Origin of the sequence: Veillonella montpellierensis DSM 17217 (assembly GCF_000426745.1) — a bacterium.
GTDB lineage: Bacteria > Bacillota > Negativicutes > Veillonellales > Veillonellaceae > Veillonella > Veillonella montpellierensis.
The window spans coordinates 1-57671 of the sequence record NZ_AUFY01000011.1 but is presented as its reverse complement, the minus strand read 5'-3'; the positions used below and the strand labels follow the sequence as shown (position 1 = coordinate 57671).

General features: G+C 38.4%; 44 protein-coding genes and 1 tRNA gene (1 of these 45 running past the window's edge). 4 read left to right on the top strand and 41 right to left on the bottom strand.

The window, feature by feature from the left end; translation table 11 throughout:
* The 12 genes from glmM to K357_RS0104380 all read right to left on the bottom strand — a co-directional run.
* Window positions 1-610: the 5' end (the start) of a phosphoglucosamine mutase gene (gene glmM, locus K357_RS0104435; RefSeq protein ID WP_028257634.1), read on the bottom strand. It extends 749 nt beyond the left edge of the window; 610 of the gene's 1359 nt are visible here — the first part of the coding sequence; its start codon is at window positions 608-610; its stop codon lies beyond the left edge, outside the window.
* A gap of 180 nt (window positions 611-790) precedes the next feature.
* Window positions 791-2395: an NAD(P)/FAD-dependent oxidoreductase gene (locus K357_RS0104430; RefSeq protein WP_028257633.1), complete on the bottom strand. Its 1605-nt coding sequence runs from the start codon at window positions 2393-2395 to the stop codon at window positions 791-793.
* Between the two features lie 118 nt (window positions 2396-2513).
* A complete protein-coding gene (locus tag K357_RS0104425; RefSeq protein WP_342341415.1) occupies window positions 2514-3461 on the bottom strand; it encodes a CdaR family protein in 948 nt (315 codons plus the stop codon).
* Window positions 3458-4276 carry a diadenylate cyclase CdaA gene (gene cdaA / locus K357_RS0104420; RefSeq protein ID WP_038113585.1) on the bottom strand — a complete coding sequence of 273 codons (819 nt, stop codon included), beginning with the start codon at window positions 4274-4276 and terminating at the stop codon, window positions 3458-3460. The genes K357_RS0104425 and cdaA overlap by 4 nt, the downstream gene beginning before the upstream one ends.
* A gap of 95 nt (window positions 4277-4371) precedes the next feature.
* Entirely contained in the window at window positions 4372-4686 is a 315-nt protein-coding gene (locus K357_RS0104415; RefSeq protein ID WP_028257630.1) for an XdhC family protein, read from the bottom strand.
* A 30-nt stretch (window positions 4687-4716) separates the two neighbouring features.
* Window positions 4717-5433 carry an XdhC family protein gene (locus K357_RS0104410; protein WP_028257629.1) on the bottom strand — a complete coding sequence of 239 codons (717 nt, stop codon included), beginning with the start codon at window positions 5431-5433 and terminating at the stop codon, window positions 4717-4719.
* On the bottom strand, window positions 5430-6233 hold the full coding sequence (gene yqeB, locus K357_RS08830) for a selenium-dependent molybdenum cofactor biosynthesis protein YqeB (RefSeq protein WP_038113582.1): 804 nt from the start codon (window positions 6231-6233) through the stop codon (window positions 5430-5432). Before yqeB ends, K357_RS0104410 begins: the two co-directional genes overlap by 4 nt.
* Before the next feature lie 146 nt (window positions 6234-6379).
* Window positions 6380-7018 (bottom strand): nucleotidyltransferase family protein, encoded by a 639-nt coding sequence (locus tag K357_RS08825; protein WP_051212104.1) that lies wholly within the window; start codon window positions 7016-7018, stop codon window positions 6380-6382.
* Window positions 7009-7764 carry a selenium cofactor biosynthesis protein YqeC gene (yqeC, locus tag K357_RS0104395; protein ID WP_028257628.1) on the bottom strand — a complete coding sequence of 252 codons (756 nt, stop codon included), beginning with the start codon at window positions 7762-7764 and terminating at the stop codon, window positions 7009-7011. Before yqeC ends, K357_RS08825 begins: the two co-directional genes overlap by 10 nt.
* Window positions 7765-7791: 27 nt before the next feature.
* Window positions 7792-10086, bottom strand: a complete 2295-nt coding sequence (locus K357_RS0104390; protein ID WP_028257627.1) for a xanthine dehydrogenase family protein molybdopterin-binding subunit — start codon at window positions 10084-10086, stop codon at window positions 7792-7794.
* Window positions 10083-10538, bottom strand: coding sequence for a (2Fe-2S)-binding protein (locus K357_RS0104385; RefSeq protein WP_028257626.1), 456 nt, complete (start codon window positions 10536-10538; stop codon window positions 10083-10085). The genes K357_RS0104390 and K357_RS0104385 overlap by 4 nt, the downstream gene beginning before the upstream one ends.
* The gene (locus K357_RS0104380) at window positions 10523-11323 is read right to left on the bottom strand and encodes an FAD binding domain-containing protein (protein WP_028257625.1); all 801 of its coding nucleotides are present in this window, start codon (window positions 11321-11323) and stop codon (window positions 10523-10525) included. Before K357_RS0104380 ends, K357_RS0104385 begins: the two co-directional genes overlap by 16 nt.
* Window positions 11324-11356: 33 nt before the next feature.
* Between K357_RS0104380 and K357_RS0104375 the strand changes: the two genes are divergently transcribed.
* Window positions 11357-12250 carry an epoxyqueuosine reductase gene (locus tag K357_RS0104375; RefSeq protein ID WP_028257624.1) on the top strand — a complete coding sequence of 298 codons (894 nt, stop codon included), beginning with the start codon at window positions 11357-11359 and terminating at the stop codon, window positions 12248-12250.
* An 8-nt stretch (window positions 12251-12258) separates the two neighbouring features.
* Here the strand turns inward: K357_RS0104375 and yfbR are convergent, their stop codons facing one another.
* Window positions 12259-12879, bottom strand: coding sequence for a 5'-deoxynucleotidase (yfbR, locus tag K357_RS0104370; protein ID WP_028257623.1), 621 nt, complete (start codon window positions 12877-12879; stop codon window positions 12259-12261).
* 255 nt (window positions 12880-13134) lie between these two features.
* A complete protein-coding gene (locus tag K357_RS0104365; RefSeq protein WP_028257622.1) occupies window positions 13135-14052 on the bottom strand; it encodes a mechanosensitive ion channel family protein in 918 nt (305 codons plus the stop codon).
* Window positions 14053-14394: 342 nt separating this feature from the next.
* On the opposite strand from K357_RS0104365, the gene K357_RS0104360 reads away from it, so the two are divergent.
* Window positions 14395-15120, top strand: a complete 726-nt coding sequence (locus K357_RS0104360; RefSeq protein WP_028257621.1) for an adenosylcobinamide amidohydrolase — start codon at window positions 14395-14397, stop codon at window positions 15118-15120.
* Window positions 15121-15155: 35 nt separating this feature from the next.
* On the opposite strand, the gene K357_RS0104355 is transcribed toward K357_RS0104360, so the two are convergent.
* Window positions 15156-16136 (bottom strand): asparaginase, encoded by a 981-nt coding sequence (locus K357_RS0104355; protein ID WP_028257620.1) that lies wholly within the window; start codon window positions 16134-16136, stop codon window positions 15156-15158.
* A gap of 301 nt (window positions 16137-16437) precedes the next feature.
* Between K357_RS0104355 and K357_RS0104350 the strand changes: the two genes are divergently transcribed.
* Window positions 16438-17883: an aminoacyl-histidine dipeptidase gene (locus tag K357_RS0104350; RefSeq protein WP_028257619.1), complete on the top strand. Its 1446-nt coding sequence runs from the start codon at window positions 16438-16440 to the stop codon at window positions 17881-17883.
* 71 nt (window positions 17884-17954) lie between these two features.
* Here K357_RS0104350 and K357_RS0104345 read toward each other — a convergent pair whose 3' ends face one another.
* The 3 genes from K357_RS0104345 to K357_RS0104335 all read right to left on the bottom strand — a co-directional run bounded on the left by K357_RS0104345 (window position 17955) and on the right by K357_RS0104335 (window position 21668).
* Window positions 17955-18908 carry a 2-hydroxyacid dehydrogenase gene (locus K357_RS0104345; protein ID WP_028257618.1) on the bottom strand — a complete coding sequence of 318 codons (954 nt, stop codon included), beginning with the start codon at window positions 18906-18908 and terminating at the stop codon, window positions 17955-17957.
* Between the two features lie 281 nt (window positions 18909-19189).
* Window positions 19190-20464 carry an O-acetylhomoserine aminocarboxypropyltransferase/cysteine synthase family protein gene (locus tag K357_RS0104340; RefSeq protein ID WP_028257617.1) on the bottom strand — a complete coding sequence of 425 codons (1275 nt, stop codon included), beginning with the start codon at window positions 20462-20464 and terminating at the stop codon, window positions 19190-19192.
* A 259-nt stretch (window positions 20465-20723) separates the two neighbouring features.
* Window positions 20724-21668 carry a homoserine O-succinyltransferase gene (locus K357_RS0104335; protein ID WP_028257616.1) on the bottom strand — a complete coding sequence of 315 codons (945 nt, stop codon included), beginning with the start codon at window positions 21666-21668 and terminating at the stop codon, window positions 20724-20726.
* Window positions 21669-21902: 234 nt separating this feature from the next.
* Here K357_RS0104335 and K357_RS0104330 point away from each other — a divergent pair.
* Window positions 21903-21976: transfer RNA gene (locus tag K357_RS0104330), tRNA-Gly, on the top strand.
* 715 nt (window positions 21977-22691) lie between these two features.
* Here K357_RS0104330 and K357_RS0104320 read toward each other — a convergent pair.
* The 23 genes from K357_RS0104320 to K357_RS08820 all read right to left on the bottom strand — a co-directional run.
* On the bottom strand, window positions 22692-24527 hold the full coding sequence (locus K357_RS0104320; RefSeq protein WP_051212102.1) for an acyltransferase family protein: 1836 nt from the start codon (window positions 24525-24527) through the stop codon (window positions 22692-22694).
* A 213-nt stretch (window positions 24528-24740) separates the two neighbouring features.
* Window positions 24741-25985 (bottom strand): peptidase T, encoded by a 1245-nt coding sequence (pepT, locus tag K357_RS0104315; protein ID WP_028257614.1) that lies wholly within the window; start codon window positions 25983-25985, stop codon window positions 24741-24743.
* A 261-nt stretch (window positions 25986-26246) separates the two neighbouring features.
* The gene (locus K357_RS0104310) at window positions 26247-27794 is read right to left on the bottom strand and encodes an AbgT family transporter (protein ID WP_051212100.1); all 1548 of its coding nucleotides are present in this window, start codon (window positions 27792-27794) and stop codon (window positions 26247-26249) included.
* A 448-nt stretch (window positions 27795-28242) separates the two neighbouring features.
* The gene (gene rsmA, locus K357_RS0104305) at window positions 28243-29100 is read right to left on the bottom strand and encodes a 16S rRNA (adenine(1518)-N(6)/adenine(1519)-N(6))-dimethyltransferase RsmA (protein ID WP_028257612.1); all 858 of its coding nucleotides are present in this window, start codon (window positions 29098-29100) and stop codon (window positions 28243-28245) included.
* 61 nt (window positions 29101-29161) lie between these two features.
* Window positions 29162-29695, bottom strand: coding sequence for a ribonuclease M5 (gene rnmV / locus K357_RS0104300; RefSeq protein WP_028257611.1), 534 nt, complete (start codon window positions 29693-29695; stop codon window positions 29162-29164).
* Between the two features lie 273 nt (window positions 29696-29968).
* Complete coding sequence (gene ppk1 / locus K357_RS0104295; protein WP_028257610.1) at window positions 29969-32077, bottom strand: polyphosphate kinase 1; 2109 nt, start codon at window positions 32075-32077, stop codon at window positions 29969-29971.
* The gene (locus tag K357_RS0104290; protein WP_028257609.1) at window positions 32077-33630 is read right to left on the bottom strand and encodes a Ppx/GppA phosphatase family protein; all 1554 of its coding nucleotides are present in this window, start codon (window positions 33628-33630) and stop codon (window positions 32077-32079) included. Before K357_RS0104290 ends, ppk1 begins: the two co-directional genes overlap by 1 nt.
* 26 nt (window positions 33631-33656) lie before the next feature.
* Window positions 33657-35195 carry a Ppx/GppA phosphatase family protein gene (locus K357_RS0104285; protein WP_028257608.1) on the bottom strand — a complete coding sequence of 513 codons (1539 nt, stop codon included), beginning with the start codon at window positions 35193-35195 and terminating at the stop codon, window positions 33657-33659.
* Between the two features lie 107 nt (window positions 35196-35302).
* Window positions 35303-36073 carry a TatD family hydrolase gene (locus tag K357_RS0104280; protein ID WP_028257607.1) on the bottom strand — a complete coding sequence of 257 codons (771 nt, stop codon included), beginning with the start codon at window positions 36071-36073 and terminating at the stop codon, window positions 35303-35305.
* Window positions 36073-38070 carry a methionine--tRNA ligase gene (gene metG / locus K357_RS0104275; RefSeq protein ID WP_028257606.1) on the bottom strand — a complete coding sequence of 666 codons (1998 nt, stop codon included), beginning with the start codon at window positions 38068-38070 and terminating at the stop codon, window positions 36073-36075. The genes K357_RS0104280 and metG overlap by 1 nt, the downstream gene beginning before the upstream one ends.
* Window positions 38071-38072: 2 nt before the next feature.
* On the bottom strand, window positions 38073-38987 hold the full coding sequence (rsmI, locus tag K357_RS0104270; RefSeq protein WP_051212109.1) for a 16S rRNA (cytidine(1402)-2'-O)-methyltransferase: 915 nt from the start codon (window positions 38985-38987) through the stop codon (window positions 38073-38075).
* A gap of 49 nt (window positions 38988-39036) precedes the next feature.
* Entirely contained in the window at window positions 39037-40044 is a 1008-nt protein-coding gene (locus tag K357_RS0104265) for a tRNA1(Val) (adenine(37)-N6)-methyltransferase (RefSeq protein ID WP_051212098.1), read from the bottom strand.
* The gene (locus K357_RS0104260) at window positions 40037-40879 is read right to left on the bottom strand and encodes a PSP1 domain-containing protein (RefSeq protein ID WP_028257603.1); all 843 of its coding nucleotides are present in this window, start codon (window positions 40877-40879) and stop codon (window positions 40037-40039) included. Before K357_RS0104260 ends, K357_RS0104265 begins: the two co-directional genes overlap by 8 nt.
* Window positions 40876-41922, bottom strand: a complete 1047-nt coding sequence (locus tag K357_RS0104255; protein WP_028257602.1) for a DNA polymerase III subunit gamma/tau — start codon at window positions 41920-41922, stop codon at window positions 40876-40878. Before K357_RS0104255 ends, K357_RS0104260 begins: the two co-directional genes overlap by 4 nt.
* Window positions 41923-42069: 147 nt before the next feature.
* On the bottom strand, window positions 42070-42753 hold the full coding sequence (locus tag K357_RS0104250) for a dTMP kinase (RefSeq protein WP_028257601.1): 684 nt from the start codon (window positions 42751-42753) through the stop codon (window positions 42070-42072).
* Between the two features lie 85 nt (window positions 42754-42838).
* Complete coding sequence (locus K357_RS0104245) at window positions 42839-44317, bottom strand: aminotransferase class I/II-fold pyridoxal phosphate-dependent enzyme (RefSeq protein WP_028257600.1); 1479 nt, start codon at window positions 44315-44317, stop codon at window positions 42839-42841.
* A 486-nt stretch (window positions 44318-44803) separates the two neighbouring features.
* Window positions 44804-45385, bottom strand: coding sequence for an aminoacyl-tRNA hydrolase (gene pth, locus K357_RS0104240; protein WP_028257599.1), 582 nt, complete (start codon window positions 45383-45385; stop codon window positions 44804-44806).
* 11 nt (window positions 45386-45396) lie between these two features.
* On the bottom strand, window positions 45397-46353 hold the full coding sequence (locus K357_RS0104235; protein WP_028257598.1) for a ribose-phosphate diphosphokinase: 957 nt from the start codon (window positions 46351-46353) through the stop codon (window positions 45397-45399).
* Window positions 46354-46475: 122 nt separating this feature from the next.
* Window positions 46476-47858, bottom strand: a complete 1383-nt coding sequence (gene glmU, locus K357_RS0104230) for a bifunctional UDP-N-acetylglucosamine diphosphorylase/glucosamine-1-phosphate N-acetyltransferase GlmU (RefSeq protein ID WP_028257597.1) — start codon at window positions 47856-47858, stop codon at window positions 46476-46478.
* A 62-nt stretch (window positions 47859-47920) separates the two neighbouring features.
* On the bottom strand, window positions 47921-48748 hold the full coding sequence (purR, locus tag K357_RS0104225; RefSeq protein ID WP_028257596.1) for a pur operon repressor: 828 nt from the start codon (window positions 48746-48748) through the stop codon (window positions 47921-47923).
* A 658-nt stretch (window positions 48749-49406) separates the two neighbouring features.
* Entirely contained in the window at window positions 49407-50405 is a 999-nt protein-coding gene (locus K357_RS0104215) for a YadA C-terminal domain-containing protein (RefSeq protein WP_028257595.1), read from the bottom strand.
* Window positions 50406-50863: 458 nt separating this feature from the next.
* Entirely contained in the window at window positions 50864-55867 is a 5004-nt protein-coding gene (locus tag K357_RS0104210; protein ID WP_028257594.1) for a YadA-like family protein, read from the bottom strand.
* Between the two features lie 381 nt (window positions 55868-56248).
* On the bottom strand, window positions 56249-57671 hold a 1423-nt coding region (locus K357_RS08820), incomplete at its 5' end, for a YadA-like family protein (RefSeq protein WP_038113579.1).

The following is a 57671-nucleotide window of genomic DNA, read 5'->3' as shown; positions in this document are numbered from 1 at the left end:
TAGGAATGACCGTAGCCCCTAATCGTTTTAATACTTCTGGTCCGACTACAGAAGCTGCACCATTCGCACCATCATAGACAATTGTCATCCCCTCTAAGGACATAGTTACTGTGGATACGATGAAATCCGCATACTCATGAGCTAGTTCCATATGATATTCAATACGCCCTATCTCTGCCCCTGTAGGCCGCGCTAATTCATTGCTACCACTTTGACGACAGTATTCTTCAATTTCATCTTCTACCGCATCAGGTAATTTAAACCCTTCATGGTTAAAAAATTTAATCCCATTATCTTGAAATGGATTATGAGAGGCAGAAATAACAACGCCTGCATCCCACTCATGATAGCGAACAAGATATGCTACACCTGGTGTAGGAATAACACCAGCTATCACCACATTGCCTCCCATCGAAGTAATTCCTGCTGCTAAGGCACATTCTAACATCCCCCCGGAAATACGGGTATCACGACCAATTAAAAAGGTAGGATGTGCCTTTTTTTTACTAAAATACATTGCCGCCGCACGGCCTAAATGGTAAGCCAATTCCGGTGTCAACATTTCATTAACAACTCCACGAACTCCATCTGTCCCAAATAATCTAGCCATATATACCTCCGTATTATTCATTCACTCATCATGATTCTATTGTATTAGGGCGTTACACGGGTATGTATCGATTCAACTATACAGGTACATACCGATTTTATATAGTTACATCAGTCATTTACAGACTATAATTCATTCTAGTATATCATCATACTAGTACATATCATAGAAACTACCTTATCATATCTCTTTCGGTTTAGCAAATTCTGCCATAACCATAATTGCTGTTTCAGCACCATCTAAAGCGGCACTCATAATACCTCCTGCATAACCAGCGCCTTCTCCCATCGGATACAATCCATGTACATTAGAGGAAACTCGTTGTTCATTACGCTGAATCCTTAGCGGTGCAGATGTTCTAGTTTCTACACCAGTCATGCATATATTTTCATCATCAAAGCCTTGTATGCGTTGTCCAAAATACGGCAACGCGCGCTCCATTACTTCCGTTACATATGGTGGTAAGCAGTCATGGAGATTGCTTGCCACGACTCCTGGCTTATATGAGTAGAGTGCAGATGGTTCTATGTCTTCTATGGTATTTCTTAAAAAGGCGCCAATCGTTTGTATGGGCGCTTGATATGTACCACCGCCCAATTCATAGGCCTTGTGTTCCCATTTTCGTTGAAACTCTACACCTGCTAATGGATGTGTGCCAAAGTCATCTGGTCCCACGGTAACCACTAACGCACTATTTGCAATTCCCGTATTTCTAGCATATAAGCTCATGCCATTCGTAACTACGTGTTTTTCTTCCGAAGCACTCGCTACCACGTGTCCACCAGGGCACATACAGAAACTGTAACAGGTTCGTTTTGTTTGACTATCATGATACACCAGAGAATACTCTGCCGCACCAAGTCCTAGATCCGTAGGATCCATGCCATATTGAGAGCGGTCAATCATATCTTGCGGATGTTCAATACGAACACCTATGGCAAAGGCTTTCCCCACCATATCGACACCTTTATGGTACATCATTTCATACGTATCTCGAGCACTATGACCGATGCCGAGTAGTACAATGGATGTGGAAATTTTTTCTTTGTCATTGACAACCACTGCTGCAATGCTCCCATTTTCAATGACAAGGTCCGTCACTTTAGCGCCGAAACGCACTTCGCCACCCCAATCGATAATCTGTTGGCGCATGGCTTTCACCATACCCCGTAATATATCGGTTCCCACATGTGGCTTATGCTTATATAAAATTTCTTCTGGGGCGCCAAAATTTACGAAATATTGAGCGATTTCATGCAAACGAGGATGAGTAATTCTCGTTGTCAATTTGCCATCTGAAAATGTGCCAGCACCGCCTTCACCAAATTGTACATTCGATTCTTTTTTAAACGTACCATGTTTCCAAAAATTCTCCACATCTGCCGTACGTGTATCTACATCTTGCCCTCGTTCTAATACGATAGGTCTATATCCTTCACGTGCTAAATAAAAGGCTGCCAGCATGCCTGCTGGGCCAAATCCAATCACGATTGGTCGATGCTGTAACGTTTGTACGCCATGGGAAATAGGTTTTGGCTTTTCGGGGTTCATTTTACTAATATTTTTATCGTTTCTTAGTTGGTGAAGCACCCTTTCCTCATGATCTACTTCTAAAAACAATGTGTACACAAAATAAATATGTGGTTTCTTGCGTGCATCTACGGCACGACGAACTACATGAATTTGTGTAATGGATCCACGTAAGGGCACATATTTCTTTTCTAATAACTGAATTAATTTTGTTTGTACCGTAACAGGTACACGAAAATTAATAAGTCTAATCATATACTTCTCCTATATTGTATCTGCCATACGTGAGGTATTACTATAACAGATGTGATCAGCTAAACAATACTATATCTTATGAGCGTTCTAAGCCCATAAGATATAGTATCCTATACCACTATAACGAATAGGAATTCGCCATGGCATCTTTTATAATTTCAATTTTCACTTTTACCGTTGTTATAGCACTCGTTAAACCAGATGGTAAAAGTAGATTATAGGTTCCTTCTACTGTCGATTCAACACCAGATATGTCAATGGGTTGTGTTTTTATATCGGTCATACTATTCAGTAATTCTTCTTTACCGTATATAGTAATTTGTGCTGGTGTAACGGTAGTTGCTTTTACAGTACATCCATCAGCTGGTACGCCTACTACATTCGCCGTAATAGGAAAGGCTTTTTCGGTTCGTATTTTGGTCAATTCAAATTGAGCTTGTCCCTGTGTAGGAGAAATTGTAACTGGTATCGTCTTGCTATCAATATCAACGGCCTCTAATTTTCCTGTTTGGGTAAAACTCTTCGTTTGTTCCGACATGTTTACTTTTAATATAACATGCGCTACTTTATTAACTTTTGCCTTAGGTCCACTAATAAGGACTGTCTTTGGCATAACTGTTATTTTTTGCACTGCCATGTCATCTGGCAATTTACCAATCTGAATAATTTCTACTGGTACAGTCCGTTCTGCATATTCGTCAATGGTAACGGTAACGGTTTCAGGTGACATATCAGCAACCGTTGTGCCAGATGGAGGGGTAAAAATAATCGGTATATTACTTTGTCCCGGTTTCACTTCTGCTAAATCAATATAGGCTTTCATCAATTTATCATTCATCGTTAAAATTGTATTGCGTGGCCCTTTTAGTTGTACTCGAATTTCATGAGGCAATCCATCGGCTACATAATGGGCATTCAGATTTTGCACTTGTACAGGAATCGTATAGGAAGCTTCAATGACCGGATTTTGTTCTCGCATAATAAAGAACCACATCACAATAGCCGCTAAGACCGCTAATATTTTAGCACCCCAATTATGTTTAATATGTGTCAATATCTTTATCATTTGCGTGCCCCCCATTTCCATATACCTGTCATTGTTTGACGTGGGCGTTCCATAAATGTATGAAGGGCCTCTCTAATTTGTTCTTCTGGTAAATGGCGATAAATATGTCCACCATAGGTATAAGAAATTTTACCAGTTTCTTCACTGACTACCACTACTACTGCATCCGTCTGTTCAGTTACGCCAATAGCGGCTCGATGTCTTGTGCCTAGTTCTGTACTAAGTGATCGATCTTCTGTCAACGGTAATAGGCAACCAGCAGCCATAATGCGTCCATTTTTAATAATCACGGCCCCATCATGTAACGGTGTACTAGGAACAAATATATTTTTTAGTAGTTCTCTTGAAAGCTTGGCATCTAATGCTACGCCTGTATCAATATAATCGCCTAAGCCAACTTCTCGTTCAAATACCATCAATGCCCCTGTATGATCGCGCGACATGACGCGCGCCGCTGCCATAACTTCAGAAATAGCCGCATCCATTTCTGCTTCGCTTACATCTTGGGCTTTGGCAAAAATACGGCCACGTCCTAGCTGTTCTAACGCACGTCGCAGTTCTGGTTGAAAGACGACTGGCAAGGCAAACAAAATAACTGTCATACCTTGTTGTAAGAGCCAACTCACCACATATAGATCGAGCATATGGGCAAGAACGTTAGCAACGCCAAGTATAAATAAGCCTTTCACCAAGGATACGGCCCGTGTATCTTTTAATAATTTATATAAAAAATAAAGGAACATCGCCACCACTAGAATGTCAACGACATCCATGAGGCGAAATGTTTCTAACAATGTTTGAAAGTGAATTCCCATAAATGTACTCCTTATCATATTGAATCAAGGAATATACATACTATATTACCATGTACTGTTTCATTTTACCTTATTTTACTAGGCCTGTAAAATCTCTACTCATATTGTGCTGAAATCCATACATCCATTGTACCGCCACACACCATGCCTTCTTTAACCGCTTCATCGTCATCTAAGGACACCCGAATTCGTCTACATGTTTCTCGGTGTTGCAACACATCTAACGCAGTAGCACGAATTTCATATTCTGCACGACCACCACCGATAGTGCCAAAGGTAGTACCATTAGGATGCACTACCATGCTAACACCAGCTTTTCGTGGTGTTGATCCTTGGGTCCATACAATAGTTGCTACCGCTAGTGTATCATGTGGTCGCTCCCCCAAATATTCAATCATCTCTCGTATCATATTCTGTTACGCCTCCTATTAACCATTTAGTTATACTGCGGGGCTACGTAACGTACCTCCTCGTTTATTGCGTGTAACCGCTAAATATTCACTGACAATTGACAGAGCAATTTCTTCTGGTGTTTGTGCCCCAATATCAAGCCCAATCGGTGCATATATCTGTGCTAACTCTTCTTCGGTCCATCCTTCATGTCTCAATTGTTCAAAGGCATAATGAATCCGTTTTCGACTACCCATAACGCCCATATATGTAGGCAATTGCGTCCGCAACTGATTAAGACAAATCGTATCATATTCATGTGCCCGCGTAACAATGATAAATCCGGTATACTTAGATAACACTAAGGATTCTTCTAAGCATGTCATATCACAATGGACACGATGCACAGCAGCATCGAAAAATTCTGGTCGCAAGTAATCAAGTCTATCATCTACAACAGTTACTGCACAACCGACAAATAACAATATATCAGAAATAGCGCGACTCACATGTCCTGCTCCCATCACAAGCACCTCTGGATCACGCTCGATAGCTTGCACAAAATATTCAACGTGATCAGCTACTATCAACTCATTCACCTTAGCATCGCCTAATGAGAATCCTACGAAAGGTTCTCCATAAATAGTAACACCCGATTTTTCATAAATAACACGATCCCCTTTGCGTGTGCCTGTCAAGGCCGTCACGAGGAACGTATCTTCTCGAGATTGTAATTGTCTTTTCATTGCATCATAAATTGTTTTCATAGGTTTCTTCCTTTTGTGCAATACCATGATTCCACAGCTTCTACAACACCACCACCAACAGCTAACGCTTTATCTGAAATTGTATAACAATGAAACTCTTCACAACGAGGATCGATATCGGCCAACTTACAATGTTTTGTAACCATCAATCCACTCGTTAAAATACCTCTTAGTATACCTGTAATTTTGGCTGTAATAGGTGTATCGTCTACATAGCCAAGCGTATCACCTTTTTTTACAGTTTCCCCAATATGTCGTTTGGCCGTAAATAGACCTACACATGGTGAATGCATAACCCGTTCATGTGTATATCCCCCTATATTACCAGGTACTCCCGTATTAAGAATGGCACTGCCTTCGTAAATACAACGCCCCAATGTATGTCCTCGCATAGTTTCTACAACTACATCAACACTTTCACCCGCTATAAATCCAGGGCCTACACCGACTACTAAGGATGCATCATCTGCACGGGTCCCTAAATTTTTTTTTGCCATAATAGCATCAACCACAATTCGTGGCTCTAATATATCTAATAGATCCCTATACGGCTCGATGACTACTGGAATATGTCCACGTAATAAAATTTCTTGTACCCTTGTCAAGGGTACACATTCTGCGGTAAGTCGTTCCAACGTGACTACGCCTTTATGCACCGCCGTACCATAACAAACTTCTCGTCGAATCATTGTAGGTATGGCAATTTCATTCACCACTACTCGATACCCTGAACGCACTAATCGATAAATGATCCCCGATGCAATATCTCCACCGCCACGAACTAATACTAATGATTTCATTGTTGCCTCTCTTTATACAATCCTATCTAGTACTATACTAACATATATTGTATCTAACTATCATGTTAGATGATTCATAGCTATACGTATCTATACTATGTGTCATATAGGAATACAATTATTACTCATGTCTCTTTCGTTGACTCTTATCTATGGTATGTATCATATAGTAATTGGTATTCTTCCATCGTATCTACATCTATGCCTTCATCACGATGAATGGGCACATATACGCACGATGTTTTCCCTTCACCATAGATAATTGAACGGCCCCCTACATCACCTGATAGCTGACGTAATCGTGAAAACCAATAAGGGCTAAATACAACGGGATTCGCTGCGGCAAAAACATTTCTATATTGAGGAATAACAATAGCCCTAGGATTTTTGCTACGTACATCATAAAAAGTTTCTATTATGCTTTCTACTACCATAGTCGACAACAGGGGCTGATCACAGACGGAGAATAAAACGCCATCTATACGCTTATTTTCTTGTGCTTCTATTTCATCTACTGCTCGCATGGCTAATTGAATTGAATAGCCTTGTCCCCATTCTGGTTGATCATTTATGACAGTAGAAAACCCATACTCTTCTACAATGGATGTCAATTTTTTCTCTCTTCCATTAACAACTGCTAAGCGAACTACGTCGTAATCACCATCACCTGATAAGGCAACACATATATGGTCAAGTATCGTCTTAGATTTCCAAGGTAACAAGGCTTTGCAAGTCCCCATTCGTTTCGAATCACCAGCAGCCAATATAATAATTCCTAATGCCATTGTATCACCTTATCAATCTGACAATTCTCTTCATATCCCTTGGCCAACACAATCATAGTAATCGTAGTAGGTAGCAAGGCGATAAATTTTTGAATTTTCTCTTTATCAACCGTATCGGCACCCGTACAAAACAGAATATATTCACCTTTGGCATATTGAAATAATCCATGTGCATGGCCTACGAAACGTGCTAACAAATCGGGTGTCATCGCAGTGCCAACCGGTACATCTAAAAGTTGTAGCAACAGCGGTAGATTATGTATATAGAGCGGAGTAAGTGTTTGATTTAGAATTTGTAAATTCACCACCCCTATCGTTCGTCTTGTCATAGTAGGAATCATCGGTTCTGTCCTTCTGTGAGCGGTCAGCCATTTTTCTTTGGCTCCGTCTGCTTCCACCACTATGTGCCATTGAGGATGTTTCCTATGAATGCTATCAATGTATTCTCCTCTAAGACCTATTGCTTTTGTATTAGTAACAGAATGAAACCAAGCGGCATACCCTTTACGAGCCATAGCGCTAGTGCAGTATGTTTCTGCCTCTGCCAGATTGTCACCATAATAGGGATTCCATGTGGCAATTTGTGATTCATACATTTTAGTGGTACTACTTACCATTGTCTCTTTTCCTATGAGCTGGCCATAAAAAAGGAGTTTAGATAGTACTGTTGTTTTACCTCCTGCTCCTACTAAGGCGGTAATGCCTGGAATCATCAATTGTTTCCATAGTACGATGTGTCTTGTCATTATCTATCCCTCATGGCTATGATAGCATTACATTGCCTTATATTCTTCATTCATCGCCATATACACTTTTTCTGGTGTCATAGGCAATGTGGTAACATCAGCACCTACCGCATTATAAATGGCATTATGAATTGCTGGTGCCGACGTATTAATCACTACTTCCCCGATTGATTTAACCCCTACTGGCGAACTTGGTTCATAAGATTCAACAAATCCTACATGAATATCACCAATATCTTGACGCGTTGGCAATTTATAGGTCATAAATCCCGCCGTTTCCTTGCGACCATTTTTACTATAACGAACATCTTCATATAAAGCCATCCCAATGCCTTGTACAATACCACCTTCAGCTTGTACTCTAACTAAATTAGGATTAATAATCGTTCCACAATCAACGACGGCATAAAAATTAGTAAGAATAACTTTACCTGTATAGGTATCAACTTTAACTTCTGCTATACCAACCATAAACGGTGGTGGCGATATAGAACTCCCCCAGGAAGCAGTGGCCATCAATTGTTGACACTGTGTACCTACTAGCAATGTAGGGGCTAAGTCCTTTAATGATAACTCCTCTGTACCATCGCTAGTGCTAGCTTTCACACCATCAAATTCAACTTGATCTACCGAGGTATGAAAGTAGTTAGCAAAGGCTTGTATAATTTTTTCTCGCAATTCTGTAGCTGCCATATGGGCGGCCGTACCCGTTACATAGGTTGTGCTCGATGCATACGAGCCAGGATCAAAGGGAACTACATCTGTATCCGATTCAATCACATTCATATATTCTACAGGACAGCCTAACACTTCGCAGGCAATTTGGCGCAATACAGTATTGGATCCCATTCCCATATCAGAAGACCCCGTGTATAAAGTATAATAGCCATCATCACCGACGCGAATTTCCACAGAGGCTGTATCAATATTCGCCACGCCCGATCCTTGCAAAGCTAGTGCCATTCCTAGTCCACCGCGATAACGTTCATCAATTTGCCAGCTATGTGGTCGTTCATCCCACCGTGCCATGGTGCGTGCTTTTTCCAAGGCTCCCTCAAATAATCCAGATGTCATAATTTCACCAGGTTCATAGAAAATGCTGGTTTCTCCTGCATGAATTAAATTTTTCTTTCGTAAATCCGCTTCATCAACACCCATACGATGTGCTAACAAACTAACGGCGGACTCTAGGGGCCATAATGCTTCTGTCGCGCCATAGCCACGAAATGCGCCACCTGGTGTGTGATTGGTGTACACACAGTCAGACCCATAATGTCCAGCCACAACCTTATTGTACAAGGGAACCGATTTATGTTCTCCTGCAGTCGTAGTCGTATAGGCGTGCGTCGCATGAGCCCCTGCGTCGGTAATGGCATGCATATCAATGACTTTGATAATACCATCCTTTGTGGCACCCAATCGAATTGTCCAGTCCCTAGCATGACGGCTGGTAGTGCAAGTATTAGCTTCCTCACGACTGTAGATAATTACCGATGGTTTTTGTAGTTTCCACGTAACAAAGGCATTCATAATCTCTGTAGCCGCTGTCTGCTTAGACCCAAATCCGCCACCAATGCGTGGCTTAATGACTCTGATTTTCGAGGCTGGGATCCCTAGCGCTCTGGCAATGTGTCGCCGTACATGGAACACGATTTGCGTAGAACTCGTAATGCATAGTCGTCCCAAATGATCGATGGTGCAAAAACTTCGAAAGGTTTCCATCGCAGACTGTAACGTAGCTTGATTCGAATAGGTGCCTTCTACTATGTAATCACATTCTTTTAAGGTTTTCTCTATATCCCCCACCGTGTGATTATAGGAACAAGCAATATTTCTTTTCGGATTTTCTCCTACAGGAAAGTTGACAAAATAGTCATCTTCATCGTGAATGACTGTTTCATGATCAATCGCCGTATGCATATCAAGAACTGGAGGAAGAACTTGATATTTTACTTTAATAAGTGGCATTGCTTTCATAGCTGCTATTTCATCAACGGCTACAATCAAAGCCACTTCATCCCCTACATAGCGTACCGTTTGCTCTAAAATAAGAGCGTCATAAGCAGAAGGTTCTGGATAGGTTTGTCCTGCCAAGGTAAACCGATGCGATGGCACATCTTTATAGGTAAAAATCGCTTCTACACCAGGTATTTTCATGGCTAGGGTTGTATCAATATCTATAATTTTTGCCATTGCATAGGGGCTACGCAACACTTTTATGATAAGTGCATTGGGCGGAATGAAATCAGCTGTATACGCTGGCTTTCCTGATAAAATAGCATGGGCATCTACTTTATCATAGGACTTTCCAATATGTTTCATTCTAAATCCCCCTCTAAATATTTTTTTATACCTCGCAATTGTGATTCATACCCTGTACAACGGCATAAATTACCAATGAGATATTCTTTAATTTCCTCATCGGTAGGATGTTCAGCATGTGCCTTTAACATAAGTGCACTCATCATCATGCCCGTCGTACAATATCCGCATTGATCTGCTCCTTCAGAGGCTAAGCAAGCTGCCAACTTGCTGGCCTCTACTTCTAACCCTTCTAAGGTCGTAATCTCATGATTGGTGGCTCTAAAAGTAGGGTATGCACAAGATAATACGGTTTTTCCGTCTATCCAAATGGTACACAAGCCACAATTCGTAGTATCACAACCACAACGAACGCTGAAATAGCCTAATTTACGTAATGTGGTCAATAGCATTTCATCTGTTTCAATCGATATATGATGTTGTTTGCCATTTACTGTTAACACGACTTCCATTTGTCTACCTCCGATACTAATCGACGAACCATGCCTACCACCATGGCTTGCCGATACGCTGATGATGCATGAGAATTGCTCTGATATGTCAACTCGTTCGCTGCTACTTCACCTGCTTTACAGACCACCTGAGGCCCTATATTGTTTAATAGATTACTGGCTTCTACCGCCTTAACGGGTGCACCAGGTCGTGCACCAATATATAGGGCATAGCCTTCTGTATCGTAACGAATCGCCCCCGTTAAATAAGGGAAATCACCGCGAGAATTACGCAGAGTATCAATAGCTACAGCTGGAGGATCACAAAAAATACGGATTTCTACAAGAATATCTCGTTCTTTCCACGTCATATATGATTCTAAGGACATACGCCCCCCATGATATAAGACCACATCGGCCCGCAAGGCTAATAAGAGAGGAATTATATCGGAAAATCCGAATCGACTTGCTACAGACCCACCCATAGTAGCCATATTTCTAAACTGCACTCCTAAAATTTCATGTACTGCTTGGGGTAATAAACCGTGGGCTACAGACTGTAATAATGTATCCCGTTCCACGTCACCTTGTGTAGCCATGGCACCAATGCAAATTTCACGTTCTTTTTCATCGAGTCGTATATAATCAAGTCCCAATTGACTCATGTCAATCACTAGTGGCCATCGTCGTTTTCCCAATCGTAACCAACAGCCGCCTGCTAATAAAGGGGCTGTCTTATGTTTTATAAATAATTGATATGCTTCCTCTAGTGTTTTAGGTTGTAAAACTTTTACAAAAGCTAACATATATACCTCTCTCAATGTTATAATACTATTATAATGAACAAATTAAAATTGATAGACTATTGCCAACAATTACATATTCACGCTGTAGGAATCGCTCCTTGGCCACTTCCTATGGAAGAAGCACGTCGCATTCTCTTCGAACAAGATCCTTGTCCCTTTACTGCCAGTGAATTACAGGCACGCTTACAAGGAAATACCACACTTGTGAATCCTCGTTGTGCCATTGTATGCTTATTTCCTTATTATGTACCTACAAACAAGCCATCCAATATAGCGCGTTATACATGGGCCACAGATTACCATCTAGTAGTACCTCACTATCTTTCTCAAATTATATCCTATTTGCAGCAAGAGGAGCCATCTGCAGAATTTGAAATCCATTGTGATACATCCCCCTTAGCTGATCGCTACATGGCTTATTTAGCAGGTCTCGGATTTTACGGAAAAAACCACTGTTTTATTCATCCTTCATTAGGATCCTATGTGGTTATCGGAACGATCTTAACATCTATTCCCTTTGAACCGGATAGGCCATTACATGCTACTTGTTTAGGCTGTAACCGTTGTTTACAAGCTTGTCCAGGTCAAGCCCTCCAAGCCGATCATTTTCATTATCACACTTGTAAAAGCTATTTAACACAGAAAAAGGGAGATTTATCTGAAGCGGAACAACAGATTATTGGAAAAACACCGCTCCTATTCGGTTGTGATATTTGTCAAGAAGTATGTCCTCATAACGCGCATCTTCCTATCACTCCGTTTGCCGAATTTCGTCATATAGAGCCACAGGTATCAACCGAAGAACTAGCCAATATGACTAATAAACAATTCAAAGAGCGGTATGGGCATCGCGCTTTTTCATGGCGTGGGAAAAAAATTCTCCTACGCAACGAAGCGTATATTAAATCTAAAAAAGATTCTACCTAGTATAGCCACTAGGTGTCTTCTTTTGCCTTAGCACTATCTATATGATAGTAATGAAGTTTATCTAAGGAATAGCTTAATGGCTTACTATATAACTGTAAAAATAAATCTACTTCTGGCATATCTAAGGCTCGTAGTTTTGCCAAAATACTATCATGTGCTTCTTGAAATTCATCATTGCCAGCATGTACTTCGCGCACACATTTCATATAGGCTGCCAAAATATCTGCGGCTTTTACAAATCGACCAGTAGCTGATGTTGCATCTTCACAAATTAACGGTTCATAATCTGGTTGTAAGGGTTCTGGTAAGGTCTCTAATAATTTATGTTGTGCCGCTTTTTCAATATCTCCGTATAATTGTCGCAATGTAGCATTAAAATATTTAATCGGCGTAGGCATATCGCCTGTAAATACTTCACTAGCATCATGAAACATAGCCTTAACTGCTACTTCATTCGCATCAATGTGTCCGCCATAATAATGGTTGCTAATACATGCCAGATTATGTGCTATAAAAGCTACATCTAAACTATGTTCCTTTATATTTTCTATTTCCGTATTACGCATTAACCCCCATCGCTGAATATATTTCATGCGATGCAGAAAGGCAAATAAAAAACTTTCTTTCATATACACACGCTCACTTCTACTAACTACACATTCACAATTCTAACGTTCTATCTATGCGATGGTAGCCGATACATACCATCCATACATAATCTACACGATTGTAGGCTTACATCTTTCACATATATGTTTATAATTAATAGTATTTTACATATTGTACCTACCTCATTATCAACCATATCGATTTACATAGCAACGCTTTCATGCGAGTCTGTATGACTCGTTTTTTATATCCTATCTATTCATGCTACGCAAGTGCTAAGCTTGTGTATTTTTTATATCAGAAGCGGTTTCTTTCACATCACTTACAGGTTCTTGTGTGTTCTCCACAGCTTCCTTTACATATACCACACGCTGTGGGTATGGAATATCAATACCATTAGCGTCAAATTTATCTTTCACTTCTGACATAGTACGATAGTAGACGGCCCAATAATTTTCATTTTTCACCAATGGCATGGCTCTAATTTGTACCGAATTGTCGCCAAAAGCAATAATACCAATTTCCATGTGATTCGCATTTAACACTAATTTATTCGCTTTAAAAATTTCTTTTAACAACTTAATCGCCTTATGATGATCATTATCATAACTAATATCAAAGACAAACTGAATGTACCGTTTCTTCATATAGCTACTATTCGTTAATTTTTGAGAGGTCAATAAAGAATTAGGAATAAATACAGTTTTGTTTTCTCTTGTTACAATGGCTGTATTCATGAGGTGAATATTTTTAACAGTTCCCTCTGCGCCGTCAACTACGATATAGTCGCCTACTTTAAAGGTTTGAAAAAAAAGTATCATTAAGCCAGATGCAAAATTAGACATATTATTTTGCAATGCTAAGCCAATACCGATACCGATAGCACCAAAACCAGCTATAAAGGATGTCATAGGAATGCCCATTTGATCTGCTGCCATCAAGACAACAACGGCAATCATCATGTAATACACAATTTGGCTGACAAAGTTCATGACTGTCTTATCATATTTTGTGCGCGCAATAATTCGATCGATGGCCCGTCTTAACAGCCGTGCAATCGCTTGCCCTATAACAAATGTAACAATGGCTAATAATAAATCAGTTATATGTGCTATTAACCAATATTGAATGTTTTCAACAGCAAAAAAACCTTTATCAATGGATAGTTTTATAGAATCAAAAAATTCAAACATAGGGGCCTCTTTCTATTAATAATACATCCCTTATAGTATACCATATCTAGTGATACCACGTGGAAATCAATCTTTTTTGTGTCGTCTTATCTCTATACAAGTTTCTTTTCTATATAAAATTAGTCAATTATCTATGTCCATGATATACTTACTAATATGCTATAGCAATCATTTAAAGGACGTTATATCACAGTATGATTATCAATTATAATAACGGTATGATAGGTAGCTTCTTACACCCAATACGTGTCCATAGTGTCACGATTCAAATTTACTGTACTATACTCCTTCTCATCATAGATACAGTATACTATATTTTATTACCATCATTATGAGGTCATTATGCATACATCTAAGATTACACCTTTTCCAGCACCCACTCAGTTAGCTACTGGTGGTCATGTTCATTATGATACAAATTCCCTAACGATTACTTTTGATGATATACATTACTCACTAAGTACAGGTCAATTAAACGGAGGATATCATCATACCCTAGCAGTTCGCAATCAAAAATTAAATTTTTTCATTACTACAGAGCAAGACTTACCAGGTGGTTCTGTGGCTAACTATTTAGCTAGTGAATTTGAAACATTGGACTTGCCCATTCATTTTTGTACGGCTCTACTTACTTCTGCCGATATGACAAAACATGTGTATACCAAAGTCGTACAAGATGATTGCATCGTAGAAACAATAATTACTGCTGGCATTGAACAAACTGCACACACTGCTGGTGACGGTTACCATTATAAGGAAGAAAAGGGAGAATTCTGTCCACCGGGAACTATTAATATTTTAGCCTTTACGAATAAGGCGTTAACTGACGGTGCTATGGCTAAAGCCCTTATCACTATAACAGAAGCTAAATCAGCAGCGCTACAGGATACTAATATTTCTAGCCTTCAATCGACCTCTATCGCAACTGGATCCGCCACTGATGGCATTATTCTTACCATCGATACATCTGGTGACATTTTGACTGATGCTGGTACCTTCTCATTATTTGGCGATACGCTAGCCAAAGCAGTTCGCCAAGGTTTAGTTGCATCATTAACCACATTCTAACAGAAGAGAGTATTTCTGCTATATAGTATCACCAATTAATACTCCTCAAACCACGTTTCTATACGTTCTCTGTCTGTGGTTTTTGTTAAGGCTAACATCAACAAAATACGTGCTTTCATAGGATTTAGTGTGCCACTCACTAAATAATTAGCCAATTGATCAGAACCTAGAGAAGATACCATACCACCATGCGTACGTGAAGCGCGCACAACGGGAATGGAAAGTCCTTTAGTAATCTTACGAATCTGTTCAGGAATAGTCCCATGTCCTAACCCTACCAGGATCAATCCTTCTGGTCGTGTACTCAATATAGCTTGTAATAATTGAGGGTCTATACCTGCATAACAATAGGCAATCGCCACATTAGGCAAGGAGTGTAGTGACTTAGCAAAAAACTGTGATTGATACGTATGTTTTTTAGTGGAAGTGTAGTAAAAGTACGCTTTCCCATTTTGTATGATTCCCATATGACCAAATACAGAATTACCAAAGGTGTCCACATTCGTTGTATTCATTTTCGTCACATCTCTAGCACTATCTATATAACCATTAAGAGCAACAAGTACACCCTTAGCCGCGCTATCTTCTGTACGCACTAATTGTGCTGCATATAATAAGTTGAGCGGTCCATCAGCACTAATAGAGCCAGCTGGCCTCATAGCTCCTGTTATGACGATGGGTTTTCTCGTATGTACCGTAAGATGTAAAAAATAAGCTGTTTCTTCCATACTATCGGTGCCATGTGTAATAATCACACCTGCCACATCATCTTCTTCTACAACAGACTCTACTAATTGTGCCAATGATAACCAAGTATCTGGCATAATATCAGAACTTTCCATATTAGAAAACTGAATATATTCAAAGGGGCCATAGGATTTTATATCCGGTACAGATGAGATAATATCTTGCAATGATAGAACGCCAGATGTATATCCTATTAAATCAGTCGCAGAACTACCTTTTCCTGCTATTGTTCCACCAGTACCAATTAAGACGATTTTTTTACTTGTCATAACAATATACTCCTACTCTACTCTACTCGTACTAGCACTACAACAAGACTACGCTATAGTGATAACGCGCCATCACTATTAATATACGCCTTGTTGCGGTGCTTTATTGTATCTCTAGGTTACTCCATGTAGCCTTATTTATTTCTATCTTATATTAATATTGTATATCAAATATACTATTCTTTGCTAGAAAGCTTTGTCATATCTCTAGCAATATGATAATGTAATAGTGAGAATATATTCATTGATATGACTATTTTCTAACTAACTAGAATTATTCACAATAAGAGAGGTGCTATACATGAATGCAAATGTAGATTCACAAGTTGTATTAGATTTATTTACCACTATGAACAAAATTCCTCGTGGATCCGGCAATGAAAAAGCAATTAGTGATTTCCTAGTAAAATTTGCCAAGGATCGACACTTAGAAGTATCACAGGATGAACAATGGAATGTAATCATGCGCAAACCAGCTTCGCCAGGATATGAAGATAGACCTTCCATCATTTTACAAGGTCATATCGATATGGTCTGCGAAAAAAGTGCCGACGCAACGCATGATTTCACAAAAGATCCTATCACCTGTATTATAGATGGCGAATGGATGCACGCTGACAAAACAACCTTAGGAGCCGATAATTTAATGGGAGTAGCTATGGCATTAGCAGTCTTTGATTCTTCTACCATTGCCCACGGTCCACTAGAAGGTCTATTTACCACTAACGAAGAAACTGGTATGGAAGGGGCTGCAGCCATCAAAAAAGGTGCCCTTCAAGGTCAGTATTTACTCAACATCGATACAGAAGTAGAAGGAGAGTTTATCGTAAGTTGTGCTGGCGGTTGCCGTATCGATGTAGGTATTCCTTTACTTAGAGAATATCCAAGTGACATCTATGATGCTGCATTAGAAATATCGATTGATGGATTACTAGGTGGCCACTCTGGCATTGAAATCCATAAACAACGGGCTAATGCATTGCAAATACTAGCCAGAGCTCTTTATGACCTATCTCATGAATATTCCTACCAACTTGCTAACTTTCACGGCGGTTCAAAACATAATGCCATTCCTCGTAAGGCAACTTGTCTACTAACGGTAAAAAAAGAAGATGTACCGGCTATTAAAAACTGGTTTATTGCTAAAGCACTAGCATATCGTGCAGAGTTTACGCCACAAGACAAAGATTTAACGATTGTTGTTACCGATGCAACTATACCTAATACGGTCTATGCCGATGACACTACTGAAGCATTAATTACATTCTTATTCTTAGCCCCTAATGGCGTATTTTCAATGAGTCAATCCTTAGATAATTTAGTGGAAGCTAGTAATAATTTAGCCATTGTCAAAGAATCTGATCATACGATTGACATATTAATCTCCATTCGCAGTTCCAATAGAAATACATTAGCATTTATTAAAGACAAATTATTGCGCCTAGCCGATGTACTAGGCTTACAACATGAAGTAATTGGTAGTTATCCTGCTTGGGAATATGATGCGGGATCTAAATTAGAAGAACAAGCTATTAGCTTATATACAACGATGTTTGGCAAAGAGCCAAAGGTAACAGCCATCCACGCTGGCCTTGAATGTGGTTTATTAAAAGGTGCTTTACCAAATACGCAAATGATTAGTTTTGGTCCAACTATCACTGGTGCTCATACACCAGAAGAAAAAGTATATTTACCATCTGTCACACGTATATATACGTATTTAGTAGCCTTACTTAAACAACTATAATAACTGATTCTTAGAAAATCTATATACACCAAAAGCACTGATAGTACATGCTTACTATCAGTGCTTTTTAATTATCCATTAACTACGTTAATTGGTGTACCATTAAAAAATTGTTCTATATTATCAGCAATAATACTTACTAACCGTTCTCTTGTTTCTAATCCTTTCCATCCCATATGTGGCGTAATAATCACATTATCTAATGTATAAAGTGGACTATCCATAGCTGGCGGCTCTACTTCCTGTACATCAAGACCTGCTCCAGCAATGTCATGATGTACTAACGCAGCAATCAACGCTTTTTCGTCTACTAATGCACCGCGAGCAGTGTTAATTAAAAAAGCGCTGTCTTTCATACTCTTCAAAGCCTTAGCATCGATAATATGTTTCGTTTCTTCTGTTAATGGACAATGCAAAGACACATAATCAGACTGGGCCAATAGTTCAGGCAATGTAACATACGTAACACCTGGTTCATTATGACCTGGATGACGCTTATAGATTAATACGTTCATATCTAAGGCGCGAGCCACTTTCATGACCACTGTACCTATGCCGCCACAACCAATAAGACCAATTGTCTTTCCATTGACTTCTCTGTGAGGAACCATCAAATGGTCCGTAAAATTTCTATAATCCTTGGCCTGTAACATGCGAATTTGTTGTTGCATCATAGATGATAATTGTAAGACCATCATAATTGCTGTATGAGCTACACGCTCTGAACTATAGGCTGGAATATTACATACAGTAATACCTTTCTTAGTGGCCGCCTCAATATCAATATTATTATACCCCGTACCTGCCTCTACTAGTAATGTAACCGAACCAGGAAATCTATCAATCATGCTAGCTGTTACGGGCATCTCTTTGGTGACTAACACATTCGCGTCTTGAATGCGCAATAATAACTCATCTGCCGTGGTATCATCATAGGCTTCAACATGTCCCTTAATTACTGAAAAATCTAGTTTCTTATCATAATTCATTTTAAACGCATTGGCAATAACCACTTTTGGATTCATACATATACCACTCCTCTATTGTATACATAACACCACTAATACTGTCGCTTGCTCACTCTAATCCCAATCACTCACGATAACTGGATGTCTCTTATCATAAAAATACGTCTACCTCACTGTACACTAGATATCATACATGCCATAGATAGAAGGTTGTAACATTCTACATACACTTACACTACAATACTAAATGAATATCTGTCTTTATATATATTCGACAAAAAACGGGAAACTCCTACTTTGTTTCCCGTTTTCAATCATTCTATGAAATTCTACACCACTTATGCTTTTGCTAGTGCTTGTTCTAAATCTTCTAATAAATCGTCAATATTTTCAATGCCCACTGACAAACGAATCATATCTTCTGATACACCTGCAGCCCGTTGTTCTTCTTCATTTAATTGTGCATGCGTTGTACTAGCTGGATGAATTACTAATGACTTCGCATCAGCTACATTTGCCAAATTAGAAAAAATATGCAATGCATCCACAAATCGTACGCCAGCTTCTTTGCCACCTGTAATGCCAAAGGTAAAAATAGCTCCTACACCTTTCGTAAAGTACTTATCCGCTAAGTGTTTATATGGACTCGTAGGAAGTTCTGGATAATTCACCCACGCTACTTTTTCATGGTTTGATAGAAACTCAACTACCTTTCTAGTATTTTCTACATGACGTTCCACACGCAAGGACAATGTTTCAATGCCTTGAATAATCGAAAAAGCCGATAGTGGTGCCAAGGTAGCACCTGTATCACGAAGTAGTTGTGCTCGCACTTTTACAGTAAACGGTGTCGGTAAATCAGACCATTTAAGACCGTTGTAGTGTTCATCTCCTTCTGTAAAATGAGGATATTTACCGCTGGCTCTATAATCGAACTTACCACTTTCCACAATAATACCTGCAATGGTAGTGCCATGACCACCTAAATATTTAGTAGCCGAATGAACAACCACATCTGCCCCATGTTCAATTGGACGGATTAAATAGCCACCGCCACCAAATGTATTATCCACGATCAAAATAATGTTATGCTTGTGTGCAATATCAGCAACAGCTTGTATATCTACCAAATTAATATTTGGATTTCCAATGGATTCAATATAAATCGCTTTAGTGCGATCATCAATGGCCGCTTCAAATTCTTCTAACCGATCTGGATTTACAAAATTCGTATGGATGCCAACCCGTTCTAAAGTAGTACTAAATAAGCAATACGTACCACCATACAACGTAGATGCTGCAACAATATTATCACCTGCATCAGCTACATTCATAATGGCGTAGGTAATGGCAGCGGAACCTGAACCAACAGAAATGGCACCGGCGCCACCTTCTAATTGGGCCACACGACTTTCTAGCACATCATTAGTAGGGTTTCCCAATCGAGAATAAATAGCACCTGGATCTGTTAAGGCAAATCGTGCTGCCGCTTGCTCTGCATCTTTAAATACAAAACTTGTAGATTGGTAAATCGGTACTGCTCTAGCACCGGTAGGGTCAATGGTATGACCTGCATGCAATTGTAATGTTTCAAATTTATACTGTGTACTCATAATGATCTCTCCTTCTTTTTTCTACACCCATAGTAGTTTCTCACGCTACTATATTATCTCTTTCTTCTCTTAATGCATATCATTTTACTATGTTTTAACTTCTTTGTCTACACAAATACAGCATATATGCTAGATTTCATCATAGTAATTATGTATGCATAGGTATAGTCTAAAACTATAAGAAATATATATTCTATTGCTCAATAGCTTATGTCAGCTATGTTAGCTATCCCAGATAATCAATATATCCTAAAATTTTCTACCGTTGCACATAGATTCGTTTCATTTTTTCAATTTGATTCGCTATAAATGGCGTTTCTTGATACACATAATAATTAAGCCAATTCGTATATAAGATAGTAGCTGTCGATTTCCAACGCACAATAGGACGCTTAGTACTATCATCATCAGGATAATAGTTCTTAGGTAATTCTATATCGAGTCCCAGTGCTTTATCTCGTTCATATTCTAACTTTAACGTATTCCAATCATATTCTGCATGGCCGAATATAAATACATGCCGATTGTCTAAGCTTCTAACAATAGCGGCTCCTGTTTCCTTGGATCCAGCAAGCACTTGTAATTCATCATGTTCTTGAACTTCATCCATATCCACCGTAGTATGGCGTGAATGGGGCATATAAAATATTTCATTCATCCCTCGCATTAACATAGGATGATCTTCATACATTTCATTTTCAAATACGCCGAATAGTTTTGAGGTCAATAATTTTTTATGAATGCCAAAATGATAGTACATAGCGGCTTGTGCACCCCAGCATATGTACAAATTAGAGTAAACATGGCTATTGCTCCAATTCATAATATCAGATAATTCTTGCCAATAGTCTACTTCCTCAAAATCCATCAACTCCACTGGAGCGCCTGTAATAATCATGCCATCAAAATATTTCGTTTTAATCTCTTCAAACGTTCGATAAAAGCTTTCCAAATGGCTTTCTGCTACATGTTTCGCTGTCCTTGAAGCAGTGTGTAAAAACGTAACATCTAATTGTAAGGGAGTATTACTCAAGGCTCTAAGCAATTGTGTTTCTGTAATTTCCTTGGTAGGCATCAAATTCACAACTAATATATTTAAAGGGCGAATATCTTGTGACTCTGCACGTATCGTATCCATAACAAAAATATTCTCTTGTGCCAACTTTTCAATAGCTGGTAGATTTTTAACAACCGTGACTGGCATAACATGCTCCTATCTAGTATTGCTGCATGAGGTAATACATTATATTGATAATAAATCATTTTATTATACTAGCATTTATCAAGTAATGCTGATGTGTATCATCTTATCATAGAATTATTATATAAATAAATGATTATCTGTATAGCAATTCATATTCAAAACCTATATTTTGTAATAGATTATACCTATAGACAAACCACCTATGAAATATGCTATAATAGTAAAGTATTCTATGCGGCTGTAGTTCATCGGTAGAATGCGAGCTTCCCAAGCTTGAGAGGTGGGTTCGATTCCCATCAGCCGCTCCACCAAACACATAGAAAGAGCTAACAACAATGATACTATTATCTTCGTTAGCTCTTTCTTTTTTAATGTACAAGGGATGTTTTACAACAAATACTTGTAAATCATCCCTTAGTGTCATTTTTATCGATCCTTTGCTAACCAGTCTATCAGCGTATGCGTTCTCTTGCTAATCAATTTACTCCTCGTAAATAATAGTGTTTTAACACAGTCAACTGCTTATAACTTATAAGAGCTCCTAATATGGTTATATGAATCATGATGCACCTACAATCTACAAAAACTACGGTCTCGTCTTAGTATTTCATTCTGAGTATTCGTGCCAAACAACCATTTTAAAACAATTGTAATTCGACTTCATCTTTTGTAATTATATTCGTAAATGAATATCTACACTGCCTCTATATCCATTTTTAAGAACCTGCATTAGCCCTACCATGTTTTCTACAACTAAAGCCACAATTAGGGCATCTAACATTTTTCATAAAAATACTCCTTCAAAAAAAATATATTTCTATAAAGATAAAACCCTATTCAGGCCAGTAAATGCAAGGACTTTCAGTTTTTTGACAACACATTTTGTCAGTCCTTTACAGTTCACTAAAAAATAAAATGCTGATAGAACTAGATATTTTCTAGTTCTATCAGCATTTAAAACAACACGTTTTGTCCTATAACCCTGAAAGTATGACTATCCTTTTCTTACAGTCTCATATATGGTTAACTTATTTCGTCTTTATAGCGTCGTTCTATACTATCCCGAACCAACGTAGCATAGGCTTTTACGCCTTTATCATTAGGGTGTACGCCATCTTCACCTAACCATTCTGGGTGCTTTGATACGGCGCCATACCAGTCAATAATCGTTATATTATGATGTTCTTTTGCTAATTGCTCTAGATATCGGTTATTACTAGTTTGCCAATCTAGATCGGGGCAATACACATTAATCCAAAATATGTGTCGATTCGCTCCTAAATAATTAATGAGATCATTCGTTTCATGTTCGTAGTATCCCGTAATCGGTCCATTTGTGCCTAACCCCACTAAGACAACGTCTCCAAGGCGCCCTTCTTCATCCATGCGTTTAGCAATATCTAATCCTGCCCCTACATAGCGTGATACTTTTGCATCAATATACACACCTGGCAATTCATTTCGTAATGCATCAGACGATCCTAACATAACAGAATCACCGATAGCTGCCACGTTCGTTAACGCTTTCTTAACGGCTGCTTGCGATAGTTCTTGTTGATGCCGCGCTTTTTCATTTTCCTCATCCTGTTTCGCTTGAATCGCTGCTAATCGGCTCTCTAATTCATTTTGCTCCTGTACTTTTTGATCTGACGATATGGCCACACCGTATATACCTACTGCCATGGCAAGAACTATTAAAAGTGCCACTATTCTTATAAATGTATCCTTACATAATCGCCATAATCCTAACATACTTGATATGCGCTGCATACCCTTGGTCATATAATCAATAAAAGTAGCCCCTAGTAAAATGGTGATAATTATCAATAAATTACATAGGTATTCGTTAGAAATTTGTCCATTCCTATGTAGTCGGTGAAAGGCAAATAACACAGGATATTGACAAAGGAAAATGCCATAACTTTGTTGTCCTAACCATTTTAATATAGGCGTATCTAACCAATTCCCTAAAGTGGCCCTATTGCATTCTACTAATTTAACGAGCAACAAAAGGCCTACAGTAATTAGTACCATGCCCCCTTGATATACAATTGGTTCTTGGCCATTAAGGCTGACATAGGCCACTAATAATCCTGCTACTAGGAGAAAGGCTAATATGATACTAACAATTTTTTTACTTCCTACGATTATTTGCTGATTGCCATAATTAGCACGTAACAATCCTAAGATAGCTCCGAACAACAAGGCATATAATCTTGTATCCGTACCATAATACAGACGAGTCACATCTTGTCCTGGTATATACAACAAAGGCATTATACTAGCAGATACTACCCCTACTATACCAATCACCGTAATTCCATAATATATATTCTTTGTTTTCTTAGTTAACCACTGATATAGATAGTATAGAATAGGCCAAATAATAAAGTACTGCATTTCTACTGCAATAAACCACAGATGGGTAAACGGCGAAGCATTCATGAGGCGCGTAAAATAGTTCGCATTTTGACTGATCTGCCACCAGTTATTATAGCCTAGAAAGATAGACAGTACTTCCATTCGAATCGCCGAAATCGCATGGGGCAGTATAAAATAAAATATGCCTACCGTGGCCAATACGGTAATCAATAATGGTGGATAAATTCGTTGCAATCGTTTCATCACATATGTGCCAAGAGAAAATGGATGACTAGGGTTCGCACTTGTATAGGCTAATAAATAGCCTGTAATTACGAAAAATAAACATACCCCTAAATAACCACCACATACACTATCTGGGAACATATGAAATAAAGTAACACCTATAATAGCAATGGCTTTTAATCCATCTAAACCTGCAATATGCGATGATGCAATCTGACTCATATGTGTATTCTTAGAATCCAATTGTGACATAAACTATACACCCTTACTTTCCTACTTTTATTCGTTACTTAGCTTTATTAATTAAACACTGTGTATATATTCACATCATAAAGATTTTAAATTACGCCATACTTATTGACAGATAGCATAATGACAATCATTAACCTATTTTCACTATATAAACAGTACAATGTTTTATAATACTATGTTTCAACAGTACTCATTATACCATACTATGTTAACTTATGGACGACAAATCAAATCATTAATTTGTAAAATCATTTGACAAGATTTAACAAAAGAGTCTATTGGCAAAAACTCTGCATAGGAATGGAAATTATGAGCTCCTGTGAAAAAATTAGGCGTTGGAATGCCCTGCGTAGAAATAAAGGAACCATCTGTACCACCACGCATAGCAATCGTCTTAGGTGTAATGTCTAGTTCTTTCATAGCTTGATAAATATAATCGATACAATATTTATTATCCTCTGTAATAGCATCATTAATATTGCCATATATATCGGTAATAGTACATGTAATAGTAGCACGAGGGTATTTTTTTCGCATCCATTCTACCGCATCAATAATATATATTTTTTTAGCTTCATAGCGATCTTTGTGATGATCTCGAATATTTAATGTAACCGTAGCTGTACTTTGATTCGAATGAATTTCTTGTACCCAAATGTAACCATCTGTACCATCTGTATTCTCTGGTGTTTCTAATCGATTGAAACAATTAGCTATGTCAACTGCTACCAACGTAGGATTAAGCAACACACCTTTAGCCGACATAGGATGGGCACTAACACCTTCTATCTGGATAATTCCTTGCCCTGCATTAAATGTTTCATACACGACTTCGCCTAATTCACAGGAATCAAGCGTATAGGCAAAATCAACAGGGAATTTTGCCATGTCCATATGTTTCGATCCAACTAATCCAATTTCTTCATCTGGTACAAAGGCAACATAAATATCTCCATGGCGTACCTCTGGATGCGATATAAAATATTCTAAAGCAGTCATAATCGAGCTAATAGCCGCTTTATTATCCGCGCCTAGCACACTATGTCCATCGCTGACAAATATATCCTGACCTTTATACCTATCCAGTTCTGGATGTTCGCTTAATCGAATATATATATCATCTTGTGGATCCAAGCAAATATCACCACCATCATAATGAATCAATTGAGCGTTAATATGCGGATTCAAGTTAACATTCACCGTATCTAAATGAGCACAAAAGCCAACTTTCGCTACTGGTGTTGCTATATTGCTTGGCAACTTAGCAGTAACTACACAAAACTCGCTAAGTTCAATATTTACAAGTCCTAGTTTGGTTAATTCTTGCACTAACTCTTTTGCCATATTCCATTGTCCTGGTGTACTAGGTACCGTGGTAGAGGCGGCAGAGCTTTGACTTTCAATAGATGTATATCTTTTAAATCGTTCTATTAATTGAGTACGCAATGTGTCTTCCATAACTATGTACCAAGGCCTATCAAAACGCCTTGTTCTCCTTTCTACATGATAATAACTAGTTAATAACCTGTATAGGTACGATTCATTCTGTCAGCTACTCGGCGAATGAGATTGATCCTATGCATCATTCATAACTACTATCAACTACTACTCATTTATTCTTACTACATTTCTTAATCTGTCTATTTTTCTAAGCCTTAACTGGCTATCTATCCACGATTTCCTGTACTATTAAAAGATGCCTATCACTCTTACTAGTACTTATGGACGAGGATATAAATAAGACGCTTGTAAACCTAATGGAATATCAAAGAACCACATAATATATAATACAATGGTTAACACAATTAATAGGCAAATTGTATATGGTAACATCATAGAGCTCAATGTGCCTATACCACTTTCTTTTACATATTTTTGACAATAGGTAATAATCAATGGATAAAATGCAAACATAGGCGTTACCACATTAACGGCGGAATCAGAAATACGGAACGCGCCTTGTGTTAATTCTGGTGCAATGCCTACGCCCATCAACATAGGTACAAAAATAGGTGCTAAAATAGCCCATTTAGCTGATGCAGACGTAATAATAAGATTTAATAAAGCTACAAAGAAAATAATCCCGAAAATAGTAATTTGTGGTGGTAATGCCAAACTACGCAAGAATTCAGCGCCAGATATAGCCAATAATGCACCTATTTGAGACGCATTAAAAGCATATAAAAATTGTGCTGCAAAAAAGTAAAATACAATTAATTGAACTAACGTGTGTGTCATATCTTCCATAGACTTAGTAAAATCTCGTGTTGTTTTAAACTTACCAGATGCTACGCCATAAACAACACCTACACCGCCAGCAAATAAAAATATTAAGGCTACGATAGACTGCATAATCGGTGCTTTAAAACTAGCCAATGTGCCATCAGGTGCTCTGAACAAGCTATCTGCAGGTACCAAGGCCCAAATAAGAACGACTGCCATTAGTACTAAGAAACCAGTAGCTATATAGAAAGCACGACTTTCTCGTGGTGTAATTTCTGTATTAACATCATTTTCTACCACTAAACTATCTGATAAAGGATACATCTTCCACAACCATGGTTCTACAATTTTCTCGGTTGTATACCAACATGCAGGTATAACTAAAAATGTGGATATAAATGCAAAATAATAATTGGCTAATACATTAACCATGTATGAAGGATCTACAATCTGTGCGGCTGCTTGAGTAAACCCTTGTATAACAGGGTCAATAGCAGATGGTGTATAGTTCGATGCAAACGCACCTGCAATACCGGCAAAAGAAGCCGCAATGCCTGCTAGTGGATGTTTTCCCAAAGCATAAAACATATACGCCGCTATAGGAATAATAATGACATAGCCTGAATCCGGACCCAAATGACTGAGCATCCCCGCTAAAATAACTACTGGTGTAATCATACATTTAGGTGTTACTGCTAAAATTTTCTTTAACGCCATATTCAAATAGCCTGAACCATCAGCAATGGCCACACCTAATGTAGCAACAATAACCATCCCTAATGGAGGGAATCCTGAATAGTTGGTAACCATTTTACTCATCAACGTAATGAGTGATTGCGCACTTAACATATTGACAACTGTTAATGGTTTCCCTGTAGCAGGATTGACATAATCAAAGGTAATCGTAGACAACCATGCGGAAATAACAGAAACAATAATAAATGCTGCAATAAATAGAATGGTAATATCTGGAACCTTGTTCCCTATGCGTTCAATCCACGCCAAGATTCCCGTCGTACTAGCTTTTTGAGTTTTTATACTCATACTAACTCCTCCTTTTCTTACAAAACACACTTATATTCTCTATAGTATACTATAAGTTATATATATTTGTGTAAATTTCAATGGTAAAACCGGAAAATATATTGTATACATGCCGTAATCGACTACATAGTGGCCTATCATCGTATCGATTATAGTAACGATTGACTATATCAAAGATGTACTATATGGATGTTCCTATTATGGTTCGTGTTATACGTGCGATCCCATAAGCCACTATCTATCAACTCATCTAAATGTACTAGTATATGTGCTAGTATGATTATAAAATGTTTACCCTATATACATAATGCATCATCTTATAAAAATAAGAATGTGCATACAGCAGTACGAAGCAATGCTATCTATACAAAGCGTACTATATACACATTCTCATTCTTTTATTATGGTAAGCGATTCTAATGATACGATTTGTATCTATGCATAGTCTTTATTTCACCTCTAAGGTAGACCACGCATTAGCTATACGTGCGAATTCCTCTAATGTAAACGTTTCACCTCGACGATTTCCATCAATACCAGCTTTTTCTAATATAGTAGCAATCATTTCTTTGGCAAGTCCTGTGGTCTTCATCGTATTGGAAAAAGTTTTTCGTCTCTGTTCAAAGCCAGCTTTAACAACACGGAAAAATCGTTTTTCATCAATCACATCAACTGGTGGAGTAGTACGCACTGTGCAACGAACTACTGCACTATTGACAGCTGGTGCTGGCAAAAATGCTTTGGGCGGTACATCTAATACAATATCCGGTTCTGTGTAATATTGCACAGCTACCGATAAAGCACCATAGGCTTTTGTGCCAGGAGTCGCCACCATTCTCTGAGCAACTTCTTTTTGAACCATCATAACCATACATTCAATAGGCAGTTTACTTTCTAATAAATGCATAATAATAGGTGTTGTAATATAGTAGGGTAAATTAGCTACTACTTTAAATGGTTGATGATTCATAATCGATGGTATATCTAGTCTTAATGCATCACCATGGATAATCTGTACATTATCATAAGAGGCCAATGTAGTATCTAGTACTTCCAATAACCGTCGATCTAACTCAATCGCTGTTACCGTAGCACCTGTTTGTGCTAATCCTTGGGTTAATGTACCGATACCAGGTCCAATTTCAAGGACGCGATCACTTTCTGTTACATTAGCAGCATGTACAATTTCATCAACCACGGAGCGACGAATTAAAAAGTTTTGTCCTAACTTTTTACTCATATGAATGCCAAAGCGTTTACACACATAGTGTACAACTTCTGGGCTTGCAATTACTGATTCTAACATACAGACTCCTTTTCTCTATCCATTTAATCCTATTATCGCTTATACTTACCAAAAATGTATTCTATTCTATATCACGTATCGCCGTTTCAAAGTCCTGGCGACTAATGCCATAATGATTAAGGCGATATAAAAATTGTTTTCCATTACCATAACCTATGCCTAACGCAGCACCTAATTGTGTGCGTCTATGAACGCTATTATCAGCTCCTATCAACTCATGTGCTACCAAGTCAGTCATTGAGAACTCATTAGATGATGTCATGCTATGCGTATGTAATACTGATAAGGCTTTACGAATGGCTTCTGGCGATGCTTGTTCGATGCCAATATCATCATTAGCAAAGGCCTCCTCTCTCGGCACAAAAGCGTGTTGTGCCTGAGGAAATCGTTTTGCCAAAAAACGACGAATACGCTCTCCTGCATAATCAGGGTCCGTGAGAATAATAATACCTCGTTTTTCATAGGCTACGCGAATTTTATCCAATTGTCGTTTATGTAGATTAAAACCTTCCGTTATAATACAATCTGCTTCCACAGCTTGTGAAATACGTTGTACATCAGATTTTCCTTCTACTACAATGACTTCTTTCAACATATCATATCTCCTGTAATGACTCACGTAATCTCTCACTCGTGCATACTATCTACCACTCATTATCCCCATCAATATGACTTGTACAAATCAACCGTAGACTAGATTCTATGGTAGTTCTTATAAAAGTAGCATATACATAACATTTTCTAGAAATAATTGGTTATTCATTGCTTTTTAACCTATAATTCTATCGACTTCTTTCTAGTCTATAAAAATTCAATGTCTACATCTACAAAGAAATACACTAACTATAATGAAACATCATAGCGGCCATTATGACTTATAAATTGGTTGCAATCGTTCAATCACAGTCATGCGTTCTGTGTCGGCTTCTTTAGCTTCTCGCATCAATTCTTCTTGTGCTGAAATAGGATGTTCATGATTCACTGTCTTTCTATAGCTACCATCAGCACGCATTATATGTGTTTTTTGATTATCTTCTAAATACAAGCGTAGAATATCCATAATACGTGTTTTATGTCGTTTATCTTCAACGGGAATCATCAATTCCACCCGTTCATTTAAATTTCTAGGCATCCAATCAGCACTGGAAAGAAATATATTTTCATGGCCCCCATTATAAAAGTAAAATAACCGATGGTGTTCTAAAAATCTACCTACAATAGACCGTACAGATATGGTATCACTAACGCCAGTAATACCGGGACGCAATGTACAAATGCCACGTACAATTAAATCAATTTTTACTCCCGCTGAAGAAGCTTCATATAATTTTGCAATCACTTTCTTATCCAACAAAGAATTCATTTTTGCAATCATATAAGCTGGGTTGCCCGCCTTTGCCTGTTGAATTTCATTGTCAATATGTTCGATAATTTTTTCTCGCAAATTCAAAGGGGCTACAATAAATTTATTCCATAGTGGCGGATCAGAATAGCCAGAAATGACATTAAAGAAACTAGACGCATCTGCACCATACTCATCATTACACGTAAAAATACCACAATCCGTATACATACGAGCTGTTTTACCATTATAATTGCCTGTCGCCACATGCACATAGCGGCGAATGCCATCTGCTTCTCTACGAACCACCATCGTAATCTTCGAATGCGTTTTGAGTCCTTTTAATCCATAAATAACATGGCAACCTGCTTTTTCTAACCGCCGTGCCATTTGAATATTATTTTCTTCATCAAAACGGGCTTTTACTTCCATCAATACGGTCACTTGTTTGCCATTATCAGCGGCTTTCATTAAGGACTTGATAATAGGTGAATGACCGCTAACGCGGTATAAGGTCTGCTTAATCGCCAACACTCCAGGATCAATAGCTGCTTGTGCCACAAAATCTTCTACGACGGTAAACGTTTCAAAAGGGTGATGAACAAAAATATCTCGTTCACGAATAGCATCAAATAAAGATGAAGGAGCGACCCCGATTAATTCTTGTGGTTGATGTGGTTCAAACGGAGGAAAGCGCAAATGTTCATACCCAGGCATATCACAAATGGAAAAATACATACGACAATCCAAATGACCATCAATACGATAGGCTGCCGATTTTTCTAGTTGCAAACTTTGTAAAAGAAATTCTAATAATTCCATATCACCTGTGCCACTCACTTCGATACGTACCACGTCACCACGACGACGTCTACGCAATGAAGCTTCTACTTCTGTAAGTAGGTCTTTCGTATCTTCTTCATCGATGGATAAATCGCCATCTCTTGTAACACGGAATGTCATAGCACTTTCAATAGTGTACCCTAAAAAGAAATCCTTTGCAAAGTATCGAATCACATCTTCCAAATAGATAAAATGATGTTCTTTAGTCTCTTTATTAGGCACTTCAATTAATCGATTTAACACAGATGGAATTGGTAAAATCGCAATTTTTATGTCCTCTTCATCTTTTGTACCTTGTCGCTTAATTTGTACGATTGTATTAATCGTATGATTTGCTAACAGAGGAAATGGATGTCCAGAGTCAACGGCTAGAGGGGTAACAACAGGATATACCTCACGTTCAAAATAAGACTGTAACCATTCTTTTTGAGACTCTGTTAATTCATCGATTTTCTTAATACATAAACCTTCTGCTTCACATAATTCTAACACTTTATTAACATACGTATATTGCATATGCACTAGGCGACGTACAGAATCATCGATGGCTTTGAGCTGCATAGACGCATTCATATGTGCTGGATCGTAATCAATCGGATCCGTCATAGCTTTATGACGTAAACCAGCCACGCGAATCATGAAAAACTCATCTAAATTAGAACTAGTAATCGCAATAAATCGCAACCGTTCTAACAAAGGGTTATGGCAATCCATTGATTCTGATAAGACACGTTGATTAAATTTTAACCACGACAGTTCGCGATTAAAATAATATTTAGAATTAGTAAACATTACCTATTCCTCCGAATGATCAATTGAATTTCCATGCCAAAAATTTCTGTGAAATATTCAGAATCACGTTTAAAGATCCATTCTTCTAAGGAAATATCTTCTTGTGTATACGCAATGACATGAACCATATTATCCTCAATCTGAATATCAATACTTTCTACCTTTTGATTGCTACCTGCATCTAAGGAACAAGCAGTGCGAATAATCGCCACCAATTTAGTCACTTGTATCTTTTGTAATTCTGTAAGTTTGGAAAAATTGTCGTCATCATCACTAGGTGTCCCTTTATAGTGATAATACACCACATTAGCCACTACTTCTTTTTCCTGTTCCGACAAGCCAAAAATATCTGTACCCATAATGATATGATACGAGTGTTCCCCATGGTTACGAAGACTTACATATTTCCCTACACTGCATAAAATGGCTGCGAAGCGGCTCAAGTAGGCCCAACGTTCTGGCAATCCATAGGATGTTAAGGCTTGGCAAAATTGCAAGCTAAATCGTTCTACTTCTCGATCATGCAATGCATCTGTATGATAACGGGCTGCAATAGCACGAGCCAACTGTATATTTTGTTCCCTCAACATATGTAAATAGGGATGTTTTTCGTATTCTGCGCCATAATATAAACTAATACCTTCTGAAAAAGATGCACGATTCATCAATAGTCGCTTAGGACGAATCATACTAATCAACTCATGATGTAAAATAATAGTCGGCATTAATATATGTGCTTTAAATTCTGGTAAATGAAATCGATTGATCAATTTTGTCGCAGTTACACCATGAAAGGAATCAAAGAAATCGTTAAAAATCTGGGGATCAATACTACGTGTTGCATCTGATACTTCTCCATAATTCATAAGTTTCGCAATGAGTCGTGCTTCATCACCAGATAAGACAATGCTCGTAATATGACATTCTTGTAATTCCGCTTTTAAAGGAGAAATCATACGCCGTATATATTCTGCTACAGCCGTTGGAAATGTGGCTGCCGCCCGTTCATTACGGTTAAAGGATTCCATAATGCGCAAGGATCCACTATGCACATTTCTTTGAAACAGCATAGATCCACCTTTCCAAACGGTCAACCCTACACCACCAGAACTCATTTCTAAAAATAGCACCGCTTCATCATCACGTAACAAGTGTTCCTCATTCATAGAAAAGTATAGTAGAAAATATTTATAATATACTTCCTTAGGCATATCAACCACTTCAACGCGCATACCTGTATGAATAAAAATTTGATCTAAAATACTGCGACGATTAATCGCTTCTCGCACTACAGCGGTACCATATAATTTATACCGTGATATACCATAATCGGCCATAAGCGATTTATAGCCTTTTAATACTACACATATTTCCTCAATCGTCTTAAAGCTTAATCGATTCGTTTGAAACAATTCTTCTCCAAATGTGACTTCTCGCCGTGCGTAATCAATTACTTTTACCTTATCGATTGTTTGATACTCTAATATAGTAATACTCATGCTACTAGCACCTACATGCAAAATAGCATAGCGTAATGGTTTATAGAGACCCATCTTTACACCTCACCATGATACATCGTCTATAGTCGCTCTTTCCACTCTACCAATAATTCTTTTTTAAATTCTTTTTTAAATGACTTCGTCAACTTGTCGATAGCAGCCATAGCGATTAAGGCATTAGCCCGTTTTTTTGTCCATACTGTCAATATCACTTCTCTATCTGTAATCACAGATGATACAGATACGGCCAATTGTTCATGACTTTCATCAATCGCTTCCGCAACACTTAAAATAAGTGACATTTTAGCAATTATCATCTTATGTCCACTACCTAATAATTTAGCATACTCTGATGTTTTATATAATTTATTCGTATATCCATGAGAATTCATAACAATGAAAGCACATATGGCTTGTTCCACATGAGAAATACCATATAAATTGCTATTAACTAGCATATACGCACTATGTCTAGCATGACTGTAATAATTAATTTGTTTGCCCATATCATGTAATAATGCGGCCACCATTAATAATTTACGTATCCGTTCATTACAACCGTGTAATGATTGCCATTGTTCAAAAATCGTATCTGCCAAATTTGCCGTATATTTTACATGATCCAAATCATTTTGAGGCATTGATAGCAGTACATTTTCTGCAGAATGCATTAATATATCATCAATAACACCAGATGTATTCATGTAATGTTTACCATAGTAATCATAAAATAAACCTTCTCGAAGCCCGGCCCCACCGATATACATCGATTTAGCACCAACATGCTTACTAAGTTGTTGAATCAAGGCTGCTCCCGCCACAATAATATCGGCTCGTTCTTGAGAAAGTCCAGGGATTTTACGCCGTTGTGCTAATGACTTACTCGTCACTAATTGTAAAATTTCTACTATTCGTGAATATTTTAATTCATAATTATGGAGTTTAGCAATGGGATAATCGTGAGAGCGCTGATCTATTTTAGCCATATTCCTAGCCGTACCACCAATACCAACTAAGGGCCATCCTATCTGTTTTAGCCACGGTTCATCTTCTAGTAGCATTTGAATATGGGCTATCATTATATCATACTCTTTCGTCGTTAACTCTGTGCCATGTTGGAACATCCCCGTCAATGTTAACGCCCCCATAGGTAGACTCACTGAACGCACCACTTGTCGATTTTCTACTAAGGATACTTCCGTACTAGCACCGCCTAAATCAAAGAGCACAAAATTATCCAATCCGATTGTATTAATGACACCAAGGAATCCCAATCGAGCTTCTTCTTCACCAGATATACAGGTTAAGGTAATTCCCGTTTCTTCATACACCCGTTTAATAAAGGCCTTACCATTACGAGAAAATCGTACTGCTGCTGTGGCCACTGCATACACGTGTGTTGTCTTCATAATTTCTGCCATATGTGAAAAAACTTGTAACGCATTAATAGCACGCTTCATAGCCGCTTCCGTTAAATAATTAGTTTCCCACATACCTTCACTAAGACGAATGCTCTCTTTTTCCTGATAAATAAGCCGATAACTCTCATTATCTGCAATTTCACTAATCACAAACCGTACTGAATTTGACCCCAAGTCTATCAATGCTAGTCGTTCCATATAAACTCCAAATCTTTCTGACTACCTTACAAAAGAGCACACTACTTAATAGTTGCTAATATATAGAATATCTATATACAGAGTTCTACCAAGCAATGTGCCTCTTATTATTTTATATTAAAAATTGTTTTACCATTCTCAAGAGTGATATGTGCTAATTCTTCTTGATCAATCCCTTTTAATCGAGCAATCTCTTCTACCACAAATTGTGTCTTAGATGGATCATTCCGTTTTCCTCTAAAAGGAGGCGGTGTTAAATAAGGGGAATCAGTTTCTACTAATAGTCTATCCAAAGGAATTTCTTTTGCCACTTCTTTTAAGGATGTAGATTTTGGAAATACTACTGGTCCTGCAAAAGAGATATAAAATCCCATCTTCATCGCTTGTCGAGCCATTTCGTAACTGCCCGAGTAGCAATGAAAAATACCTCGATTCCCTTTTCCATGAAGGCGTAATAAATCCATTATGTCCCCATGTGCATCGCGATCATGAATAATAATCGGCACATCTACCTCTCGTGCAATGGCTAACTGACGAATGAAATATTCTTTTTGTAGGTCTTTTGTAGATGTGTCCCAATAATAGTCTAGTCCGATTTCACCAATGGCTACAACCTTCGGATGCTCTTTAGCCGTAGTGTAATAATATTCAAAATCTTCTTCCTTAGCCGTTTTCACCTCTTCTGGGTGTAAGCCAACCGCGGCATAAATTTGTGTATACCGCTCTGCCAAGGCAACTGCCGATTCAGAAGTAGGTCGATCACAGCCGGGACATACGATATATTCTACGCCACTATCAAAACACGCCTCTAGCATACGCTCTCTATCATCCAAAAAGGCTTCATCATTGACATGGGCATGTGTATCAAATAATTTCATTATTTCACCAAACTTCCTGGTGCCATATCTTGAATCGTAGTTACTTCTAAATGTTCTGAAAAATCAGAGGCTGATAAAATCATACCATATGATTCTATTCCCATTAACTTACGTGGTGATAGGTTCGCTAAATAAATAACTTTTTTCCCTATAAGTTCTTCTGGTTCATAATAATTAGAAATACCACTAACTACAGTTCGTTCTTCTACACCAACATCTAAGGTAAATTTAAGTAATTTTTTTGATTTCTTCACTTTTTCACAAGTTAACACTTTAGCTACGCGTAAGTCTAGCTTTTCAAAATCATCGTAGCTAATCGACTCCTTAATAGGAGGAATCGTTTCTACTGTACTATCTTCCACAGGTTTACCCTCCTCTGTATTCGTTACTACTGTTCCCTTTTCTTTTTCTATATCTGATGACACCTCTATCATTTCTGGTATATCAAAACGAGGGTAAATTGGTTCCCCTTTCATCACCTTTGTACCAGTTGGAATCTGCCCCCATGTAGTGGCATCCTGTAAGGTAATCTTGTCAAATCCTGTAAGTCCTAATTGTTCCCAAATACGAGGTGCACCAGATGGTAAGATTGGTGATACTAAGATGGCAATGATACGCAACGCTTCTGCTAAGTGATACATAACTGCCTGTAACCGTTCTTCATCACCTTCATGACTATGTTTCGCCAATATCCATGGTGTTGTTTCATCAATATATTTATTGGTACGACTAATGAAAGTCCATACAGCTTTTAAGGCTTTATTAAGTTCCATATGTTCCATATGTTCCTCATAACCAGTAACTGTTTGCATCGCCAACGCTACTAAATCTGTATCAAATTCGCTCGTGCTATCACATTTCGTAAGAATTCCATGATGATATTTTTCAATCATCGCTACTGTACGATTCAACAAATTACCTAAATCATTAGCCAAGTCAGAATTAATGCGTTGTACAAAATTAGGTAATGTAAAGTTACCATCATTTCCCAACTGAATCTCGCTGAGTAAGAAATACCGCAATGCATCCGATCCGTATGTATCAATCAATGGAATCGGGTCAATCACATTCCCCAAGGATTTACTCATTTTTGTGCCATCTACAATTAACCAGCCATGACCAAACACTTGTTTTGGAAGGGGAAGTCCTAAACTCATCAACATAATCGGCCAAATAATCGTATGGAATCGAACAATTTCTTTCCCTACCAAATGCAAATCTGCTGGCCAAAATGTATTATATAAATCACCTGTTAATGTGTCTCCATCTATAGTTGGTTCCAACGCACTAATATAGTTAACGAGTGCATCAAACCATACATAGACAACATGTTTTTTATCGAAAGGTACTTGAATACCCCAGTCAAAACTAGTACGAGATACACACAAGTCCTCTAACCCTTGTTTCACAAACTGAATCATTTCATTCCGTCGTGATTCTGGTTGGATAAAGTCAGGATGTTCTTCAATGAATTGTAGCCATCGATCGGCATATTTGTTCATTTTAAAGAAGTAACTTTCTTCTTTAACCAATTCTACTGGTCGACCACAGTCAGGGCAGGTATGATTATCCCCCAATTTTTGTTCTGTCCAAAAACTTTCACATGGCGTACAATACCAACCTTCATATTCCGCTTTATAAATATCTCCATTGTCATAAGCTCGTTGAAATAAAGCTTGTACTACACGTTCATGACGAGCATCTGTAGTCCTAATAAAATCGTCATTAGAAATGTTCAATCGTTTCCAAAGGTTCTGAAAGGTAGCTACAATCTCATTTGTATACTCAATGGGTGTAATACCTCTCTCTTCAGCCGCACGCTGAATCTTTTGCCCATGTTCATCAGATCCTGTCAAAAAACGTACTGTATAGCCCGCTAATCGTTTATACCGAGCAATCGTATCCGCCACTGTAGTGCAGTACGTATGACCTATATGCAATTTAGCACTAGGGTAGTAAATCGGTGTGGTAATATAAAAACGTTTATTTTCTGCCATTCTTAAAATCCTCCTTGCCCACTCGCTGCCTCTACGGCATTATATACATCTCGCCGTGATACATGACGCTTCTTAGCAACGATTCGTATCGCTTCTTTTTTAGCTATACCACTCTGTATAAGACTATATACAGCTTCTTCATAAGGAATATCTTCCGTAGTATCATCATGCACCGCCGTGTTTAGCGATGTTTCCGCTCCGCCGACAACGACTACAAATTCACCTTTATACATAATTTGACTATCATCCGCCACTAAGGATGACAAATCTGTGCGAATCATAGTTTCAAATTTTTTTGTCACTTCTCGAGCAATCACAATCGGTCGATTGCCTAATTGTTCATGCATATCTAATAACACGTCTTGCAACCGATGGGGTGCCTCATAAAACAATAATGTTCCTTCTTGTGAACGTATGCGAGATAACATTTCTTTGCGATTCGACTTTCGCTTTGGCAAAAATCCAAAAAATGTAAACTGTTTTGTAGAAAGGCCTGAAGCAATGAGTGATGTCAATGCTGCATTAGCACCTGGTAAAGGAACAATGGAAATCCCCGCTGCAATCGCTTTTTTGACTAAGTCTGCACCTGGATCAGAAATAGCTGGCATACCTGCATCACTCACTTGAGCAACGGAGTTACCCGCTTGTAGTAAAGAAAGTAAATACGCACCCTTCTCATTCTTATTATGTTCGTGATAAGAAATTAATGGTTTATGAATATCATAATAGGATAATAAAATGCCCGTATGTCTTGTATCTTCAGCGGCAATCATATCCACTTCTCTTAATACTCTAACCGCTCGATAGGTCATGTCTTCCATATTTCCAATCGGCGTTGGTACCAAGTATAGTACGCCACTTCTATGACGCTCTACATCATGTATTGCATGGTCAACGAATCTACTATCCCCACTCATCGATACCTTATCTTGCTTGGCATTTTCTATATGAATACTATCATTTTTTTCATGTATCCATGAGTTGTTCTCCATACCAGTCACTCACCTCCTTACTGTATACATTTTTTTCTTGATAGATATATAAAGGCGGTTCTACCATAACGCCCTCTTTTCCCCCTTGTACCGCTTCAACGAGTACTAATTTGGCTACCTGATGAGGAAAACTATGAACAAATCGTATACGTTTAGGGGCAAACCCATGGGCTTCTAAGAGCCTTAGCACATAGGATATACGATCCGCTACATAAATCATCCAAAATTTTCCTTTACATTTAACAAGCCTTTTAGCGGCCTGTATCACCTCATCTAACGATGTGTCATCTTCATGAAGTGCTAACGCCCTATCCTTATGCTGTGAAAGAGCACCGCAGTTGACGCCATAATACGGGGGGTTAGCAATGACGCCATCAAAGTGCCGTTCTACCTTATAGGGGATATAGGCGACCATGGGCGAGGCAGTGTCTTTCTTATAAGAAGATGACTTACTATCTATCTTATAATCATGGCTTACGGAATTAATGGAATGATTTTGTGTGTTTTCTATCACTTCTACGAATACGTGCTTCATCGTTTGCCATGTGGCTAGTTGTCGATAATCACCTTGTATAATCTGAATCGACTCTTTCTTTTGATTATAGTCTACACTACATGTTGCCAATAACGCCATGATGGGATTTTTTTCAACTCCTACAATATGTCTACAACCTTTCGCAGTAGCCAATAAAGGAATTATGCCTGTGCCAGTTCCCAATTCCACATAGGAATCCTTTGCTTTATAAGGTATAAAATTAGCTAATATAACCGCATCAATAGAAAAGCAAAATTGATCCGACCGCTGATATAATTTCATGCCATCAATAATTATATCGTCCAGTCGAACACGAGGGTCTTTAAGCAATCGTCCCGTGTCTATCAAGTTTTGCTCTTTCAGTGCAACTTCTAACTGTGCGGAAAAGTCTGAAAAATGTCTGTCAACAGGTTGATTCATAGTCTTCCTATTCTTCACCTCATTCATCCGGTTCTGCCACCTCTGACCAAGGCAAATCGATAGTTCTTCCTGCTTCAAGCTGTACTTTCACAGTTTTTTTATTTTTATTAATCTTTACTACCTTACCGACACCTTCATCGGTTACCACATCTTTACCTACACCAGGTGGCTCTACGTCTACAGACGGCTGATTTGTTTTCTGTACATACAAATCGCCCCCCTTAGCATATAAATGATCTTCATAGTTTAAGCAACACATTAATCGACCACATACACCTGATATTTTAGTCGGGTTCAAACTTAAATTTTGGTCCTTAGCCATGCGAATTGATACGGGCGAAAAATCTCCTAAATAAGTGGAACAACATAGTGGTCTACCACAAGCACCAATACTATTGATAATTTTAGCTTCATCACGAACGCCCACTTGTCGTAACTCAATACGCGTTCTAAATACAGTCGCTAAATCCTTAACCAATTCACGAAAATCAATACGCCCATCAGCAGTAAAGAAAAAGATGATTTTATTCATATCAAATGTGTATTCTACATTAATCAATTTCATGGGCAAATTTCGGTTAGCAATTTTTTCCAAACAAATAGAAAAGGCCTTTTGTTCGCGCAACTCATTTTTATTAACTTGCTTCATATCTTTCGCGGTAGCTTTACGAATCACTGTTTTCAATGGTTGCACCACTGCATCATCGGTTACCATACGAGGACCGATTACTACTGAACCATATTCTAATCCTCTAGCCGTTTCCACAATGACACCATCATGTAACTCTAAATTAATAGTTCCTGGTGAAAAATAATATATTTTTCCTGCTTTTTTAAATCGCACACCTACAATAGTAATCAATCTGTATCCTCCTGTAGTGCTCGATGAACTGCTATTATCAATCCATCAACCACTAATGATGTTTTTACATATAATTTTAACGCCTTTTCAGCTTGTAATGATTGTTTCATTAAATAATCTAAGGTTTTAGTCCGCCATACAGGCAGCATAGTCAGCAATGTATCATGATGCAAAGGACATTGCCATATATCTCTTGTAGCCCCATAACGTAAGGCTAACATATCTCTCGCCAACACACGAATCCAATGTAATACTTCGATCATGTCATCACGACTGAGTGATTCTGTCCACAACGATATGAGTGTAAAATACCTACTTTCAAAGGACAGAGCATCCATAATATCGACTGCTAAGGAAAGCATCTTAAGTTGCCCCTCGATAGCTAATTGCCTAACGAGTGCAGGATTACCATGTCCAGAGATAATTGCTTGTTCAATATCGCCTGTAATCCCTTCTTTTTTTAAGGTATCGCGAATGATATCATCGGAAACTGCGGTAAAAGGCAACGCCATACATCTAGATATAATGGTTGGCAACACTGTATGGATTGTATTCGTAATGATAATAAAGTATACATTGTCAGGTGGTTCTTCAATCGTTTTTAACATAGCATTAGCCATGACTGCGTTGGCCGTCTGAAAGTCTTCGATAATAACGACGCGAGGTGATTCACTCGTTACTGTAAGATAGGTTTGAAGCAGTGTATACCATTGTTCTACCTTTAACATAGTTTTCATAGGACGCAACCAAAAAGCCTCGTGTTGGTCCACATACATCGATAATCCTTCAGCTTGAATTTTTTTATCTGATTCACCCTGTTGACTGCGAATCGTATCTATATGGGCTAAATACTCCTTACCACCATGAGGGGAAAATACCTGTCTGCCTATCAATAACGAAGCTAGTCCTATGGCCATATCTAATTTACCAAGGCCCGCCTCACCATAGAATAATATACTATGCGGTAAGACTTGTTTATGAACTAATTCTATAAGAGTTGACTTATTAGTATCTTGTCCTATTACAGAATCAAAATATGTCATAATTCACCTCTTACTAGCAAAATTTATACAACAATAACAGTATTATTTTATCATAGGTGCTATATATTTTCTATACTAAAAGCAATCTACCTATATTCTATCGTTATTCCAACAGGTAAGTGATACGCGCTATGCATAATTTATAGGTTATAGTAAATCTACGATTGCCGTATATATGTCTTCATGAATAGCTTCTATGGAGCGCATGTGACTCGTTGTACCATCTGCACTAGCAGCACAAGGAATTCGTCGCCACCCATAGCGTTCAACTAGCTCATCATACGCAGCATGCACATCTGCTAAGTATTGGTGATTTTTTTCATGAATATCACCGGTTGCTCCCCCCGTTTTATGTTCTCTATGCTTCATTAAGTCTTCACTAACTAAGAGCGGTACATCCAGTAAGCACACCAAATCTGGTTTAGGTAATTGAAATTTAATAAACTCAAAATCTTCTAACCATGTTAGAAATGCGTGCCTTTTTTCAGGATCCCTATATTTTACCATCTGATGCACCATGTTTGATGTAGTATAGCGATCGGCTAATACAATACCGCCCTCTTCATAAAATGATTGCCAGTCTTGTCGATAGGACGCAAATCGATCAATGGCATAAAAACTACTTGCCACATAAGGGTTGACATCATTTACATCCTTACCAAATTCACCAGCTAAATACATTTTTATCGGCATAGAAGCGGGGCTATCATAGTTGGGAAAACTAACAGCTTTGACAGCATAGCCTTCTTGTTGTAATCGTTTTGTTAATAACGCAGTCTGTGTTGCTTTCCCGCTACCATCGCCACCTTCTATAATGAATAATTTGCCCATGCCTATTCCTCCATCTATACTACATATATCATACTATAGCGATTCACGAATGATTCCCTATAAAATTTTTCCTATACTACCTATATTATACTGCACGATTCGATTCATCTATCACACGAATCGTAGATAGCGTTATATCTGCTGCCCCATTAGGTATATACCCCGCTAATCTCTGACTTTCAATATAGTCCACTACTTCCTTTGTAATTATCTCGCCCCTAGAAAGGAAAGGAATACCTGGTGGATAGTAACTAATCGTTTCCGCACTAATGCATCCTAGGGCCTCTTGTAATAGTATTTGTTTATATCCTTTATAAAATGCCTGTCGTGGTGTCATGGCAACAACAGGCGTTGGCAATGGATATATTATTCTCATTGGTGGTACGATTCTATTATCGATACGAGTAGTGCTAATTATGCTATCACTAATTCTTTGTATTCCCTGTACTAGCGCCTGTATCGATGCTAGTGTATCACCTATCGTAATTAATACTAACACGTGATTGCCTTGTACCAATTCCACTTCTATATGTTCTTTACGTAATAGCTTTTCAAAAGAAATACCATCTAACCCTAATTCACTAGCATCAATTAACACCTTAGTCAAATCAAAATGAGTAACTCCCTCTAATGAAGTAAGATCCATAACACGAATGCCAGCAATCGCCATCAATTGACGACGCAATTGATTAGCTAACATAACCGCTCGTTCGACTAATACAGATCCCTCTGTAGCCAATTGATGGCGTGCCATATCAAGAGAAGCAAGAAATATATAATTAGGGCTCGTACTTTGCAACATTTGATGTACCTGTGTAACACGCCTATAATCAATGCGTTGTCCTTGCCCTAATAAAATTGATGTTTGTGTGAGAGAGCCTACTAATTTATGCGTACTTTGTGCCACTAAATCAGCCCCTGCTGCAATTGCTTCCACAGGCAACGCTTCTGAAAAAGGCAAATGTGCCCCATGTGCCTCATCTACGAGAACAATAACGCCATGCGCATGAGCCATCTCAACAATCGCTTCTATATCAACACCAATACCATAATAATTAGGATACACTAATACAATTGCTTTTGCTTCTGGATGTGCTTGTAAACACATCGATACTTCCTCTACCGTAGTCCCCAAAGGGATGTTCCAACGATTGCTATATCGCCCTTCTAAATAAACTGGTGTAGCCCCGCTCAATACTAAGGCATTATTAATAGACTTATGTGCTTCTCGTGGAATGATTACTGTATCATGTTCGCCAACCACGCTCATGATCATGGTTTCAATCAATGCAGTTGTGCCATTAATAGAAAACCAACATTGCTTTGCACCATATACATCGGCGGCTAACATCTGCGCTTCCCGTAAAGCTCCCTCTGGTTCATGCAAATCATCTAATGCATACATGACACCTAAATCATAGGCCAACGTATCGCCTAACCATCTTTTAAGTGACTTAGGAGCTTCTTGCCCCAACTTATGACCTGGTGTGTGAAATGGCACAAAGCATTCTGCTTTATACGCTTCTAAGGCCTCTACAAAAGGCATGTGTTTCTGTTTATTTATATCCATATCTACTGTCCATTATCTACCATTTATCACTCCATGCCAGCTTGATGTGATTGTTTGTAGGAAATCTATCGTATAGTAATATTCTACAAACCACTCGTTGCTACTAGCATATATTCTTTTTTATTATATAACAAATATCTCGTTAGAACGATAAAAAAGTAGTCATTCTTTCATAGCTTAGACAATATCATCCATATAGGCCTACCTTATAACGTTTTATAAGAAATGTAAACTAGCGATGATCCTAGATATAATCTATTTTCATCGCTAGTAAAAATACTGCTGTAATCCTATCAACTACATGTATATTCATAGATACAATAGCCCTATTACATGTAACGCTATACGATTAACGACTTAGGCATCATTGACAGCAATGATACCTAAGTCGTTACCTATATACATATTAAGTTTCTATCATCTATCACAATCTATAGTCCATACGACGGAATATGCACATAAAAGAACGTAAACAATCAATTATGTATGCCGTTTTCCCTTTTTAGGATTATACAAGTTCATTCCTTTATCAATACCTACTTCTATAGTCCCCAAAACGGCTTTTGCCATATTGGTAACTCCCTCAGTAATAATTTGTTCTTGTTCTTCTGTAAAGGGTGATAATACATGATCAACAACAGTCCATTTTGGCAAAGGACGTCCTATACCCACACGAAACCGCGGAAATTCTTCGGTGCCTAAATGAAGAATTAGAGACTTAATGCCATTGTGTCCACCAGCACTACCGTTCGGTCGAATACGTAGCTTTCCCACAGGTAAATCCATATCATCATAGATACAATAAACATCAGCCGGATCTATTTTATAATATCTCATTAAAGGTCCTACTGCTTCACCACTATTATTCATAAATGTTTGCGGTTTTACTAACAGCACTTTTTCTCTAGCTACCGTACTAGTACATACATCGGCCTTTTTCTCTTCCCGCCACGGTGTATGGGAGAGAGTACTAGCGATCTCATCAATGACCATGAATCCTACATTATGTTTTGTCGCTTCATACTGTTTGCCAGGATTTCCTAAGCCTACTACTAATTTCACAAAATCACCTATTATTTGTCAAATAAATTACTTACCGATACTTCGTGGAAAATACGCATAATTGCTTCGCCTAACAATGGAGCTACTGATAAACTTGTAATCGTATGTAAGTTCTTAGCTTCTGGAGGCAAAGGAATTGTATTAGTTAAAATCAATTCACTAATATTAGAATTAGCAATGCGTTCACAAGCAGGATTTGTTAATACCCCATGTGTCACACAAGCAGTAACTGATTTGGCGCCAAATTCTTGTAACGCTTTAGCACCTTCTACTAATGAGCCAGCTGTATCGACAATATCATCGATAACAATACAGTTCTTACCTTCCACATTACCAATTAAATTCATAACCTTTGCCACACCTGGTTCAGGTCGTTTTTTCTCGATAATAGCAATCGGTGCATCGATGCGATCGGCTAAATCACGAGCACGCGTAACACCGCCTAAATCAGGAGATACAACGATGACATCTTTCATTTGTTTTTCATTAATATATTTAGCAATGATACCAGCACCGAGCAAATGGTCTACAGGCACATTGAAAAAGCCCTGGATTTGACCTGCATGCAAATCAATTGTCACAAGACGAGTAATACCTGCAGTTTGCATTAAATCGGCTACCAACTTGGATGTAATTGGTTCACGACCACGGGTTTTTCGATCTTGTCGCGCATACCCATAATAAGGTACCACGGCTGTAATATGACGTGCAGAAGCACGTTTTAATGCATCTGCAATAACTAGTAGTTCCACTAAATTATCATTAACAGGATAACTAGTTGGTTGCACAACGAAAACATCTTTACCGCGAACACTTTCGTCAATCATAACCTGTACTTCACCATTATTAAAGCGACCAACATGAGCTTTACCCAAAGGCAATCCTAAATAATCACAAATTTCTTTTGCCAATTCTGGATTCGCGTTACCTGTGAAAATTTTTAGTTTTTTGCCGTCTTCAAATGCCATTTTCAATACCTCTTTAGCCTTACTGATAAACACCTATTTATATACATTATGTACTACATTCCTATATTGTATACTATTTTACGAAAAATTGTAATGCGTTTTACTATTTTCACCAAATATTTCTACTTGGTTTTCTTTTTAAAAGTATCGTCTGTTACCCAATGTTCTTTCATAATTTGTTTACTACGTCCTACGGCTAATGCCTTAGATGGTACATCTTTAGTAATCGTAGATCCAGCACCAATATAGCTATATTCACCAACAGTTACAGGCGCCACTAAATTACTATTGCAACCTACAAACGCACCATTGCCGATGATAGTGCGATGCTTGATTTTACCGTCATAATTAACAGTAATACTCCCACAACCAATATTAACACCGCTGCCTATGTCGCTATCCCCAATATAGGATAAATGAGGTAGTTTAGTACCTTCACCGACATGACTATTTTTTACTTCCACAAAATTGCCAATATGAACTGTATCGCAAATAACAGTATTAGGCCTTAAATGTACATAGGGACCAATATCTGTATTATTTTTAATTTCACAGTCATGGCCATAGGTAAAATGAATTGTATTACCATCGCCTACAGTCACATTAGTAAGTCGTGTATGCGGCCCAATCTGACATTCTCTACCAATGATGGTGTGTCCCTCCAAGATAGTTCCTGGGTATAATATAGTATCTTGTCCTACAGTCACTTCTGGGGCTACATAGGTGTTAAGAGGATCAATAATAGTCACTCCCGACTCCATTAATTCACGATTTTTACGATGTTTCAAAATAGCTTCCGCTTCTGCTAATTGTGCTCGTGAGTTAACACCTAACGATTCTTCAAAATCATCTGTTACATAGGCACTGACGCATTCACCAGCATTCACTAAAATGCTAATCACATCGGTAATATATAATTCTCCTTGTGCATTATCATCAGACAATTGTGCTAAACAAGGCCATAATTTATGACTATCAAAGGCATACATACCTGTATTTACTTCCGTTACCGCTAATTCCTCTGGTTTACCATCCTTTTGTTCCACGATGCGAAGCACATGTCCTCGATCATCACGGATAATTCTTCCATACCCAGTAGGATCTGGCATATGTGCCGTTAATACAGTCGCTGCTGCATGCATCGCATCATGTGTTTCTAGCAAAGCTTGTAAGGTTTCCCGTTTCACTAGTGGCGTATCGCCACACAATACTAAAATAGTGCCATCAAATGTTTCTAACATCGGCTGTGCTTGTTTAACTGCATGACCTGTACCTTTTTGTTCCTCTTGTACCACAAAATCAGCTCTATCACCGATATAGTCTTTCACCATATCACCGCCAAAGCCAATGACAATAATGTTTTTCTCTGTACCCAAGGATTGTACCGTATCTAGCACTCGTTCCACCATAGCTTTACCAGCCACTTTATGCAGTACCTTTGGCAACTTGGATTTCATACGAGTTCCTTTGCCTGCAGCTAAAATTAATGCGCCTATATCTTTCATATATCCTCCTGCCATTCACATCGTACCAATTACTTTCCATTACGTGTATATCATCGATTATTCTATGTCCTATCAACCGCATCAAATATGGGTTCTATGTGAATTTTTTTCGTTTGTTCATCGATACTGTAAAACGTAAATAGTGCTTCATAATCATCCACCAATTTAGGGCTAGGGCTTTGGGTCGCTACTAATACACCTGTACCTACAACGACACCATTCATTTCTGCCACTAATTCTGCCAACCCCTTCGCTGTACCCCCAGCTTTCATAAAGTCATCAATAATTAATACTCGTGCATGAGGGGGAATGGCACGCTTCGTTAATGACATAGTTTGAATGCGTCCCGACGATCCTGTTACATAATTAATGCTAATCGACGACCCCTCTGTAACCTTGCTATCACGCCGTGCAATCACCAACGGTTTATTAAATGCTCGTGCCACCATAACCGCCAACGGAATTCCCTTGGTTTCCACCGTCATAATATAATCCGGATGAGAGGTAGCAAACCGAGTCATAATAATTTCACCTAACCGACTCACCACATGCCAATCATAGAGAATGTCAGACATGTAAATAAAGCCGCCTGGAATAATACGATCCGACGTCATCAATCGTTGGTATACATCCTCAAGTACTTGATTGGCTCGTTCTCCCTTGCGATAAGGAATAAACCGCACACCACCTGCTGCACCAGCTACAGTTTCCAATGTACCTAATTCAAAATGTTTCAATGATTCTTTTACAGAAGATAAATCTTCACTTAATGTGGACTTAGCAATATTAAAAAAATCACAAAATGTATTGAGCGAAATAAGTCTTTGTGGGGAATCCACTAATAATTTGGTTAAAGCAACCATCCGATTCACACGTTTTACCTTTTCCACAAATATCCCCCTTTACATCACTTCTTGGTAATATGTATTTCATACGTATCCAAAGTATTATACACTACTTGTCTATGATTATCAATCATTTTTAGCATATCACAAAATGTAAAAGAAATATATGATAAAATGCACGAAAACTACGGCCTTGTCCTGGCATTTCATTCTGAGTATTCTTGCCGAACAACCGTTTTAAAAACATTTGTAATTCGACTTCATCTTTTGTAATTATATTCGTAAATGAACATCTACACTGCCTCTATATCCATCTTTAAGAAACTGCATTAGACCTATCATGTTTTCTACAACTAAAGCCACAATTAGGGCATCTAACATTTTTCATAAAAATACTCCTTCTAAAAAATATATTCCTAGAAAGATAAAAACCTATTTAGCCCCGTAATTGCAAGAGGTTTCAGATTTTTCTGCAACACGTTTCGTTCACCCTTTAAAGTTCACTAAAAAAATAAAATACCAATAGAAGCATATACTTCCTAGCTCCATCAGCATTCAAAGCAACACGTTGTCCTATAAGCTGATATAAATTACCTCATCTAACAAGGTTTTCCTCTCACCTAGCTGCTATCAACTACTAAAAAGACGGCTATCCATCATATGGATAACCGTCCTTGATTACCTATAACATCTAAGTACTATATTACTTAGCGCGTTGTAATTGTACTATTTCTTTTTGTTGTTTCTCTACTTGTGCTTGCAATTTTGCTATCGCTGCATACAACTCTGCCACTTGTGACACATGTTGTTTTTCAGCAGTTTTGCTATGAGAACCTACACGAACAGATGCACCAAAGGTATAAGCATTGTCGTTACCACCTACAGAGGATCCAAAGCTAAGAAGTACATCACGATTTGGTTGATAGAATCCGCCTAGTGCTAACGCATGTTCACTCTTATACGAACCGCTAGCTACGGAAAGGCTCAATTTGTTATTTTTATCGAATGCTAGTGGATGTAATCCAGCTAATGCCGTTACCTTAGCTAACCCTTTGTTAGTTTGGTTACGTAATGCATTTATTTCTCCTTTTGGAGCCCCCATAGCAGCTTTTATATCACCTCTAAGACTCAGTAGTTCTTTATCGACTTTCTCTGCTTTGCTTTTTGCTGCAGTCGCCTGAACCTGTGCATCCTGAGCCTGAGCTATAACATCCGGCAAAGCTCCTGCTTTTTCTTCAAGATTCTTTATCTTCTCACCATGATCAACTACGTCTTTCTTAACAAGATCAACATTCTTTTGAGTCGCATCAATCTTTTCTTTTAGCTCAGGCACCTTATCTGCATTAGCTTTTACTTCCTTTACAGCCTCTTCTGCTTTAGCAACCTGATCCTTAATAATATTATTTGCAGTTCTTTGTGCTTCTACCTTAGTTTCAGCATCTTGTATTTTTTTGTCATAACTATTAAACTTGTCCTCATGTTTTTGTATTTTACCTTCATTCTCAATCGCTTTAGTATTAGCATCGCCAGCAGTTTTTCCTACATGGTCAATCTTTCCATCCAACGCATTAACCTTATCTAATGCTTGCTGTGCTATTTCTTGTGGTGTTTGTCCTGCTTGTGGTCCTGTAGGTGGTTCTGCACAAGCCAAGGTAGAGAAAAACGCGGTGCAAATGGCAGTGGTTACTATAATTTTTTTCATATATACTCCTATACTCTTAAAAAGAACTTAAACATATTTTTTTCTCAGTATAACCAAGTTTTGTATGAAAAATCAAGATATTTTATATGATTTATTTTCATAGGTTATATCAAATAAACATATTAGATATAAACATCACAAAAATCGCTTTATATCTGCATTTTATGATAAAACAATGTTGATTACAATGCATTTTTTATTATCTCATTTTATAAAATAAAACGATAACAAACTGGTGTGTACACATTAGCTATTGAAAATCACATCGCATGATATGTCCCCCTTATTCCACGAATTATAGATATAAAAAGCGTATTCAAATCAACTCTCATGAAGGCCTAACAGGATGTCCACCCTTACCAGTAGATATCTAATTATCACAAAAGCCCTACCCTTTTCAACATGTTGCTAAAAGGGTAGGGCTTATATGTGATTGATAAGCATGCAGCTAGGTTATTCTATTTCATCCCCATTGCTTGCATCAATTTTTTAATTTGTGCTTTCATTTCTGCATTTTCTGCATCTTTTCTAGCATTTTCTGCTTTTAATGCAGCAATTTCATCTTGCATAACATAGATGGAAGATATTGGTCCACCTTTATATCGTTCTGGAATGCGGTCCGCATCGCTTGTACCGAAACGATAGGTTGCGCCAATATTTGCCATGGTCTTACCTTCGCCCACTGTAAAGCCAGCATTCACCATAACGTTTTCATTTGGATTATAGGCAAGACCTAATGCGAGTGCTTGGTTTCCATCATAGGAGCCGATACCTGCCATAATTTGAGATTTTCTCAATGGGTCATAGCTTAATGGATTCATCGCAGCCAATGCTGCCGCATGAGCCCCCACTTCATTGACCCGTTGTGCATTTTGAAGAATTGCATCGCCGGCTTTAACAAGGTTTTCACTCAACTCATAGATTTGTCCGCCATTGACAGCATCTTTAGAATCTTTTGCAATCGCCCCATCTTTAACATTGGTAAGTTGCATTCCATCATCATTTGGACCTACTGGTGGTTTAAGACTCATTTTAATGGCACCGCCACTTACTGGTTTTACCTCATTACCATTATTTTGTTCTTTCGTAAGCGGTTTACCATCACCGTCTAACTCACTCCCTTTATAATAATTACCATCTTCTCCTTTTACTACAGGCTCTCCATCTGTATTTACATATTGGAAGCCGCCTGCTGGGCCCTCTTTAAGGCCCTTAATATCCTTACGAAGTTGTGCCGTCATGTCTGGATCGAGTCCTACGGTGAAGGTTTTGACATTTGTATCTTTGTCCACCTCTGACGATACAACAATTCCCTTATCACCTGTCACATTGATAAGGTTTGTAATCACTTTTTTACCTTCTACCGATAGATCTTTTAAATCTTTCCCATTCTTAGCGACTGCAGTAATTCGATCATTCAAATTCGTTACCGCATCGCCTACGGTATGTACTTCTTTAGCGGTACCATCAGCCTCATTCGTAACTTTGAAAATCGGTGCTTTAATAGTTCCATCATCGTTCACCGCAGCACCACCGCCAAGAGCATCTGCTACACTCTTATTACCAACATAGATTTGTGCCCCATTCACTGCATCTGTCGATGTTTCTCCAATCTTACCATTACCCACATTCGAGAATGCTACAGGCGTATCGGTTCCATCTGGATTCATTAATCGGGCTTGTATTTTATCCGATGCTACTGGTGTTGGCTTCGCGCCATCACCACCTACTTTCACATTACCATCCGCATCCACGTCGGTTTCTTTGTATAATTTCCCATCCTTTGCTTTTCTCAACGGATTTCCTTGATCATCTCTGTAGACTACGGAACCGGCTTGACCGTTGCGCAACGCATTTACTTTTTCTGTCAATGTTTTACCATTCAACCCATCAGCACCTGTCATGCCTTGATCGGAACCTACACCATCTGAAGATGTATCGCCTAATTGATCTATCTTACTTAATTTATCTTTCAACGTTTGTGCTAAACCAATGGTGATTTCATTACCTTTTACCGCTGTAGCGATTTCATCACTAGCACCTTTAACGGTTAATGTATCTTTCGTTAAGTTCACCGCTACATCAGGTGCATCTGTATCTTCCTTGGTTTTTGTTGTATCCCCTTTAATTTTTAATACTGTAGTATTGGATAAATCATTTTTCAATGCATCAATTTTATCCGTAATATCCGCAGTCCATACTTTATCCGTAACTGCTTTTTTTATATCTTTAATATCGTTTTCAGCAGTAGTTAAACGAGTTCCCTGGTCGGTAACTGTTTGATCAATATCCTTGACTTTATCTTGCACCGTCTTCACATCAGTTTTAATAGTACCTACTTCGGTTTTAGTGGCCACACCAGTAATCGTAATTTCTTTACCTGCTATCGCTGTATCTGGGTTTGTGCCATTGGCTTGTGATAATGTAATTGTTCCATCGTCCGTAGCTGCATAGGTACCTGGAATGGTATGTAATTCTGCTTCTTTTATCGCATCTAATTTACCATCAATCTTAGTTTCCAAGGCAGTACGTGCCGCTTCATTCGCTTCATTCGCACGAGTGATGTTATCATTCAAGCCTTTAATTTCATCAGCTTTTTTCCCCAATGTATCTGTGAATTTTTTAAGCGTATCCACATCCACTTTATCTTTTACTGCATCTGTCAAAGCTTTTAAATCAGAGGCATTCGCTTTATCTGCCAGCGCTGCATTCATATCATCTTGACTTACCTTCTTAGCCAATTCAGTTTGAATACCACTTACAGCAGTTGTCAAATCATCTTTACTTGCTTTTCCATCCACCTCTGTTTTTAAATTGTCTAATGCGGTTTTGCTAGCAAGACCAGTAATTTTTACTGTTTCATTGTCTTGTACAGTACCTGTACCATCTTCTTGTTGTAATGTAACGGCACCGTCCCCATCAACTGCATACGAACCTGTCTTGACATGCAATTCCTTTGCTCCCAATGCTTTTAACTGTTTTACATTTACTGCATCATAATCATTGGTACCACCTGCCACATTGATAATGCGGCGTGTTATCTTTTTAGTAGCATTACCAATCGATACAACACCATTACCAGAGTTATTAACACTCTCATTCGTCAAATACGATGTTGTATTAACACCTTCCTCTTCTTGTGCCAGTGAACTTTCCCCTAATACGACAGAGTGCTCAATATCAGCTTGTGCCGCTGGACCTAATGCCACGGACGCGTTTCCATTTGTTATTGCCTTTTTACCTAATGCCGCGGAGTCTTTTCCATAGGCTTGTGCATTAAACCCGATAGCCATAGCATAGGTAGTCGCATCTCCCGTTTCCGAGATTCCTTTCCCCGCTCCACCGCGTTTAGCGTTTCCTACATACGAATCTGTACCGATAGCAAGAGAGTTCGCACCATTTACAGTGGCATAGGATCCTAATGACAAGGCATTTTCACCATAGGCGAGCGTGGATTGCCCCAATGCAATCGTTTGCATGCCATTACTTACTGCATAACTGCCTAATGCAACCGATCGAGCTCCCATACTATTAGCCCAAGGGCCTACAGCTACAGAGTTTTGACCAGTTGCCCCCTCATTATTAAAGTTTCCCTTTAATACCAAGTTTGTCGGCTTATCATTTTTACCTAGTGTCCATGTTGTATCTGGGTAATCGGCCTCTGTTTTATCCGCCGCTCCAGAAATTGCCAAGAAACGAGTTCTAGTTACTTTTTCTAACGCTTTTAACTGTTTTACATTTACTGCATCATAGTCGTCATAACCACCAGCTACGCCCACGATGCGACGAATAACGCTCCCATTAGTATCGCCGAAATTGCGTTTAGTGCCCACTGATACAACACCGTTACCAGTATTATTCACAGCTTCTTCCGACATATAGGATTTACCATTTGTGGCACCATCGCTGGCAAGTACCGTAGAATTATAGCCTAAGGCAACAGAATTAGCACTATCAACGGTAGTATTTGTACCGAGAGCAACGGCACCTTTTTTCTGTGCTTTTGCGCCAAATCCGACAGCTACGGATTGACTTTCTTCTACTCTTACATCACGACCAATCCCTACTGCATCATCGGCTACAGCGGTTGGCACACCACTTTTATCAAATTTTCCTACCTTCAAATCAACCCCAATGCCGATGGATTGATTGCCATTGACATGTGATTTCGATCCGATTGCAATCGTATTTTCTGAAAATGCCCGTGATTCATTACCCAAGGCAATTCCAAAATTTCTCTCGGCAATAGCTCTACGACCGATTGCCGTTGAACCAGTCAGACGAGATCTAGCAAAGGCACCTATGGCGATACTTTCATTCCCCTCAGCTCCATCATTATTACTATTAGATTTCACATCATCTGGAACCCCATTGATAGTCATTTTCTCGTCGCGACCATTACCTTTGACGGACATATAATTTAACCCTTTTGTTCCCACTGTAACTTTACCATTTGCAGCAGTTAAGGTAATATTATTTCCTGCTTCTAAGGTTATCTTACGATCCGTTGGAGTAACATCAGTAGATGTATCTCCGTCCTTCACAGTAAGCGTTTGTAGACTCACATTTTCCAAGGCTTTCAATTGTTGTATATTCACTGCGTCATAGTCATTAAAACCACCTGCTACGCCTACGATACGGCGAGTAATCTTACCATTGTTATCACCAGAATTCCGTTTCGTACCTACCGATACAACACCGTTTCCCGAATTATTAACTGCTTCATTTGACAAATAGGCCTTATCCGTTGCAGCTGTATCTTCCTGTATTACCTTCGATCCATACCCTAAGGCCACCGAGAAACGGCCATCAACAGTTGCACCTTTACCTAAGGCAACACCGCCTTGTTGTTCAACCGTAGTATCTAATCCTAACGCTATGCCTTCATGTGCTTTTATTTTTATATTTCGCCCGATACCGATAGCTTCATTTGCTCCAGCTTTTGTGGGTTTATTATTATCAAATTGCCCAATCTGTAAATCGACGCCAATTCCTATAGACTGAGCGCCATTGACTTGTGATTTCGACCCAATCGCAATCCCGTTTTCATCATATACACGCGATCGATTACCTATTGCAACGCCATAATTTTTTTCAGCAATAGCATATTGACCGACAGCAACAGATCCTAACAATCTTGTTCTAGCATAGGAACCAATGGCTACACCACCCGGATAACTTGAACCATCACTATTTTTATTATCTTTAACGGTTCCTTCCACATCAGGAAGTGTAATTTCTGCCTCCTTATTATCTCTTGCATGACTTACTGACACATAAGGCGTATTGGCCTGTATTGGGTCAGCGCCTTCAACTACCACTATATTCACACCTATTGTTAAAGCCGCCAATATACTAGCTACTACTGTTTTCTTTTTACTCGAATGACTGTTTGCCATTTCAGAAACTACAACGTAGCACTGTTTTGATTGACTCCAAATAACTTTAAATATCTTATTCATACACTCCTCCTACTTGTATACACATATGTCACAGCATAAGTATTCATAGCATTAATATGAACTATGATATATGTTCATATTAACCATGATATATATATATATATATATACTATCATATTTTGCACAATGTATCAAGTTTTTCCTAGTAATTTGATTTGTATTTCTGTAATTCTGCCCTTTATTTTATTGATACTATGCATATGAATAATATGTATGTATATCACCTAATGATAACTACGCATGATTCCTATTTATTTCATAATGAGTATCGTATCATCATCACTGGTAACGTCTATTCATCACAAAAGCCCTACACTTTCAACATATTGCTAAAAAGGGTAGGGCTTATATGTGATTCATGAAGCATGCAACTAGGTTATTCTATTTTATGCCCATTGCTTGCATCAATTTTTTAATTTGCGCCTTCATTTCTTCATTATCTTGTGCCATTTTACTATAGGATGCTTTCATTTCTTGGTTTTCTGCTTGAATATGCGCATTATCTTCCAATACTTTTTTATATGCTGCTTTTGTAGTTGCATTTTCTTCTTTCAATGCAATCACTTCATCCTGTAACACATAGACTGATGAAATAGGGCCCGCTTTATACCGATCAGGGACTGCTCTCTTATCTGCACTCCATCCAAATTTATGGCTAAAGCCAGCATTGAACATGTTTTCGTTTTCCCCTAATGTTATGCCTGCATGGAACATAGTATCTTCACGTGTAAAGTGTGCGATACCTAATGCTACTGCTGTTTCTTTTTTATAGTTACCTATACCAGCCATAATTTGCGTTGGTTCTAATGGATCATATTGCAATGGCTTTAAGGCTGCTAATGCCGCAGCTTTAGCACCAGCTTTATAAATATCTCCTGTAGCTTCGTTCATAACGTTGTTTGTTGCATCTTTCAACTGATCCAGATTAACTGCATCGGTTCCTTTTACGCCTGGTGCCACATTCGTGATACGATTACCACCATTATTGAGTCCGTTGAATGTTAACGATACATCTGGTCTATGTTCTTTGCCATCAAGAGTCGTAGAAGAAATCGTAACACCTAATGGAGATACATTAGTGGTTGCAAATGGAGTAGCCTTTGGTTCCTTCGTTGGATCTACACCAGGACGATACATTGTATACGTTGTATCCGTACCACTATGTAACACATCCGTTTTCATTTCCACAGGTTTCTTATGATCGTCAAGTATCGGTTTATATTTCTTTTTCTTGTCATCATAATATTGTGGAGTATGTGTGCCCGTATAGTGGGTTGTACCGTCTTGCATTTCCACATTTTTTGCCAATTTCACTGTCATAGTAGCCGGTGTTTTTATAGTACCATCTTTATTCGTAACAGCTTCTGTTACCTCTACGCCAATGTTCTTATCCGTTAGGTTTGTAGCTCCCCCTTTAATGGCCAAGGTTTCTCCAAGTTTAACCTTCAGAGCAAGATCTTTGCCCTCTTTCGTCTTCGTATCGCCTACAAATTGGCGAATGCCACCAAACTGTTTGCTGACAGCAACCAACTGATCTTCCGTAGCGGCACGACCCGATACAAAGGTTGGACTTGTTACATTCCAGTCTTTGTTATCTAATCCTGTAATGAAATTACCTGTTGTAGGAGTGCCATCTGTTTTCTTACCATCATCACTAGGGATAACGGATTGGTTGCCAATTACCACGCCACCAGTGACAGTGTCATTGTCACCTTTTACGCCATTCACACGAATGGTGGTGCTTGTCACGTTCGTTGCTTTTGTATCGTCTGTGAACGTAGCACCTGTAGCATCTACTTTGGAT

Coding starts and splice junctions, on each gene's coding strand:
- K357_RS0104430 (WP_028257633.1), bottom strand. CDS start 2,395: ATGATTAGACTTATTAATTTTCGTGTACCTGTTACGGTACAAACAAAA.
- K357_RS0104425 (WP_342341415.1), bottom strand. CDS start 3,461: ATGATAAAGATATTGACACATATTAAACATAATTGGGGTGCTAAAATA.
- cdaA (WP_038113585.1), bottom strand. CDS start 4,276: ATGGGAATTCACTTTCAAACATTGTTAGAAACATTTCGCCTCATGGAT.
- K357_RS0104415 (WP_028257630.1), bottom strand. CDS start 4,686: ATGATACGAGAGATGATTGAATATTTGGGGGAGCGACCACATGATACA.
- K357_RS0104410 (WP_028257629.1), bottom strand. CDS start 5,433: ATGAAAACAATTTATGATGCAATGAAAAGACAATTACAATCTCGAGAA.
- yqeB (WP_038113582.1), bottom strand. CDS start 6,233: ATGAAATCATTAGTATTAGTTCGTGGCGGTGGAGATATTGCATCGGGG.
- K357_RS08825 (WP_051212104.1), bottom strand. CDS start 7,018: ATGGCATTAGGAATTATTATATTGGCTGCTGGTGATTCGAAACGAATG.
- yqeC (WP_028257628.1), bottom strand. CDS start 7,764: ATGACAAGACACATCGTACTATGGAAACAATTGATGATTCCAGGCATT.
- K357_RS0104390 (WP_028257627.1), bottom strand. CDS start 10,086: ATGAAACATATTGGAAAGTCCTATGATAAAGTAGATGCCCATGCTATT.
- K357_RS0104385 (WP_028257626.1), bottom strand. CDS start 10,538: ATGGAAGTCGTGTTAACAGTAAATGGCAAACAACATCATATATCGATT.
- K357_RS0104380 (WP_028257625.1), bottom strand. CDS start 11,323: ATGTTAGCTTTTGTAAAAGTTTTACAACCTAAAACACTAGAGGAAGCA.
- K357_RS0104375 (WP_028257624.1), top strand. CDS start 11,357: ATGAACAAATTAAAATTGATAGACTATTGCCAACAATTACATATTCAC.
- yfbR (WP_028257623.1), bottom strand. CDS start 12,879: ATGAAAGAAAGTTTTTTATTTGCCTTTCTGCATCGCATGAAATATATT.
- K357_RS0104365 (WP_028257622.1), bottom strand. CDS start 14,052: ATGTTTGAATTTTTTGATTCTATAAAACTATCCATTGATAAAGGTTTT.
- K357_RS0104360 (WP_028257621.1), top strand. CDS start 14,395: ATGCATACATCTAAGATTACACCTTTTCCAGCACCCACTCAGTTAGCT.
- K357_RS0104355 (WP_028257620.1), bottom strand. CDS start 16,136: ATGACAAGTAAAAAAATCGTCTTAATTGGTACTGGTGGAACAATAGCA.
- K357_RS0104350 (WP_028257619.1), top strand. CDS start 16,438: ATGAATGCAAATGTAGATTCACAAGTTGTATTAGATTTATTTACCACT.
- K357_RS0104345 (WP_028257618.1), bottom strand. CDS start 18,908: ATGAATCCAAAAGTGGTTATTGCCAATGCGTTTAAAATGAATTATGAT.
- K357_RS0104340 (WP_028257617.1), bottom strand. CDS start 20,464: ATGAGTACACAGTATAAATTTGAAACATTACAATTGCATGCAGGTCAT.
- K357_RS0104335 (WP_028257616.1), bottom strand. CDS start 21,668: ATGCCAGTCACGGTTGTTAAAAATCTACCAGCTATTGAAAAGTTGGCA.
- K357_RS0104320 (WP_051212102.1), bottom strand. CDS start 24,527: ATGTCACAATTGGATTCTAAGAATACACATATGAGTCAGATTGCATCA.
- pepT (WP_028257614.1), bottom strand. CDS start 25,985: ATGGAAGACACATTGCGTACTCAATTAATAGAACGATTTAAAAGATAT.
- K357_RS0104310 (WP_051212100.1), bottom strand. CDS start 27,794: ATGAGTATAAAAACTCAAAAAGCTAGTACGACGGGAATCTTGGCGTGG.
- rsmA (WP_028257612.1), bottom strand. CDS start 29,100: ATGTTAGAATCAGTAATTGCAAGCCCAGAAGTTGTACACTATGTGTGT.
- rnmV (WP_028257611.1), bottom strand. CDS start 29,695: ATGTTGAAAGAAGTCATTGTAGTAGAAGGAAAATCTGATGTACAACGT.
- ppk1 (WP_028257610.1), bottom strand. CDS start 32,077: ATGTTTACTAATTCTAAATATTATTTTAATCGCGAACTGTCGTGGTTA.
- K357_RS0104290 (WP_028257609.1), bottom strand. CDS start 33,630: ATGGGTCTCTATAAACCATTACGCTATGCTATTTTGCATGTAGGTGCT.
- K357_RS0104285 (WP_028257608.1), bottom strand. CDS start 35,195: ATGGAACGACTAGCATTGATAGACTTGGGGTCAAATTCAGTACGGTTT.
- K357_RS0104280 (WP_028257607.1), bottom strand. CDS start 36,073: ATGAAATTATTTGATACACATGCCCATGTCAATGATGAAGCCTTTTTG.
- metG (WP_028257606.1), bottom strand. CDS start 38,070: ATGGCAGAAAATAAACGTTTTTATATTACCACACCGATTTACTACCCT.
- rsmI (WP_051212109.1), bottom strand. CDS start 38,987: ATGAGTGGGGATAGTAGATTCGTTGACCATGCAATACATGATGTAGAG.
- K357_RS0104265 (WP_051212098.1), bottom strand. CDS start 40,044: ATGAATGAGGTGAAGAATAGGAAGACTATGAATCAACCTGTTGACAGA.
- K357_RS0104255 (WP_028257602.1), bottom strand. CDS start 41,922: ATGACATATTTTGATTCTGTAATAGGACAAGATACTAATAAGTCAACT.
- K357_RS0104250 (WP_028257601.1), bottom strand. CDS start 42,753: ATGGGCAAATTATTCATTATAGAAGGTGGCGATGGTAGCGGGAAAGCA.
- K357_RS0104235 (WP_028257598.1), bottom strand. CDS start 46,353: ATGGCATTTGAAGACGGCAAAAAACTAAAAATTTTCACAGGTAACGCG.
- glmU (WP_028257597.1), bottom strand. CDS start 47,858: ATGAAAGATATAGGCGCATTAATTTTAGCTGCAGGCAAAGGAACTCGT.
- K357_RS0104215 (WP_028257595.1), bottom strand. CDS start 50,405: ATGAAAAAAATTATAGTAACCACTGCCATTTGCACCGCGTTTTTCTCT.
- K357_RS0104210 (WP_028257594.1), bottom strand. CDS start 55,867: ATGAATAAGATATTTAAAGTTATTTGGAGTCAATCAAAACAGTGCTAC.